The organism is Ruegeria sp. AB6 (assembly GCF_056542685.1).
On sequence record NZ_JBQGAD010000002.1, the window covers coordinates 222237 to 277892 of the forward strand.

Genomic DNA, 55656 nt, shown 5'->3' on the forward strand with positions numbered 1-55656 from the left:
GTCTTGCAACGTTCCCAGTTCCGGCGTCGCCTCATCCGCAATTTCATCGGGCCAGTTGGTTCGCCATATTTCGGCCGACCAGTGACCGCAGTGAACAGCCGGGCGGTCAAAACCGGGTTGCGGCTCCAACAAGGGCGAGACAACAACGTTATGGCGTGGCACCGCGAAATAGGGAAACGAGTACCGTTCTTGTCCAGATCGGTTCACGACCCGGTGTGGCGTGGATTTCAAGCGCCCACCGGACCATAGTTCCAGCATGTCACCGATATTCACGACAAACCCGCCCGGCGGGCAGTCCGGCGTGATCCAGCCACCTTCGCGGTTCTGAACCTCCAGCCCTCCAACTGGGTCTGGCGCGATGATGGTCAGCGCGTCGGTGTCCTTGTGCGGGTGGATGCCATAGCCGCCTTCATCCGGAGCCTGCGGCGGGTAATGCAGCAGAGTCATGTTGGTCATTGGATCGACAAAGGCATCGCGAAGGGCGCGCGCGGGCAGGGGCAGGCCGACCTCTAGCGCGCCCAGCAGATGATCGGCCACCGCATCCAGTTTCGACCAATAGCCAAGTATCGTGTCGCGCGCGCTATCCACGCCCTTTGGCCAGAGGTTAGGGCCATAAAGTGCGCAGTCCTGCCGGATCGGTGCATCGGGGGCCACGTCATAGTGTAGCTTGTAGCCTTCGTATTTGTCGGCCTTGCCTGATCCGTCATTGGGGGTGAAGAACCCCATTGGGATATATCCACGATAGTTCTCGCGCGTGATCGCCTGATCCCATTTGGCGCTTTCCTCGACCGCAAAGATATCGCGCACGCAAGCGCGCACGGCGTCTACCGTATCGGGGGAAATGCCGGTGCCGGTGATCGACAGAAAGCCGATCCCAGTGCAGGCGTCCATGATTTGCTGAACGGTTCGGGCATAGTCCGGGTGCGCAGGGTCACGCAGAGGCGAAATGTCGATGGTCGGGATATGCTGCATCAGTGAATCCGCACGCCCTGACGGTCGAGTTCTTTGTGGACGGGGGCGAGGTTCATCGTGTCGACCTCCTGATTGCTTTTTAGCGATAGCGCAGCGGCGATGCCCGCGCCCTGTCCCATCACAGCACAGCACGCCATGTTGCGCGTGGCCGCATGGGCCACCTTGTCTGCGCCATGGGAACGACCCGCGACCAGCAAGCCCTTGATCCCTTTGGGCAACATCGAACGATAGGGCACCTGCATGTAACGCCCGGTAGTCGGCAGGATCAGGATGCCATAGCCGTCGATGAACTCGGGGTAGATGCCGATCGTATCCTCGAACCGGCCCTGATGTCGGGCGTCATCCTCGGTCATGTTGTAAATCGCGTCGATCTTGCGGGTGTCGCGGATGCCAATGGTCATGCCGAAATTCCGCAGCCGCGCGTTTTCGCACCCGGGCATGAAGCGCCGCAGTGCCTCGATGGCCAGCATCGATTGACGACGGCCCTCGATCTCGCCCCGTGTCAGGCTGTCGGGATCTGTTCCGTCGATTTCGGCCAGATGGATGAGGTTCATATAAGTCAGCTCACCAGTGTCATGCATCGCGCCCCACGTACCAGCGATGGTGTTCAGGTGCGGCGGGATCATCCCTGCATCTATCGCCTGTTGGAAGGGTTTGTGAACGAAGGGAGAGAACATGTCGTCCTCTTTGCCTGAGGTCTCGATGTTCCATTCACCGCCGCCGCCCCAGTCCTTGTAGGTCTGCGGATCGGCCTTGACGCCTTCCATAAAGGCGCGCTTGTCGACACCGGCCAGATGGAACATGACCGAGGCCGCCATCATATCCTCGCGCGCGGTTTTGTGGGTGGGCGCACCGGCGCGGTGGGCGACATCGGCGTCGCCGGTGGCGTCGATCACCACGCGGGCCAGAATCGCCTCGCGGCCCGCTTTGGACTCGGTTATGATGCCGGTGATCCGGTTGCCGTCCATGATCGGGGCCACGAACTGACGGTGCAGCATCGGATGCACACCCGCCTCTTCGACCAGCTTGTCGGCCACCAGCTTGAACCCTTCGCTGTCCAACTCATAACTGAGCGATTGGCTTTCGGGCACCGCCGCGCCCATCTCTTTGGCGCGGGTCTCGAACTCCATCCCGATGCCGCCTGCCTCGACCGTTTGTTCATGGCGATACCAGGCGAACCCCTCGACCCCTACGGCGGTGATGTTGCCACCCATACAGCCGAAGCGATCGACCAGCGACACCTCGGCCCCGGCGCGCGCGGCGGCCAAAGCGGCGGCCAGCCCGGCGGGGCCAGAGCCCACGACGAGAACATCTGTCTGGTGAACAACAGGAATTTGACGGGCGGGTTCCGAGATTGTCTGCATCGGGGCCTCATGTTTTTACATTCCTGTCACATTTGAGGTTCCTGACTGGCGGGTCAATAAAAAATGCGACGGGCCGGTGGTCGCAAAAACGCCATTGCGTGATTGCCCCCGGCGAGGCTTTGGCATAATCACCTTGCAGCGAAATTCTCACCTTCGAAGGTCCTCCCATGCGCCTGAGCCGTTACTTTCTGCCCGTTCTCAAGGAAAACCCCTCCGAGGCTCAGATCGTCAGCCACCGGCTGATGCTGCGCGCGGGCATGATCAAGCAGGCTTCGGCCGGGATTTACTCGTGGCTACCGATGGGCTTCAAAGTACTGCGCAAGCTGGAAAACATCATCCATGAAGAGCAGGCGCGCGCTGGCCACATTGCGATCCAGATGCCGATCATCCAATCGGCGGACTTGTGGCGCGAATCCGGGCGCTATGATGACTACGGTCAGGAAATGCTGCGGATGAAGGACCGGCATGACCGGGATATGTTGTTCACGCCCACGGCCGAGGAACTGGTCACTGATATTTTCCGTGGCCACGTCAACAGCTACAAAGACCTGCCGCTGACGCTCTATCAAATCCAGTGGAAGTTCCGCGACGAAATCCGCCCGCGTTTCGGCGTGATGCGGGGGCGCGAGTTCTATATGAAGGACGGCTACAATTTCGACCTGACCAAAGAGGATGCGCTGCACGCCTATAACCGCCATCTGGTCAGCTACCTGCGCACCTACGAGCGTATGGGCCTGCAAGCCATCCCGATGCGCGCTGATTCCGGCCCCATCGGTGGCGATGACACGCATGAATTCCTTGTGCTGGCCGATACGGGTGAATCCGAGGTCTTCTATGACAGCGCCGTCACCGACCTGAGCTTCGGCGACCGTCAGATCGACTATGACGACCGCGCGCAATGTCAGGCGATCCTCGAGGAGTTTACTTCGAGATATGCCCGCACCGATGAAACTCATGACGAGGCGCTGTTCAATCAAGTGCCCGAGGATCGTCGCCGCGTGGCGCGCGGGATCGAAGTGGGGCAGATCTTCTATTTCGGTACCAAATATTCCGAGGCGATGGGCGCAACTGTCCAAGGCCCCGATGGCAAGCCGACGCCCGTGCATATGGGCAGCCACGGCATCGGCGTCAGCCGCCTGATCGGCGCCATCATCGAGGCCAGCCATGACGACAAAGGCATCATCTGGCCCGAAGGCGTAACCCCGTTCCATTGCGGGATCGTGAACCTGAAACAGGGCGACGAAGAAGCAGACGCGGCCTGTGACAAGCTCTACGGTGCGCTGACTGCGTTGGGGCTTGAGCCGCTCTATGACGACCGCAACGAGCGGGCAGGCGGCAAGTTTGCCACCATGGACCTGATCGGTCTGCCATGGCGCATCACCGTTGGCCCGCGCGGGTTGAAAAACGGTGTGGTTGAACTGACCTGCCGCCGCTCGGGCGAGAGCGAGGAACTCAGCCCCGAGGCCGCCGTCACCAAGATCGCCGAGATCTATGAGCAAATCGGCTGACACCGACGCGCCGCTGATCTCGGTCATCACGGCGACGCATAACTTGCTGTCCCAAGGGCGGCAGGATAGCTTTCGCGAAGTGATCACCTGTATGGCTCGCCAGAAATGTGGGCGGGCCGAACATGTCATTCAGGACGGGGCCTCGACCGACGGCACAGTTGCCTTTCTGCAAGAGGTCACTGCAGACGCGCAGCGGACTCGCGTGATCAGCGAACCGGACCTCAACCTCTATGACGCGATGAACAAGGGGGCAGGGGCCGCGAGCGGCCAGTATCTGCTGTTTCTGAACTCCGATGACTCGCTGGCCTCGGATAACGTCCTGAACATTGTGGTCGACCGGCTGATAGCGAGCCAACCCGATTTTTTGTATGGTTCAACCTTGCGCAGGTTCGAGGATGGGACAGAAAGCCGCGAAAAGCGCATGTCGCTGACTGCGATCCTGCAACGGATGCCGTTCTGCCATAACTCAGTCCTGATCCGGCGCGACGTGTTTGCGGCGCTGGGCGGCCATGATCCGCAATTCCGCGTGGCGGCCGACTATGACCTGATGCTGCGCATGATCACGGCCGGGTATCAGGGCGAACGGATGGATGAGCCGATCTCGATGTTTTGGGGGCGTGGGGCCAGCAGTGACACGGATGTGACGGCCCGAGACTATGCGCGGGTTTGGATGAAGTATTACGACGGGCGTAAAGCCGCGCGTGACTTGACTGAGGAAGATTTCTGCCGGTTCTACCATCGCGGCCACATGCCCGCGAAACTGGTCCTTGGGCGCTTGATCGAACCGGGAACATGCGCCGGTATCAAAGCGGCGGCGCGCCACAGCCTGTGGAAGACCACGCGGCGTTCAGTCCAGTTCTGGCGCAGCTTCTAAGCGCCGTTCACCGAAGGTCGGGCGGCTAGCAGGTCTCCGGTTTCACTGTCGCGGGCAACAACGATGGGGCGTCCCATCCGCTGCACCAGATCGCGAAACTCCAACCCCAGAAACCGCAGCCCGCAAATCCGTTTTGCCGTGGCGATCTCGGTGACACACAGCCGACCCTGTCGGAAGGCCAGTTGATACCCCTTGTCTTTTAGAATATCGGTGAGGCTGTTCCAACTTGCAGCACTTGCAAATAAAGGTCGGATCGCGGCCCTCAGCAATGCGGCCGTTTCACAATCCAGTTCTGTTGATGCCTGCCGGGCTGAAATGACGCCCGCTTCTTCTTTGTTTAGTCGAATACTCATGAGCGACCCCCGCTCCTACAAATGTATTCCCCCACAGTCAGGGTGACAAAGTTTCGCAAAATAATCAAAAATCGAAATTTTGTTCCGCGCGATATGTTGCATTTTGAGTTCAGTCGATCACGCAAACCTTGCATTGACTACATAGCTGAAACAGTTGCGCGATGTCTGTGAACGGTGTCACAACCCTTGGTATGTCTGACAGATTCCCACTTACGCTCTGATTGATCGAGCCCTTCAGCAGGCAGAGCTGATTCGGGCGCTGGGTTGGTTGGAACCAAACGGGATTGCTGATAGAGGGGCGAAAACCTTGAAAGGGTCCACCTGGTGCTGAGTTTCGCAACGGTCGTATATTCCAAGGACTTCCCTCTGCTGGAACTTCAGGCGTTATCCTTCGCCCGGTTTGTTGATCCGGCGCAGGTCGGGTCGGTCCATGTGATCATGAACGACGTTGATGAAGATACGTTGCGGCAGCAGATCCAGCCGATCCTACCTGCCTACGGAGCGCTGCAAGACAAGGTGCGCGTCCTCAGTGGAGACGATGTTTTATTGGGGGCCGGTCATTGTGCGCGACGCCCGGTGCTTGATCGTGTGCTGATCGAGAACCGCTTTCGCATTCCGCTGATCCGCAAGGGCGGTTGGCGTGGCAACAATGGCTATCGCAATCAACAGGTTCTGAAATTGGGCGCAGCGCGGGTCGCGGCGTCCGAGAATATGGTCATTCTGGACACCAAGAACCTGTTTCTGCGCCAGTTTGATGAGGCAGAGTTCTTTGCGCCCGGCGGCGCGGCGCGCATCCCGTTCATAGACATTGAAAGCGATTTTCACCGGAACTGGCTGCTGCAAAGTCTGGATGCCCTTGATGCGTCACGGCCTGATCCTGGGAAGACTAAGACGACGACCTTTGCCACGCCGTACCCGGTGCGCCGGTCGCTTGTCCTGTCTCTGCTGGATGAAATCAACGCGCGCTACGGCTCGGTTCAGGCCTTGTTCGCGTCGCGCAGGCGGCCGTCTGAGTTCATGCTGATGAACGCGTTTTGCCTGAAATCCCCCGACGGATACCCGCCCTGGTTCGAAGAGGCCGAGTCCACAGCCATCGGGCTCTGGCCCACCTATTCGAACGAAGTGCTGACGCAGTTGCTGGGACTGCTGGATGACCCGCGCACATTGACGCTTGGGTTGCACAACCGTGCCATCGCAAACCTGCCCCTGAATTTGCGCGACCGTGTCTTTCACGAGCTTGAGGCGCGCGGCATTTGCGACCGGAACCGGGCCGAGGCCGTATTGCAGCAAACCGCCGCCCTGTCGGGATAACGCACGGCTTGACCATTCGGCCAAATGCCGAAAGGGTCACGTCCAACAAAAACACCGGAGCAGGTATGGCCAAGACACCCCCGCCTTTTGCACCTTTTGAATGGAAAATCGCTTGGCGATACCTACGCGCGCGCCGCGCCGAGGGGGGCGTCAGCGTAATGACCTGGATCTCGCTGATCGGGATCACCTTGGCCGTGTTCGCTCTGATCGCCACGTTGGCTGTTCGATCGGGTTTCCGTGCCGAGTTTGTGGGCACCATTCTGGGGGCCAACGCGCATGTGACGGTTTTTTCGGCTGGGAATTTTGATGCGCAGGGTCGCGTAGATCGGACTATTGAAAACTACGATCAGGTGGCTGACAGGATCGGGCAGGTGCCGGGCGTTCAACGGGCGGCACCTTTGGTCAAGGGGCAAGTGCTGATCACCAACCGCGACCGCAGCAGCGGTGTCGAAGTTTTTGGGATACAGCCGGACGACTTGTTGGACCTGCCGGGCATCGCCGAAAGCGATCAGGCGGTGGGCGATCTGTCGGAATTTCAGAACGAGGAATTCGTCATTGCGATCGGTTCGGGCGTGGCGCGCAGTATCGGCGTGACAGTAGGGGATACAGTCAAGCTGACCTCGCCTAACGGGGTCAAGACGGCCTTTGGCACTTCGCCCCGCGTCAGCGCCTATCGGGTGGTTTATGTGTTTTCAGCCGGGCGCTATGACATCGACCGCACCCGTGTCTACATGCCGTTCGAACAGGCGCAGACCTTCTTTAACCGGGAAGGTGTGGCCGATGAGATCGAGGTTATGGTGGATGAACCTGAAAATCTCACACCCATTCTGATCCCCATCCTGGAAGCAGCAGGCGAACGCAGTCAGATCTGGACATGGCAGGACGCCTCGGGCGGGTTCCTGCGCGCGCTTGAGGTCGAGGACAATGTGATGTTCATCATCCTGTCGATCCTCGTACTGATTGCGGCGATGAACATCGTCTCGGGTCTGATCATGCTGGTCAAGAACAAGGGGCGAGATATCGGCATCCTGCGCACCATTGGCCTCAGCGAGGGGTCTGTCCTGCGCGTGTTCTTCATCTGCGGGTCATTTACAGGCATTATCGGCACCACGATGGGTGTGGTGCTGGGTTGCCTGTTTGCGATCTATATCGACCCGATCTTCAGCTTTGTGAATTTTGTCATGGGTGGCGGGGTCTGGGATCCGTCGATCCGGGGCATCTATGCGTTGCCTGCTGAATTGCACCTGTCCGATGTGCTCAAGGCGGTTGGGCTGTCGCTGGGCCTGTCCTTTTTTGTCACCTATTTCCCGGCCCGTCGCGCGGCGCGGCTGAACCCGGTTGAGGCGCTGCGCTATGAGTGATGTGACATTGCGGCTGAACGGCCTGACCAAAACCTATCTGCAAGGCACACCGGGCGAGGTGCAGGTGCTGCGCGGCGTCGATCTGGACCTAAGCGCGGGCGAGGCGGTGGCACTGGTGGCGCCCTCTGGGGCGGGCAAGTCGACGCTGCTGCACATTGCCGGTCTGCTGGACACGCCCGACAGCGGCACCGTTGAGATTGCAGGGCAGAGCATCGCAGGCAAAGGCGACCGCACCCGCACGGCGCTGAGGCGGCAGGATGTGGGCTTTGTCTATCAGTTCCACCATCTGCTGCCCGAATTCACAGCGCTGGAGAACATCACCCTGCCGCAACTGGCCAATGGTGTCTCCGAGAAAGCTGCACAGGACAGGGCGATGGCGCTGCTGGACCGTGTGGGCGTTGCGGCGCGCGCCGATCACCGCCCGGCGGCCCTGTCTGGGGGCGAGCAACAGCGGGTCGCCTTTTGCCGCGCGCTGGCCAACGCGCCGCGCGTATTGTTGGCGGATGAACCGACGGGCAATCTGGACCCCGATACCTCGGATCAGGTGTTCGATGCGCTGATGGCATTGGTGCGGGACGAGGGGCTGTCGGCCCTGATCGCCACGCACAACATGGATCTGGCTGCCCGGATGGATCGCAAGCTGCGGCTGGATGGGGGTATTCTCAAGCCAGTTGCGTGATCGCCACCCCGGCGGCCATCACTGCGATACCGCCTGCGCGGATCCATGTCAGCGGCGTGACCTGCGCTCCGAACAAGCCGAAATGGTCAATGGCAGCGGCGCTGATCAACTGCCCGATCAGCACGAAGAACACTGCGTTGCCCACGCCAAAATGCGGGGCGACGTGGGTGATCGACAGGACATAGAAGGCAATCAGCACACCGGCCAGTAGCAGGTGTTTGGGGGCTTCGGCGATTTTGGACAGGGCCCCAAAGCCGGGAAAAACCACCATGACCGCTGCTGAGGCCGCAAAGGCAATGGCAAACAGAACCACCGCCGCCGTGGTGGGTGAGCCGATCATCTTGCCCAAAGCCGCGTTTAGCGCGGCTAGAATGGGCACTCCGACCCCGGCGGCCAACATGATGGCTGCATATTGTGTCATGGCCCGTATCCTTTGGTTGCGTTGATCTGGATCATTGCGCCAAGCCGCGCCTCGGGCAAGCCTGCAAATGTCAATCGGGACAGGAGGATGCGATGATCAGAGCGATAGTTGGGGGTGTTTTCGTTGCGGCCGGGATGATGGCGTCGCAGGCCGGTGCGCAGGATGTCGAAGAGGGCGCAAAGCTCTACCAGCATTATTGCGCAACATGTCACGGGATCGATGCCACCGGGCATGGTCCGATGGCCGGAGTTTTAGTTATTCAACCCGCAGACCTGACAACACTTGCCAGCGATGATGGCACGTTCCCGGTCGCTCGTGTCGTTTCACGGATCGACGGGCGCGACCCGCTGGTCAGCCATGGCAGCCCGATGCCGGTCTATGGGCCGTATTTCGACGGGCAGGACACCTCGATGAAAACGCCACAGGGGCAGCCGATCCTGACAAGCCAACCGATCGTGGATCTTGTGGCCTATCTTGAGACATTGCAGGGCAACTGAGCCTAGCGGCATATTCCTTCGATTTTGGCCTCGGACCACGGGATGACAACCGCCCGCTCGGCCCGCTCATTGGGCAGAGGGGCCAGATCGAAATGCGCGCCCAGCATTTCATGCAGTCGCTCGGTGCGGGGCGCAGTTGGGTCCAGGGCGCGGCAGCAGACATATTCCTCGACAATGGCACCTTGCTGTTCGAACCCGTAGGACAGGAAATCGGACGAGGTCGCCAGATCGAATAGGTAGGGGTCTTTGTTGCCGCCATGTTCTGCCGCTGCACGCAGGGGATGATAGCCCGTGGTCTTGCGGTTCTGCCACTGCCAGACATGGGTCAATTCATGCGCCAGAAGCATGGCAGCGATCAGGTTCATCTCTTCGGGGAAATCGGACATGTAGTCCTCAAGATACCAATCCTGTGTGAAATAAACCTTGTTGAACAGGGCTACGGCGGCCGGTTTTGCCGTCACCACGCCTTCTTCCTGCGGGGGCAGGATACGCTCGCGACATGCCAGTCGCGGACGTTCCTTGCGGTAAAAGGTGATCGGGGCAACCGGTGCCCCTTTGACCAGACGGACTGTGCCCACATCCAGCGTATCGCCCTGAATGGCGTTGGCGAATGCGACCTCCTGATCGGTCAACGGACGACCGCATGAGGTCAATAATAATGCAGACGTCATCAAAATAAGGCGCAACATGTTCGCAGCTTAGTCCTTAGCGTCTGCTCTGTAATCTGTTTTCAAACGCTCATTGCCAATACGCGGCTGATTTCGGTCAGGGACCGGCCTGATTGATCCATCCATGTGTTAAACGCCTCTTGCACTGCTGCCATCGCTTTCTTCGAGGTGGGTGATTTGTCGATCACCCCTTCGGCAATCAGGCGCGCAGTGACGTCCTGCGACAGGATGAAACTGTCCCGCCCGGCAAATCGCATCGCATATTGTGCCGAGGCCCCGCCCAACCGCGATCCACGTTTGGCCAACATCGCAAGCAACCCCACATAATCCGTCGAAAGCCACCCCCCAAGCACATGCCCCGCTCCGCCTTCCTGCCGAAGTTCCAGCAGAAACGCCGCGTTGTCCCGCACGGTTGCGATTTTGGTGCCGTTTCGGACGATTCGGGTGTCGGTCAGCAGGGCGTCGAATTTCTCATCATCCATGAAGGCGCATTTGCCCACGTCGAACCCGTCAAAGGCGGTCTCGAACCCGTCCCATTTGTTTTCAATGACTTTCCAGTTAAACCCGGCTTGAAAGATACACTTGGTGATCAGCGCAAGCCAGCGGTCTTCGGGCATCGCGGCCAGTTCCTCCAACGGCTTGGGCTTGGTGAGTTTTTCGCCCAGGGCGTGCGCGCCGCCATGACGGTCTGCGGCGATTTGAAAGAGTTCGTCGAAATGGCGCATCAGGGTCCTCCGACTCAAAGGTCGCGCTTTGATGGACGGGTTTCAAGCCCTCACAAACGCAGTGTGAAAACGGGCAAAGGCAAAAAAGTTGCGTTTGGGCAAAAGAAATACTCGACAAAGTGTTTGGATTGGGTTTGTGATTGACTGATCAATCAATATCCCGCTCGAAAAAATGTGATAGACAGAAAGGGCGAGGGTATCCTGCACGTATCAGCAGGGGGGACAGGCAGATGGACCTTACGCGTGATTTCCGCGCCGGGCCCAACTGTTCGCTTCCCTTTTCCGGCTGATTTTGTGCATGTTGCGGCATGGCAATGTCGTGAATCAAACGCTCTGGCCCGTTTTCATGTGCGGCCGGACGAACACAAAGAAGACAGGGAGAATGTCGATGAAGAAACTGAGTGTAAGCCTTTTGGCCATGACCGTCGCCGGATCGGCCTATGCCGCCGATATGGGCGCCGTGGATGAGCCGATCAAACTGGCCATCAACGAATGGACTGGTCAACACGTTACGACGCATGTGGCCGGCGAGATGCTGAAAGCTGCAGGCTATAACGTTGAATACGTTACCGCGGGCATGATGAACCAGTTCCAGGCGCTGGCCGATGGCGATATCGACGCAACGCTAGAGATCTGGTCTTCGAACGTATCGGATGAATACGCCAAGAAAGTCTCCGAAGGCACCGTGGTTGAGATCGGTGATCTGGGTCTGGATGCCAAGGAAGGCATCGCATATCCTGCTCATGTGGCAGATTTGTGCCCCGGTTTGCCTGCATGGGAAGCTCTAAAAGACTGCGCGCAGGTCTTTGCGACGGCAGAAACACTGCCTGGTGGCCGTCTGGTAGACTATCCGGCTGATTGGGGTACGCCGGGTGCTGACCGCATGACCGGTTTGGAACTGCCGTTCAAAGCTGTTCCTGCCGGGTCGGAAGGCGCTTTGATTGCCGAACTGCGTGCCTCGACCGAGCGGAAATCGCCGTTGCTGATCACCTTCTGGCAACCGCATTGGGCGATGTCCGCCTATGACGTGCAATTCGTTGAGCTGCCTGCCGGTGAAGAAGCCTGTTTCAACGATCCCGCATGGGGTCCGAACCCCAACGCGGTGAATGATTGTGACTTCTCGCCCTCGCGTATCTTCAAGGCCAGCTGGAGCGGCATGGAAGACAAGTGGCCCGCAGCTTATGAAATTCTGACCAACTATCAGTTGGCAGTCGAAGATCAGCAGCCGATGATGGGCGCGATTGACGTCGACGGCGGTAAGGTCGAGGAAGTCGTCGCCGCATGGATGGCAGAAAACGAAGGCAAGTGGCGTCCGGTTGTTGACGCGGCAACTCAGTGAGCCTGCCTAAGTGACTGACGCACAAACACCAGCCATTGCCTGCCAGAATCTCTGGCAGGTCTTTGGCCCCGGTGCAGACAAGGCCCTGACCGACGCGCTGTCTCGGTCAGGGAATGACGCCGACAAAGCCGCCACAGACTTGCGCGAACGCGGGTTCATCCCCGCCGTGCAGGATGCCAATTTCGAGGTCAAAGAGGGCGAGCTTTTCGTTATCATGGGCCTGTCGGGCTCGGGCAAATCGACGCTGATCCGATGCATCTCGCAACTGCTACCCGGTACGGGCGGTGAAATCCGCGTGGATGGCGAGAACGTCATTGGAGCCTCCAAAAAGGTACTGACCGACCTGCGCCGTAAGAAGCTGGGCATGGTGTTCCAGCATTTTGGTCTTTTCCCCCATATGACCGTCGCCGAAAACGTGGCCTATCCGCTGCGCGTTCAGGGCGTCGGTAAAAAGGAACGTCTGGCCCGCGCGCAAGAGGTGATCTCATTGGTCGGTCTTGAGGGGCGCGAAGACAGCTTCCCACGGCAGCTATCGGGCGGTCAGAGGCAACGTGTGGGCATCGCCCGCAGTCTTGCCGTGAACCCCGACATTTGGTTTTTGGATGAGCCGTTCTCGGCCCTCGATCCCCTGATCCGTCGTCAGTTGCAGGACGAATTCCTGCGCATACAGGCGACGTTGAAGAAATCCATCGTCTTTATCACTCACGATATCCAAGAGGCGCTGAAACTGGCCGACCGCATCGCGATCATGCGCGATGGCAAGATCGTGCAGATCGGCACGCCCACCGATATCGTGCTGCGCCCGGTCGATGACTACGTGCGCGAATTCTCGAAAGACGTCGCCAAGGGCCAACACGCCAAGGTCGCCTCGGTCATGCGCGACGAGTCCGAGCGTGGCCCGGACGATCCCGGTCTGACAACCAGTATGACATTGGACGCTGCGCTGGCGCATTGCATGGAGCTGTACGAACCGGTGCCAGTGCGGGATGAGGCGGGCAATATCGTCGGCACGGTTCACCCGTCCGATCTGGCTGCGGCGCTGCAGGTGGATGAGACATGACGGCGATCACGGACATCCCTGCACAGGCGCGCCTGACGATCGGAGCCAAGGCGGCACTGATTACTGTTGTCGTCGGCGCGCTGTGTCTGGCGCTTGAGGGTATTGCCCCGTGGCTGGTTAAATGGCCCACCGCATGGGAGATGCCGGCGACGCAGTGGGTCGGAGCCTTCCTCGACTGGTTCCTGAACGGTATCAAACCGGCGATGCGGTTGTTTTCCGACCTGATGACCTATCCGATGGATGCGGCGAATTTTGTTCTGGCAAATACGCCATGGCCGATCCTGATTGGGCTTGTCACCGCGCTGGGCTGGTATCTGGGCGGGCTGCCCATGGCGGCGCTGGGGTTCTTCGGCCTCAGCTTCGTGCTGGCCTCGGGCTATTGGGCTGAAAGCATGAACACTCTGGCGCTGGTGGCCGTTTCGGTCCCAGTGGCGCTGGTTGTGGGTGGAGGGATCGGCATTCTGGCCAATGAGATCCCCCGCGTGAAAAACTTTGTTCAAGCCGTGCTGGACGTCATGCAGACCGTGCCGACCTTCGCTTATCTGACGCCTTTGCTGCTGCTCTTTGGTTTTGGCCCGGTGGTGGGTTTGATCGCGTCGGCCGTCTACGCGGCACCGCCCATGGCGCGCAACGTGATGCTGGGCTTGGAACGGGTCGAGCCCGAGATCAAAGAGGCCGCCATCATGTCCGGTGGCACACGGTTCCAGCAGCTGTTTCAGGTGGAAATCCCGGCAGCGGCAACGCAGATCATGGTAGGTGTGAACCAATGCCTGATGGCGGCCTTGTCGATGGTGATCATCGCGGCCGTGATCGGTGGCTTCAACGATATCGGCTGGGAGGTTCTGCTGACCATGCGCAAGGCGCAGTTCGGCGAATCCCTGATGGCCGGTCTGGTTATCGTGGTGTTTGCCGTCGTCATTGACCGGATGAGCGGAACGCTGGCCACCGAGCGCAAACGCTATGACCAGCGAGTCGTCTGGGCGGTTCTGGGCTTTACTGTGCTGTTCACTGCGGCCTTCTGGCTGTGGCTGCCGAACCCCTCTGAACTCACCCTGCTGGACCCGCTAGCCGGGGCCATCGACAGTGGCTTGACCGCCTTCACTCAGGCCAACGGCCCTTGGCTGGATGCGCTCAAGAACAACTCGCTGTTCTATGTGCTGCTGCCACTGCGGATTGGTCTCGACCAAGCGGTGCTGCCGTTCACATGGGGCTTTCAGTGGACACCGGGCATGAGCTACGGCCTGTTCGCTGCGGCTGCTGTCATCGCTGCGCTGATGGCGTGGCGTGGGCACCTGACCGGAGGGCTGGTTGTGCTGATCCTGATCGGCATGTTGGAAACCGGCATTGCAAACCTGCCATGGCCCTTTGTCCTAACCGGTGCCGCTGCCCTCAGCTATGTGGCGGGGGGCTGGCGACTGGCTGCGCTGTCAGTGGGGCTGCTTTGCACCATCCTCGTCTCGGGCCTGTGGGAGCGCGCCTTGTTGTCGCTCTACCTCAGCGGTGCGGCTGTGTTTTCCTGTGCTGTGGTCGGCGGGCTGATCGGTCTGGCCAGCGCGGTTTGGGAACCCGTTTGGAAAATCGTACGTCCGATCTGTGACATGCTGCAGACGATCCCTCTGTTCGTGTTTCTGATCCCGGTGCTGATGGTGTTTCAGATCGGTGAGTTCTCGGCCTTTCTGGCGATCTGCGCTTATGCGGTCGTGCCGATGATCCGCTACACGCGGCACGGCTTGGTCAACACCCCAGCCGAGATGATGGAGGCCGCCATTTCCAGCGGCGCGACCGAGTGGCAGATCATGCGCGATGTCCGCGCGCCCTATGCCGCGCCGACCATCCTGCTGGGGCTGAACCAGACAATCCTGTATGCCTTTGCGATGCTGGTGATCGCGGCGCTGATCGGCACCACCGGCCTGGGCCAGTCGATCTATCTGGCGCTGGGGCAGGCGGATGTTGGGCTTGGCATCTCGGCCGGGGCGGCGATGGCCATTCTGGCGCTGATTGCCGACCGTATGGTTCAGGGATTTGCCGAAGAACGCCGCAAGGCGCTGGGCCTGTAACAAAGGGCAGGGGGCGGCGTGACCGCCCCGCCCGCCACTTGATTTCGGACAAAGACGGACCCGCCGCGCAGGACTAGACCGGGCGCAACAGGTTCGGAGCATCTTATGACCGGTTGGGTTCTTTTCCTTGCAGCGCTGATCACCTTTCTGCTGACACATGCCATTCCGGCACGTCCCGTCGTGCGCGGGCAGTTGATCACGGTGCTGGGGCGCAAAGGGTATTTCGCGGCCTATTCCGTGCTGTCACTTCTGGTTTTGGGCTGGTTGATTATCGCTGCTGCCCGGGCGCCGTATGTCGAGGTAATCCCGCCCTGGACGCTCTTCCGCTGGGTGCCTTTGCTAGTCATGCCGGTGGTCTGCTGGCTTGCCGTCTCCGGGATGGCGATCCAGAACCCGTTCTCGTTCGGCGGGCTGGGTCAGCGCGCGTTTGATCCGGAAAACCCGGGCATCCTGAGCAGCACGCGCCATCCGGTGCTGGCGGCGCTGATGCTTTGGGCGCTGGCGCACCTGCTGGCCAATGGCAGCCTGTCGCATGTGATCCTGTTCGGTCTGTTTGGGGGCTTTGCCGCGATGGGTATGGCTCTGATCGACCGGCGCAAATCCCGGGAGATGGGCATCGAATGGATTCGCCTGTCCCGCAACACCGCGCGCTTTTCCCTGCGCGCCCCGCATCCCTGGCCGCCCCTTTGGGTCTGGCTGGCCTCACTTGCTGCTTTTGCGGTTCTGCTTCACCTGCACACAGCTGTGATCGGGCTTTCTCCGCTGCCGTAGCGCAGAAGAGTGGCCGGACCGCATCTTGCGTGCTATCTGAAATGTCACAGTTTTACGACGAGGGTCCCTGAATGAACCTGGCCTATGTAACCACCACCGATCGCGGCGCGACCGACCGCTTGTTAAGCGCGGCCGCAGAACAGCTTTTGAAATCCGGTGCACGGCTGTCGGGTGTGGTGCAAACCAACACCGAATGCGCCGACAACACCAAGTGCGATATGGACGTGCGTGTCCTGCCAGAGGGCGAGACCATACGCATCTCGCAATCGCTGGGAACGCAGTCGCGCGGCTGCCGTCTGGACCCTGCCGCGCTGGAGCAGGCCGTGGGGTATGTCACGGCCTCGCTGGAGGATGCGCCGCAGTTGTTGATCGTCAACAAATTCGGCAAGCACGAAGCAGACGGGCGCGGCTTTCGTCCCGTGATCGCCGAGGCGCTGGCACAGGACATTCCGGTTCTGGTCGGCGTGAATGGCCTGAACAAAGAGAAATTTCAGGACTTTACCGGCGGCGCCGCGGAAGAAATTGCACCAGATCTGGATGCGATCATCGACTGGTTCAACCGCGTTTCCGCACAAAGGGCTAATGCTGCCTAAGCCAAGTCCTTTGCAGGTAAGTCGACAAAACGCCTTTGGTCCGCCAAGGGCGTTTTTTGCAAAAAGGCGATCGAGAAAGCCAGAAAACGCGACGCACCGAATGCAGCATGTTGCGCTTTGTCACCATCTGGGGAAGATGGTGGGCGACCCTGAACTGGTAGTTTCAAGCTAAATCAATGGCTTGAAGTGTAAACCCCGGCGAAAGCGTCTTATTGTTTTTCAAGGACTTTCACGTGAACTGTCAAACTTTACAGGGCCTCAAGAGAGGAACTGAAGCATGAATCACGCTTGACGATTACAAAAAACCCCCGCCGAGAAAAACGGCGGAGGCATCCAAAAAAAACGATCCCGCAATCCTCTGCCAAAAGGAAGCAAGATGCTGAATAAAAATAGCAAAACCACCACCAAAGCACAAGCGCAACAAGTTTATGACCAGAACAGACAAGCGGCCCTAGATGCTGCAGCTCATGACCTGCGGGTATTCCCCGTTCACGTGACCCACGACCCGAAAAAGCCCGGCAAGAAGAAAGCCAAGGTTCTTGTCAAATCTTGGGTGAAAGACGCCTCGACTGATCCCGTCCAGATTAACAGTTGGTGGGATGAAAACCCTAGTGCGGTTCCGGGGATGCCAACTGGCGATTTTCTTGTGATTGATTTGGATGATCGCGACGGGAAGGACGGTTCCGCTGCATACAAGGCTATGGGTCTCGACCCGGAAGATGCGCTTTTCACTGTAGAAACACCGTCTGGGGGCGAGCACCTTTATTTTGAGAACTCGATTGGTCTCAGCATTTCACAAGACAATATCGCCCCGGGCATCGACACACGCGGAAAAGGCGGCTTCGTGTTTGCCCCCGGTGCCCGGACGGTCTTCGGGGAATACCGAATAAAACGGGGTGATTTGAACTATCTTCAACTTGGTTGTTTGACCGCTGTCCCTCAGCTAATTTTTCATGCACTCACGAAACAGAAATGCGAGAAGGAACAATCTGCACTCGGCGAGTGCGATCTAGACACGATCCGTGATGCACTGAATGTCGTGCCCAATGACCTCTACTATGGCGACTGGATTGAAACCCTAATGGCCGTTCATCACGCAACCGGCGGCGCGGAAGAGGGGCTTGCTCTCGCTCTGGCATGGTCTGCGGGCTACGATGGTTTTTCCATCAAAGAAGTCCAGAGTAAGTGGCGGTCATTCGGCAAATTCGAAGGTAATTCTATCACAAAAAAAACACTTTTCATGAAAGCGCGTGAGCATGGTTGGGACGACCCGCTTGCGCTCTTGACTGACGCGGATGTTGAGATTGGCGAGACGACTGATTTGCGGTCCGCTGGGCACGGGTCGCTGGATGCAGAAGCCCGCGAACTATTGGGGCTTCCGCCCTCGCGATTGAAATTTCTGAGCCCGACTGATTGCGAAACCCTGCCTACCCGGAACTATCTTATCAAGGGTCTGCTGGGCGAGGGCGACGTTGCCGCTGTCATTGGCGCACCGGGTGCGGGTAAATCTCTTCTGGCCCCTTATCTGGGCTATGCAATAGCGCAAGGCGCGGAAGTCTTCGGCTGCCGGAACCGACAGGGCGGCGTCTTCTACGTTGCCGCAGAGGATAGCCATGGCATGCGCGCGCGAGTTCAGGCACTCCGAGGTCAATACGGTGATGCCGATGCCTTCAGGTTGGTGGAAGGCGTCTCCGATCTATTGAGCGAAAACAGCGAAGACCTGAAGGCATTGCTGATCGCTGTTGAGGACCGGCGCCCGGTGCTAATTGTGATCGACACGCTCGCTATTGCCTTCCCAGGCTTAGAAGAGAACGAGGCGAAGGCGATGGGCCGAGTCGTTGCTGTAGCCCGTAGCTTGACCCGATGGGGTGCCGCCGTCGTGCTTGTCCACCACGACACCAAGGCCGGCGACGGGCTGCCGCGAGGTCACTCCATCCTGAACGGCGCGTTGGACCTGTCACTGCACCTGAAGCGCAACGGCAAGGTGGTCTGCGTCCGACCGACCAAGAACCGGAACGGCAGCACTGATCAGCAACTGGCCTTTCGCGTTGACACGGTCCAGATGGGAAATGACGATGACGGCGAGCCGGTCTTGACCGCGATCTGCGTGGAGGAGCACGCCACCGAACTGCAAAAGACAGGCAAGCCATTGGCCCGAAGTAAACGTGTCGCACTCGAAATCCTGACAGACTTGCTCCGGTGGCAGAGTAGTGTTTCTGAAGATGAGTGGCGGGCGGCGTGTATCGCCGATCCGAAGTTCTCTGCGGCGGAAACTGATAACGGAAAACGCAAGACATTCCGCGAGGCCCGCGTGGACCTTGCAGACCGAGAATTGATCGCACTTCGCGATCGGGGTTTTGTTCTGACGGAAAATGACCACGGGGCGCAGCCGGAGGACGACCATGAGATCCTGTGAGAGACGGGACTTTCAGGAAACACTTCCCCTCACGTCCCCGGCAAACCGGGAGATGGGCAGGGGACGGGACAGGACACACCCCTTAGAGGGGGTGTCCCAAGTCACCGCCCCTCAAATGCCATTTTGACAGTGTTGAGAAATTCATAAGGAGAGCCACGGCGGGGAAGCTGTTCGCTCGGGTCCTTCCCGAGGGAGGCTTGCTCCGGGGGGTGCGCCGAGCCCCAGTTTTCCATAGCTTTTGGGGCCTCTAACGATAACAGACCTATTTCGCCCGCCATGTATGGTTTCAGCATCTCGTGCCAGCTTGCAATCAAGGCTTTAACCATAGGATTGCTTCCTAGGTTTTTGGACCCTGCGCCATAACAGATCCAGTGGCTTCCTCGACGAGGTCGCTGGAGAAATTCATCCATCGGACTCGATGTCGTCGTTCTCACCCGCCGCTTCAACAGCAGTCTTCGCCACTTGTTCTGATTGCCAGTCCCCATAGGAAACGTTGGAGCCGCTGACCTTCCAAGACGAGCGACCGTTGTCGGGGCGCCCGTAAACCACCGCAGATGCCGCGCTTGGGCTATTGAACGCGACATCTTGCGCAAAGCTAAGAAGGCCCTTTTGCCCCGGGACCAGCTTGCCCGTCTTGATTAGCTGCGCGTGCCGTTTTGAATAGCTGTGGTCCGAAGTGCTCGACCAGGCACTCACTGCGTCCGATCCCTCCAGAACAATAAATTCCCCTTCGACCTCGCGGGCGCGCGCTTCCAACCCAAGCTTACTGTGGACAAACTTGAACAGTGGTGCGACTTCGATTTCTGAGGTGATTTCGTCCCCGGCGGAAACTACCTTGGTCATGGCTCTGTGCTGGCGAAGGAAATCAAACCCAAGGACCGGCAGGATGAGGCGAAGCTGGTCTATGAAGTACTCCATGTCGGACGCGTCGGCCTCCGGCAGGGCGACCGGCGGGGGTGCCGTGCTATTCTGAACACTGGAGTTGCCCACAGCGTTTGCGATAGCAATCAACCGCGCCTCTAGATAACGCGCATGCGCCTTAGTGATGTTCTGGTCTTTGCTGGTTACAACGCAAGTGCTCTCCCAGAAATCCTTGCCGGAGTCTCTGTTGTGCTGAACGAGACGCTTTCGGACATTGTCGCTTTCACCGATGTAGAGTTGAAGGGTATCCGGGTCCTTAGGATCGCGACCAGTCAGGAAATAGATTCCGGTACGGTCAAGTTCCGAGCGTTTGAGGAAAGCAGGCAATCCATTCCGTGACCCGGATAGGACATGACCAGTCCAGTTCATTATCTCGGCCGTTGTCAGGCCGGACGCCGTGCCTTCGGCAAGAAACAATTTTACCGATCTCCCTAGTCGGGAACTCATGCTACAACCTCCATCGCCTTCTCACTCCCCCACGATACAAATTTCGCCCGACATCAGCATGAGTATTAGGAGGCTGTGGGTCGCCTCGAAACCGAGGTTCGGGCCGGATATGTACTGATTGTTCAACGAAGTTTATGCCATCTCATTTCTGACTTCCAATCATCTGCGAATTTGCGGGGGCGCAAGACGAAACCTGCAACCCGGCCTTTCTATCAACTATTTGCCAAAGTAAAGATAAGCGGTTTCGAAACAACCCGTAGGAAAGCAGTAACAGCCTTGGGCAGACGCAATGAGGATTCAGCGTTACCTAACTTGACAGACGCATTTTGCGCCATACTGGCAAACCATTATCCGAGCCGCCTTGGATATGCCCAAATTCTCATGTTAGCGTGCCGCCAAAGATACAGTGGGAGGATTCCCGCTTAAGAAAACAAAGATAAGAGCAGGCTGTATACTATGAGCGCAGATATTAAATCACTTAGTTCTTTCGTCTGGTCTATAGCTGAGCTGCTTCGTGGGGATTTTAAGCAATCTGAGTATGGCAAAGTAATATTGCCCTTTGTCGTGCTGCGACGCCTAGACTGCATTCTTGAAGAGAGCAAGCAGAGCGTCCTCGACATGGCCGCATCGCTGCCAGATGATATGGACGACGAGGCACGCGACACGCTGCTTTTTGGCTCTGTTGGTCAAAACATCCGCATTTACAACTTGTCCCACTTCACCTTTGCTTCGCTCAAGGGGCAGGATGCCAAAGACATCCATATGAACCTGCTCGACTACATCACCAAGTTCTCAGGCAACGTCCGCGACATCTTCCTCGACAAGTTCCTGTTCACTGATCAGCTAAAACGGCTGAACGATGCCGGGCTGCTCTATCAGGTGTTCGACCGCTTCACCCAGATTGACCTGCACCCCGACGCGATCTCTAACCTTGAAATGGGGTATCTGTTCGAAGACCTCATCCGCCGCTTCTCGGAGATTTCAAACGAGACAGCAGGGGAACACTATACCCCGCGCGAGGTCATCCGTCTCATCGTCTCGTTATTGCTCATCAACGACAAGGACGCGCTGACCGGCTCTGGCGTCATCCGGCAGGTCTATGACCCGGCAGCGGGCACAGGCGGGATGCTGTCAATTGCTGAGATGGAGATGAAGGCGCTCAACGACCGCATCCGCGTCGAACTCTTCGGGCAGGAACTGAACCCCGAGTCCTTCGCGATCTGCAAATCCGACATGCTGGTGACCGGGCACAACCCCGAGAACATCGCCTTCGGCAACACGCTGACCCAAGACGCCCACGCTAACAAACGCTTCCATTACATGTTATCAAATCCGCCCTATGGCGTGGACTGGAAGAAATACGCTGACCCCATCAAGGACGAGGCTGCAGAACTAGGCATGGGCGGGCGCTTTGGTGCAGGCCTGCCGCGGATCTCGGACGGACAGCTGCTCTTCCTACAGCACATGATCTCGAAGATGCGGAACGATGAGCAAGGCTCGCGTGTTGGTATTGTCATGAATGGCTCACCGCTTTTCACGGGCGGGGCCGGATCCGGCGAGAGTGAGATACGTCGCTGGATGCTTGAAAACGACTGGGTGGAGGCTATCATCGCGCTGCCCACCGACCTATTCTACAACACCGGCATCCAGACATATGTTTGGCTGCTCACGAACCGCAAGGACACAGCCCGGCGCGGCAAGGTGCAGCTGATTGACGCCAGTGGTGAGCGTTTCTGGAAGTCCATGCGCAAGTCCCTCGGGTCCAAGCGTCGCGAAATTCCGATTGAAGCCTGCGATGAGATCGCCCGCATCTACGCTGAGATGTTGAACGGCGACGGTGACTGGGGCGAAGTTTCAAAAATCTTTAAGACGACCGACTTTGGCTATCGTGAAATTCGGGTGGATCGACCGTTGAAACTCGCCTTTGCGGTGACCCCCGAGGGACTTGAGACGGTGCGCGAGGCCAAGCCATTTCAAAAACTTGAAGAAAGTGAGCAGAGCCGCGTTCTGGCGGCGTTGGAGGCCCTTCCTACCGATGAACGTTGGATCAACCGCGACGACTTCGACAAGGCACTCACAGCGGCGTTTAAAGAGTCTGGCCTCAAGGTTGGAGCGCCGGTTAGAAAGGCGATCCTTTCGGCCTTGTCGGAGCGTGATGAAGACGCCGAGGCTTGCGCTGACAGCAAGGGCAACACTGAACCGGACACCAATCTGCGCGATCACGAATTGGTGCCGCTGAATGAGGACTGGCGCGATTATGTGAGACGTGAGGTCCTGCCCTTTGTCCCGGATGCCTGGGTGGATGAAACTCACACCGATGGGCAGGACGGCCACGTTGGGCGTGTCGGGTATGAGATCAACTTCAATCGCTATTTCTACAAATACGTTCCACCCCGTCCGCTCGACGAGATCGATGCCGAGTTAAAGGAGCTGGAGGCAGAGATTGCAGATCTGCTTCGGGAGGTGGTTGAGTGAGTTTCGCGGTTCATGAAGACTGGAAAATGGCGTTCGGAGAATTTTCTAGTTGGTATCGCGTTCGTGATCATTTTGACCTGATAAACGGCTAGGTATCGTTGTTGGGATTCGATGGATGCAAAGCCACGATGATATAGTTGAGTCGTTCAGCCTTAAAACGCAAAGCTTTGAAGAGCTAAGCGACGCAGTCGTCAACTGGGATCAGGAGTATGACCAGTTGTCGGGCGGTCAATTCGAGGGTGGCCTCAAGCTGGCGCAGGTTAATGAGTCCCAGATCCTCAGAATTCGATGGGGACAAAAAATTCGCTACCGTGGAACAGCCCCAGCTGGGGCTTTTGCCTTTGCTTTGCCGTTCGATCAGCAAGGAGATGCAAACTGGATCGGCCAGAAAGCGGGCGTGGACACAGTTCTCATGCAAGCACCAAACAAGGCCGGCGATCTGATTTCCTCCAATTTCTACGACGCGCTGGTGCTCGGAGTTCCTGAAAACGACGTGTTCCGGATTTCATCGGCGCTATCTGGGAAAGGCGAAATCAGTGGCAACTTGCATGGGGCCTCAACCCTTTCGACGGCAGGTGCAGCTTCTTTACGCCATCAGGGACAATCGCTCATTGACCGGGCTATCTCAGATTTTTCCGACGACAGAGCCGCTCTTAAGCGTCTCTCCGATCAGTTTATCAAGTTGTTCCTTTGGGAGCTGGTGAAGTCAAATGGCGGCGGCCTAAAGGAACACCGGGTTTCCAGACCGGCCAGACTGGTGGGGGACGCAACAGATCTGGTTCTATCCGACGTGACCGGAAACATAGGATTGACCACTCTTTGCGCTCATTATGGTGTCAGCCTTAGGACACTTCACTATGCATTCAAAGATGTCACGGGCCTTTCAGCTGCGACCTGGCTGCGACGCATGAGGCTCAATAGAGTGCATCGCGAACTGCAAGGCGCGATCTCGAATGGGGCTACAATAGGCAGCGTGGCCGCGACTTACGGCTTTCACCATCAAGGGCATTTCACGAACCAATACAAGCGGCTGTTCGGCTGCCTGCCATCGGAAACACTGCATCGCAATTAGACGGAAGTTTAGTCTCAAAAACCCAGTCTCAAGAGATGTTTGCAGATTTTGGATAAGAATGATGCGTGATTTTGACAGCCAAAGAGGCCACCATTGTCGAGTAGTCTGATGGTTGCGCAGCGGCGCCTTCAGCCACAAGAATTCCGATCAAATTTTTTAGGAGAGATACATGAAACTTCTTACCAATCATTTATCGGCGGCAATTGCCCTCAGCCTCATTGCGGCGGGCGCCAGCGCCTCCAAGGCCCATGCAAATGAGGACACTGTCTCAACGGAGCTTCCGCCATTGATGCAGCAAATCAACAATGGCAACTGGCTTGAGGAGTCTGAGGCGCAGAAATTGGTAGACGAACTCTACTATCATAGAGCGATTCAGGCCTACTACGACATGTTACCGGCAATGAACACCATTGGCCTGCGCGATGGGTCTGAGGCAGTGTTTGGAGCGGGCTACAACGTCATTCCGATCTGGAAAGAAAGAATGGACTCCCGCGCCTGGGTTCCGACACCTAACGCTGACGTTATTTATTCAATGGGTTACGCAGATCTCAAAGAAACCGGCCCATTGGTTGTTGCGGCTCCACCCAATACAGTGAGCATGCTCACAGATTTCTTCCAAGTAACGTTGACGGACGTAGGCGCCGCTGGTCCAGATGGCGGAAAAGGCGGACTGTATCTCCTTCTTCCACCCAACTACGATGGCCCGGTTCCGAATGGCGGGTATTACACGTTCGAGTCTCCGACATACAACGTGTTTATCTTCTTTCGCACAATCATGAAGCAGGGTGATGGTGGTCCAGATCCCTCCGAGGCGGTCGCGACGGCGGAACAAATTCGTATTTACCCACTTTGGGAAGTGGAGAAGGATATTCCGGCAATGGAGTTCCCGAACGCCTCGGGCAAGCGCCTCAACATGATGTATGAAACCGATTTCGACTTTTGGACGAAAATGAAAGAGTTCGTGGACCATGAGCCTTACTCGGCCATTCCGCCGGCTACTCGCGGTGTTTTGGCTTCCCTCGGCATCAAGAAGGGTGAGCCATTTAATCCAACTGCCAAGCAAATGGAATCCTTGAACAAGGCGATGGAAGTTGCACCAAAGATGATCTTTGCCTCCAGGCAGGTCGGTCGACCGGATGGCCGTAACTTCTATTACTATGACAGACAGTATGAACGCGTTTGGTCTGGAGCTACCGCCGAGTTTATGCAGGACGGCTACCTCGACATCGACCAAAGGGCTGCCTTTATGCAATTTGCATACAGCACGTCACCAGCAATGGTTAAACGCGTTATCAATGGTGGTGCAAAATATCCGGTTACTGCCAGAGACGCGGACGGCGAATTCTTGAATGGTAGCCACCACTACAAGCTACATCTGCCGGCGGGTATTCCGGCGAAGCTGTTCTGGGCAGTAACGCTCTACAACGTAACCGATGGGACGATGCCGGAAACTGACCAGTTCATGCCGTCTATCAATCAATTCAACGATTACGAGAAGAATGATGATGGTTCGGTTGATCTCTACTTCGGTCCGACGCTGCCAGACGGCGCTCCTGAGTCCAATTTCATCAAGACCGTTGAGGGAAGAAACTTCCTGACAGCTGTGCGACTGTTTGGAACGGGTATCGAGTTCTTCGACCAAACTTGGAAACCCGACGATGTTGCGAAAATTGACTAATTTTCAAATCGTTGGATAAAAAAGTTCTGAAAGCCCGCAGGGAACTGTGGGCTTCCTGGACAACTGTGATCGCAGCGCACCAAGGAATCTGACCTTTCACAATCGCGAAGTATCTATTGCTCTCGTGGCAACCGGCAGAAAAGCAATTCCTCGTCGAATCCACAACATTTTGTAGCTTTCTGAAGTTGACCACAAAATGACACCCCCAACGAGGCGTCGGGGGCACAACTTAAGTGAACGGCTGGCTGTCTACACCCGACGTAGGGGGCAGACTGCTCCAATAACGGGTGAAGAGTTTTCGCAACTTCTGAACTCTCGCGACGATAAGACCCGTAGCGAAATATTCTCATATCTCAGCCGGGGGCGCGACATTGGGTTCGATCAGGTGATTGTCGCGGATCCTAGGAGCGGCGCAGAAGATGATGGGCAAGAAATGACATTCTATCTGCCTGAGACTGCCGCAGCGGACATGAATGTTATCGACGAGGGAACGCTTGTTCAGGACGACGGCGCACCCGCGTACAAACTTGTGGGCAACGTCCAATTGGCTGCGCCCGCCGACAATGACCCCCGCAACCCAATGCGAACCAAAGACGCCGTCGACGTGATGCGTCCAACCATCGTAGGGGTGTTCGGCGATCAGTTCCCTTGGTCATACGCGCATCTGCGAAAAGCAGCAGAACACCTTGGGTTCTGGGACCAAGCGGTTGGCGACAAGACGAACACCGGAGTGGAGCCAATCACTGGAACGACGCTCTACTATGGAAGGGGGCGCGAGGCGGTGATGCAGTTCGCGAAACAGACCCCCGACGACTTTGTAGAAGTGGTTGGCTCGAAACAGACGCAAACAGTCTGGAAACAGCAGCACGATGTTGCGGCCTTAGAAGCCGAGCAAGAAGGTTGAAGCTGAACACACCATACGCCAACTTCAAAAGCTCTTTCCAACGGATAGTCCCGCAATGACCGAAGTACGAAAACGCAAGAAACGTGAGATTATGCCGCCGCAAAGGGAATGGCCGCCGATACCTTTAGAACCTACCGATACCGAAGACCAAGATAATACTATCGTTTCTCGTCTACCTGGCCGCAACGGGTTGGCAGGAGCCGACGATATTGTCCAATGGCTCGCGCAGTTAATGAACAAGAAAAGTGTTTCATACGATCAGCTTTCACACCTCTCAGGCGTTCCCTCCCGGACTATCAAGAAATGGTTCAGCAGCGACGAAAAATCTCGAACTATTCCCAAACTCAATACTATCCAAGCTTGCTTCGAAGCGTTGGGCCAATCGCTCATCGTCAGTCCGCCAAGTGTTCAGATTGGAAACGGCCAGAAGTTCTATCCAATTGACAACTTCCGTCGGCAACTCTTGGAAGATTGGCTAGACCAGTCGGCCAGATCGAGAGGTGTATCCGTTTCCGCCTTAATCGAAGACTTGGAAACCAATCATCGCAGGGCGATCGAGAACCAAACGAAGGGTTATCGGAGGCGAGAGTTGTAAAAGTGCCTTTTAGGGCACCAGAAAACACCGAAGAAATACTCCATGTTTTGCTCAGAACGCCCAAGAAGCTTTGTGAGGCCCGCATAGTGAGTAAGAAAACCCTGCCAAATACAGACATTCGCCCCCCTTATATCCGTGAGCGTCAGATCGTATCCCGCTTCGGAGTTTCACGAGGCACCCAGTATCGCTTGCGTCGGCGCGGCATCTTTCCGCGAGGGATACGGGTGAGTCCACGGACTGTAATATATTCTGAGCCGGAGATCATCGATGCGCTGGCCGCATTGGCTACGGATGCGAAGAGGTAAGTCAATGGCCACCGCCTCCCAAGTACGACACAGGGTCTTGCCGCCGCCTTGCGCAAGGCTGCTGTCACGTGGAGAGGCATCAGCATATGCCGGGGTTAGCCCGAATACTTTTGACCGCATGATGGGCGATGGCCTGATGCCCGGCCCCAAGCGTGTGTATAATCGCGTGCTTTGGGACGTGCGTGCGCTCGACAGTGCGATTGATGCCTTGCCGGGCGACCAAGACTCGTCAGATGCTGGCGGTTCCGACATCAATGAATGGGACTGACCAATGAAACAACTCCGAAGACCGCCCAAATACTGTCAGGGCTTTGAAGACAGACATGGCAAGATGCGCTGGTATTATCGCCGCACGGGCTATCCCCGTGCTGCATTGTCCGGTTTGCCATGGAGTCCCGAGTTCATGGCCGCTTATGAGCTGGCGGCCCAAGGCGAACGCATGGACGTGGGCAGGACCAAGAGCAAGCCGGGGACCATCACCGCACTGGTGGCTAGTTACTACCGCACGTCCGACTTCACCAACCTGTCCGATGTAACAAAACGCACGTATCGCAACATCTTAGAACGGTTTCGAAAGGAGCACGCAGACAAGAGGGTGGCCTTGCTTCAGCGCCGGCACATTCAAAGATTGGTGAACGAAAGGGCAGGAACACCATCCGCTGCGAACCGCCTCTTGCGAATGATCCGCATCCTTATGCGTCACGCAGTTGAAATGGGCTGGCGTCGCGATGATCCGACCATAGGCGTGCGCAAGCTGAAAGAAAATACAGGGGGCTTCACTACTTGGGAGGATGAACACATTGAACGTTTTTTGGCGCATCATAAGCCCGGGTCTCGGGCGCATTTGGCGTTGATGCTTTTGCTCTACACGGGGCAGCGCAGGGCCGATGTGGTGCGCATGGGGCGGCAACACGTCAGAAACAATGTGCTGACGATCACGCAGCAAAAGACGGGCCAGCAAGTTTCGATCCCGATACACTTTGAGCTGAAACGTACCCTCGATTCTTTGCCGAAAAACAATTTGACATTTTTGGTGTCCGACCGAGGCGGCCCGCTGAAGCCCGAGAGTTTCACCAATTGGTTCAAGCGCATGGTTCAAGACGCCGGACTTTCTGGCTTGTCAGCTCACGGTCTGCGCAAGGCAACTTGTCGAATGTTGGCAGAAGGCGGATGCACACCGCATCAAATCATGGCTATCAGCGGTCACAAAACCCTGTCCGAAGTCACCCGTTACACTGTGGCCGCAAGCCGCGCGCAACTGTCTGAGGACGCTATGGCATCAATGGGTAAGGTCAAAGAAAGAACGTAAACTGTCAAACCTCATACAAAAGTTTGACAATTCGCTCTGTAAGTATCTGACTATTTTAAGTGAAATTTGGAAATGGTGGGCGACCCTGGAATCGAACCAGGCGTGCGTCTCCGCGAGGGAGTTACAGTCCCCTGCCACACCTTGCGGCCTGTCGCCCACTGTCAGGCGTTGCACCTGACGTGGAGGCGTGATTACTAGCGCCTTAAACGAGCGTCAACAGGAAAATACCGCTTTGGCGCAGGAAACCGAATTCCCGGCCCGGAGGCCCAAGAAATGAAGAAACCCAAGTGGGTCGTTGAAAAGGAACAGGCGCGCAAGGCGGCGGCTTCTGAAACCGTGTGGCTGTTCGGCCTGCACGCCGTGCGCGATGCCCTGATGAACCCGAAACGACAGAAGCTGCGCCTGATCGTAACCCGTAATGCCCGTGACAAGTTGAGCGAAGCCATTGAATTTGCAGGGGTCGAGGCCGAAATGGTCGATCCGCGAAAATTTACGGCTCCAATCGATCCCGGCTCGGTGCATCAGGGCGCGGCACTTGAGGTCAAACCGCTGGACTGGGGCGGATTAGCCGAGAACTGTATCGGGCGTGAACACCCGCGTGTCATCTTGCTGGACCGTGTAACCGACCCACATAACGTGGGGGCCATTCTGCGCTCGGCCGAGGTCCTGGGGGCCAGTGCGGTCATCGGCACGCGACATCACTCGGCCCCGGAAACTGGCGCTTTGGCCAAAACGGCCAGCGGCGCGTTGGAGCGGCAACCTTACCTGCGCATGCGCAATTTGGCCGATACCATTGTCGAGTTGCAGAATATGGGTTTTCTGGTCCTGGGCATGGACGGAGAGGCCGAGCAAACAATTGAAGAGACGCTAGATGGCCGGTTCGACCAGCCGGTCGCCTTGGTGCTGGGGGCTGAGGGGCCGGGATTGCGGCAAAAGACCAAGGAAACCGTGGATCATCTGGTGAAAATCGACGCGGCGGGCGGTTTTGGGTCTCTGAACGTCTCAAATGCGGCGGCGATTGCCCTATATGCATCGAGACACAGATAGACAGGAGCGCGCCATTTCCACCCCTTCGAAAATTGCCACCTGCTGCTATTGCGGCACGCGGGCCGCATTGGTGCTGAAAGGCAAGCAGCGCCATGAGCTTAGTTGCTCAAGCTGCGGCGCCCCCTTGCACGACCTGAAAATGGTGCCCAAGCGTAAACTGTCCGAGCCCAAACCGGATCGCAGATACGAAAAGCCACGGAAAGCCAAAAAGAAGAAGAAAAAGGGCGTATTCTCGCGCGTGTTCGATGAGGCGTGGGATGTGATAGAGGATATTTTCGACTAACTCAGTTTATTCGGGCACGACCGTTCACATCCGCGTTAATTGGGGTTTCAGATGCGTTAAAGAATTGCATCTTGATACCCTGACTTTCTAATGAACGCGCTATGATGATGAACCGACGTTTTCTCTTTGGTGCAATTTGTGCCGCTATGATTGCTCCTGCCGCGTTTGCGCAGGAATTGCCCGTTTTCTACAAAACGGACGGTGCAGCTATGGCCGGTTATGATGTGGTGTCCTATTTCGGGGATGGTGCACCTGTTCGCGGTCTGCCAGAGTATTCGGTCGTGTGGAAAGGGGCTGAATGGCACTTTGCAACAGCCGAAAACCAAGCCGCTTTTGAGATGAACCCACGGGCCTACGCCCCGCAATTCGGCGGCTATTGCGCCTATGCGATGGCACAGGGTGAGCTGGTCAGTACAGACCCGGCGCTGTGGCGTGTGATTGACGGGCGGCTCTATTTGACTCACTCGCGCGAGATTGAGCGTATGTGGATACAGGATACTGCCGGTTACATCGAAATGGCCGAGGCGCATTGGCCCGTTGTCCTTTACGAAAACTAGGCGAAGTTCCGCTTTTCGTGATCTGTCATCACAAAAATGCGCACCCCCTCTTTTTTTTAACCAAGACATGCTTAAATGTCACAGTGACCGCGGAACGGAACTGCCGCGGGTCATTTCACTGTCCCTCGTTCCAACACCTTGCGCCCAGGTCTTTACCTGGGCGCTTTTTTCTTTGGTCCTTGGCGCTTAAGGTGGCCGCATGACCGACTATACCGATGCTTTCCTGACTGACATCCTGAAACGTACCAAGACAGTGGCCGTTGTTGGTGTGTCGATGAATCCTGTGCGCCCCAGCTACTACGTGGCGCGCTACCTGTCGTTGAAGGGCTACATGGTCATTCCGGTCAATCCCGGACACGCGGGCAAAGACTTGTTCGGCAATACGGTGCGGGCGTCCCTGTCTGAAATCGACGAACCGGTCGATATGGTCGATATCTTTCGCCGGTCCGAGGCGGTTCCCCCGATCGTCGACGCGGCGTTGGACGCCTTCCCGAACCTGCGCACGATCTGGATGCAGATCGGCGTAGAACATCCCGAAGCGGCCGCCAAGGCGCAGGCGCGCGGGGTTGATGTTGTGATGAACCGTTGCCCCAAGATCGAATACCAACGCCTGTTCGGAGAGCTGCGTATGGGTGGGTTCGCCACCGGAGTGATCTCATCCAAGCTTTGAGCTATTCGCCTGCATAGGGCAGCAGTGCACCGTATTGTTCGGCGCGTCGTTTTTCCAGAACGGTCTCGCGCGGGATCCAGTCATATCGGGTGTCCTCGGGCAGGGGGGACCAAAACAGGACGCCACCATACCGCCAGGGGTCCAGAATCACGCCGTCATACATCGTCTCGCCCTTGCGGCTGATGATCGCTGTGCTGTGGTCGATTCGAAATGGGTTGTCGGCATTCGCAATGGCGCGGTGCATCTCAAGCGTTCGGAACTGTTCCTGATCCAGGCGGCGTTCGATGTCCTCGGCCCAGTGCCAGCACAGCCCGCGGGGACGCAGGCCCTTGTTGACCTTGGCATTATGGATCAACGGAGGATCGGTGATCTGATATTCCTGCGCCAACTGTGCGGTATAGGCATAGGCGATCTGGGCCGCCCGGTCAGCCTCTTCAGGGTCGATGCCCGGCCCGAGGCTTCGTATTTCAGTGGCCAAACGCTGCACATCCTCCGGCGTCGACCGAGGAGCGGTCGCGCAAGCGCCCAGTACAACAAGGGCCAGCATGAACAAAATCGGCCTGATCAGCGCCAAGATTCCTAAGCGAAGGGTCATGCAACCATCTTAAAGCGCGATTGTGACGGTCGTCACCCCTTTGAACGCGCAGCTTTTTCTGCGATGCCACTGATGCCTTGACGGCGAGCCAGTTCAGCCAGCACATCGTCTAGCGCCACGTCGCGGGCCGCCAGCATGACAAGCAGATGATACAGTACGTCCGCAGCCTCTGACGTCAACTTTTCCACGTCGCCTTTGGTGGCTTCGATGATCGCCTCGATGGCCTCTTCTCCGAACTTCTCGGCGCATTTCTCGGGGCCTTTCGCCAACAGCTTGGCGGTCCAGCTGCTGTCAGGGTCAGCGTTTTTGCGGGCCTCAATCGTGGCGGCCAGATCGTGCAGTATGCTCATGTCAGCCTCATCGGGATGCCTGCGGCGGCCATGTGTTCCTTGGCCTCGCGAATGGTGTATTCGCCGAAATGGAAGATCGAGGCTGCCAGGACGGCGCTGGCCCCGCCTTCGGTCACGCCTTCGACCAGATGGTCCAGATTGCCGACCCCGCCCGAGGCGATCACCGGCACGTCCACCGCATCGGAAATCGCGCGGGTCAGGGGCAGGTTGAACCCCGCCTTGGTGCCGTCGCGGTCCATCGAAGTTAGCAGAATCTCACCCGCGCCCTTGGCGACAACGGATTTGGCAAACTCGACAGCGTCAATACCAGTGGGCTTGCGACCGCCATGCGTGAAAATCTCCCACTTGCCGGGGCTGACGGTCTTGGCGTCGATGGCGCAGACAATGCACTGGCTGCCGAACTGATCTGCCGACTCGGCGATCACATCGGGGTTGGCCACGGCAGCCGAGTTGAAGCTGACCTTGTCCGCCCCCGCCAGCAGCAGGGCGCGTACATCGTCCTTGGTGCGTACGCCGCCGCCTACGGTCAGGGGGACAAAGCACTGTTCCGCGGTGCGCTGAACCACGTCGAACATGGTGCCCCGGTTTTCATGGGTGGCGTGAATGTCCAGAAAACAGATCTCATCCGCGCCTGCCTCATCATAGGCCTTGGCCGATTCCACCGGATCGCCCGCATCGCGCAGACCGACGAAGTTGACGCCCTTGACCACGCGGCCATCAGCGACGTCCAGACAGGGAATGATGCGGGTTTTCAGCATGGCGATGTCCTTTGTTGGCGCACCTGTAACGGCAAAGCCCCGCCGATGCCAGACTTGTGATTGTGATCTGCCGCGAAGCCGTGGAAATTAAGGATGAAATTCATGAAAAGGATTATCGAGATGCGACATCTTATTCTGGCTTCAATACTCACTTTCGGAGGGGCACTGTCCGCCATGGCAGACGACATCATCAAAGTTGAAACAGACAAATCCGTGACCGAGGCGCTGGACGCGCTCGAGGCTGCCGTTGGCAATGCAGGCGCAACGGTCTTTGCCCGCGTTGACCACGCCGCAGGGGCCGAGAAGGTGGGCACGCCAATTCCAGCCAATCAGGTGCTGATCTTCGGCAACCCTGCGCTGGGCACGCCCGCCATGCAGATCGATCCGCGCGCCGGGCTGTTCCTGCCGCTGAAGGTTCAGGCTTATGAGGACGCCGAGGGGCAGGTCTGGCTGGCCTATGAGGACCCGAAAGAGACCTTGGACGATTTGAATGGCGTCTCTAACGCGCCCGTCGTCGAAAAGATGCGCGGCGCGCTGGCCAAGCTGACCGCCGCTGCCGCACAGTAAGTCACTTTAGAGCGCGAATGGCCTCGTTCAGGTCAATCGCGCCATCATAGAGTGCACGGCCCGAGATGGCGCCATTCAGCTCTACGCCGCAATCGCGCAGGGCGAACAGATCGTCCAACGAACTGACACCACCCGAAGCGATCACCGGGATCGATACGGCGCGGGCGAGGGCGGCGGTCGCCTCGATATTCGGGCCCTGCATCGCGCCGTCGCGGTTGATATCGGTATAGATGATGGCCGCGACGCCTGCGTCTTCAAAACTGCGGGCAAGGTCTGTGACCTGCACGTCTGTTTCCTCGGCCCAGCCTTTGGTGGCGACCATGCCGTTGCGTGCGTCGATTCCCACGGCGACCTTGCCGGGGAATTCGCGCGCCGCTTCGCGGACCAGATCGGGGTTTTCGACCGCCACGGTGCCCAGAATCACGCGAGCGAGCCCCTTGCTGATCCAGGTTTCGATCGTTTTCAGGTCACGAATCCCACCGCCCAGCTGCGCAGGAACTTTACAGGCGGCCAGAATCGCCTCGACCGGAGCAGCATTGACCGGCTCACCGGCAAAAGCACCGTTCAGATCAACCAGATGCAGCCATTCGCACCCGGCATCGACAAAGGCTTTAGCCTGCGCCGCCGGGTCGTCATTGAACACTGTTGCCTTCTCCATTTCACCGCGCAACAGGCGCACGGCCTGGCCGTCTTTGAGGTCGATGGCGGGGTAAAGGATCATATCGGGCCTTCTTTCACTGTCATTGTGGCGGGATATCGCACAAGGCAGGTAGGGGATGCAACGCGACGCGGGGTCATAGTTGCTCACAGGCCGATATTCGGGACAGACTATGGGTGTAAAAGGGAGATTTCTATGAAACAAACGATCCTTGCCGCAGCAGTCCTGACGGCACTGGCAACCGTCGCGTCCGCTGATCCTGTAGATGGCATCTGGAAAACAGAGCCCGGTGATGACGGCGAATATCTGCACGTGTCGATTTCCGAGTGCGGCAGCGCAATCTGCGGCACCATCGATAGCGCTTTTGATGCGTCAGGCAACCAGGTATTGAACTACGAGCATGACGGCAAACAGATGATCTGGGACATGATTCCCGAAGGTGGCGGAGCCTATGACAACGGTAAGATCTGGGCACCGGACCGCGACAAGACGTATAACTCGAAAATGGCGCTGAGCGGCAACTCGTTGACCGTCAAAGGCTGTGTCGCGGGTGGTCTGATCTGCCGCGGCCAGACCTGGTCGCGCGTTCAGTAAGCCCTTATGGGGCCCAGGCTAGGAAGTTTCCGATCATGCGCAGCCCCACATCCTGACTTTTTTCAGGGTGGAACTGCATTCCAACCATTGTGTCACGGCCAATCACGGCCGTGACCTCCTGCCCATAGTCCACATAAGCCAGACGCTGCGCCGGGTCGGTGACCCGGAAGTGGTAGGAATGGACGAAATAGGTGTGATCGCCGGATTCCACTCCGTCAAACACCGGGTGATCGCTTTCCAGCACCAGATCGTTCCAGCCCATATGCGGCACTTTCAGCGCGCTGTCTGACGGTGCAATCCGCACAACATCGCCCGCAACCCAGCCCAGTCCGTCGGTGTCAGTGTATTCGTGGCCCGTTGACGCCATCAGCTGCATCCCGACGCAAATGCCCAGAAACGGGCGACCTTTTTGCTCCACCGCTTCAACCATAGCGTCGTGGATACCCTTGTGCCCACGCAGTTCGGCCGCACAGGCCGGAAAGGCTCCGTCACCGGGCAAGACTAACCTGTCGGCGCGCGCTACGACATCTGCATCCGAGGTCACAACAACCTCACCCGCATCCAATTCCCGCGCCATGCGCTGAAACGCCTTTTCGGCCGAGTGCAGGTTGCCGCTTTCGTAGTCGATGATCGCTGTCAGCATTTACAGCGCGCCTTTCGTGGACGGAATCGCATCCGCCTTACGCGGGTCGGTCTCGACCGCCAGGCGAAGGGCGCGGGCGACGGCCTTGAAGGCGGCCTCGGCGATGTGGTGGCTGTTGAAACCGTGCAGCTGGTCAATATGCAGCGTGACGCCGCCATGGGTGCTGAGCGCCTGAAAGAATTCGCGCACCAACTCGGTGTCGAACGTGCCGATCTTGGCTGTCGGCAGGTCCACGTTCCAGATCAGGAACGGACGGCCCGATAGATCCAGCGCGCAACGCACCTGTGCGTCATCCATAGGCAGATGGCATTCGCCGTACCGACGGATGCCTTTCTTGTCGCCCAGTGCTTGCGTCAGCGCCTGACCCAGCGCGATGCCGGTATCCTCGACCGTGTGGTGGTCGTCGATGTGATAGTCACCCTTGGCACGGATGGTCATGTCGATCAGCGAGTGACGCGCCAGCTGATCCAGCATGTGATCGAAGAACCCCACACCGGTCTGATTGTCATAGGTGCCGGTGCCATCCAGATTGACCTCGACGGTGATCTCGGTCTCGGCGGTCTGACGGCTGATCTTTGCGCTGCGCATGGGCGAATTCCTTTTGCTACAGGCGCGCTTATAGACGGGGTAGGGCGGCCATATCCAGAGCGCATGCAGCATTCGCCGCAATCTGTTGCAGGGGATTGCACCCCGGCCCGCCCCGTGCCAGCTTGCGAGCAACTCAAACCAACAAGGTCCGGCCCATGTCCACCTGCGTTTTCATCCAGATCCGCTGCAAACCCGGCACCACTTACAAAGTGGCCGAAGAGATCGCTCTGCGCGAAATCCACTCCGAGCTGTACTCGACCAGCGGCGAATACGATCTGTTGCTGAAGCTTTACATCCCCGAGGCAGAGGATGTGGGCCATTTCATCAACGAAAATCTGCTGGTGATTCCCGGCATCGAACGATCACTGACTACAATGACGTTCAAGGCGTTCTAACCCAGTTCAAACGTTGTCACGCCGAAGATCCGGCTTAGGTCGATATCCGGTTCGTGATCGGAATACATCCGCGCGGTTTCGAACACTTTGTCCAATCCCAGTTGATCGGCCATGGCGAATGCTGCCACATTGGGTTGCGGCATGTCGACAAAGACATCGTGATCGCGATGATCCACGGGAATGGCCGCCAAGAGGCTTGCCAGCAGCGCCTGCGCTATTGCGGCGTCGTCGGCAAATAGCGGGCCAACCTTGTAGCCCGTCTTGCAGGGGCGCAGGGTGGCATAGCCCCTAATCTGGCCACTTTCGGTATAAACCCGAGAGATATGGCTGGTGGCCCCCAGCCAGCTTTGCAGGAAGTTGTCGCGCGCCGCTGGAAACAGTTGGCGGTCATAGGCTTTGAGAGCGTCGCTGGCGGTTGACAGCGAGGCTACACCATTGCCCAGAACTTGCCCCAGCTTGGGCAGCACATCCCGAACCCGCGCGCCGAAGCGGTAGTTGTTGTAAGCAAATGTGAAGCCGGATTTGCGATAGTTGTCCTGCTGTTCGACCACTCCATCCAGCCCCATATTGCGGCCTTCGCAATGGGCCAGCGCGTGGCCTGCGATTTCAAGCCCGTGACCATGGCTGCGATATTCCGGTCGGACAATGTAGAACCCCAGAAAGGAAAACGCATCGTCGTAATTCACGGCTGAGACCGAAGCGACCATCTCCCCATCCAGAAACCCGCCCATAAATCCGTCGGGGTCTGTGGGCCTGAAACACTCGGCATCGTGGACCCCGGGGTTCCAGCCTTCGCGGCCAGCCCAGTCCACGGCTTGTTTGACTTCCGCCTCGGTCAGAGGGCGAATGGTGTAGTTGGACATAATAACATCCTGCAATCGTTAACGACCTCAGAATGACGCAACATCCCGCAAGACACCAGTAAAGTTTGAAAAAATGCTGTATCTGGAGCGGGCGAGGCGATTCGAACGCCCGACCCTAACCTTGGCAAGGTTATGCTCTACCCCTGAGCTACGCCCGCATCAGATACATATGTTTTGGTCCGGAGACCTCTCAATGGAGCGGGCGAGGCGATTCGAACGCCCGACCCTAACCTTGGCAAGGTTATGCTCTACCCCTGAGCTACGCCCGCGCCGTTGAGTGAGGAGGGATGTATAAATTCCCACGCGGGGCTGCAAGCGGAAAAATAAAAAAAAAGGAAAAATGTTTCGACGGAAATGCCGGTCTGACGTGTTCAAGTCATAGAGCGTTGCAAAACCAACAGGATGGAGCAGAGGATATGACGCGTATAGCAGACATGAAAATGGCGTTGTTAGCCGCATTGATTGTTTTGACATCTGCATTTTGCGTGCAGGACGGTGACCGGTTGGGCGAGGCGGAACCGGAGCTTATGAAAGCTCCGAAGATTGAAACACGCGTTCTGATGGGATGATCCCAGCGACAGCGGCTAAAGCGCCAGAACAAGGTTCGCGAGAGCGGCGACCAGAAGAGCCGTGAATGTCAGCACCATACCAAGCTGTCGAAAGATAACGATCTGCGGGGTTTTGCCGAACCCATAGGCATGCAGGACGCGCCCGGCCAGCAAACTCAGCCCCAGCAGATTGACGAGCAGGCCGCTTGCGCCCTGAAGCTCGACCATGGCGATCAGCAGCAGCGCGAACGGGGTGTATTCGACGAAGTTGGAATGGGTTCGGATCGCCTTGAGCATCTCGCTATTGCCAGAATCACCGTAAGAGATCTTGTGGCCACGGCGTTTAGTGATGACCCAACCGCTGAGAGCGATGTAGAGGAGCGCCAGGACGGCGGCGTAGATCGGTGTGATGGACAGCATGTTTTTCTCCCTGACGCATGAAAAGGGCCGCCCGGATTTCCGGGCGGCCCTCCAGTTGGAAGCTAAACTAGGTCGTTCATTCCAGTTCGACCAGTAGGTCCTTAGCGTCAATCTGACCGCCTGGCTGGACATGGACGGCCTTCACCACAGCGTCGCGTTCGGCATGGATGCCGGTTTCCATCTTCATCGCTTCGATGGTGAGCAGTAGATCGCCTTCTTTTACCTCCTGACCTAAAGTGACGCTGACAGTGGCCACAACACCGGGCATCGGAGCACTCACGTGGTTTGGGTTGCCCGCTTCGGCCTTGGGACGAGCCTGTGTGGACGCGGTCACCAATCGGTTTGGCACACGGATGACGCGGGGTTGCCCGTTGAGTTCGAAGAAGACTTTGACCTCGCCGTTCTCATCTGTCTCGCCAATGGCCTGACACCGGATTTCAAGCGTCTTTCCGGGGTCGATCTCGGCTGTGATTTCTTCACCCGGATTCATACCATAGAAGAAGGTGCGGGTAGGCAGAGTACGGACTGGACCATATGTGCGGTGGCGGCCCATGTAATCCAGGAAGACCTTGGGATACATCAGGTAGCCGTTCAGGTCCTCGTCATCGACCTCTTTGCCATCCAACTGCTTGGACAGATCTGCACGGGTGGCTTCCAGATCGACCGCAGGCACGTCCTTACCGGGGCGCTGGGTGTTGGGCGATTCGTCCTTTAGCACCTTCTTGATGATCGTGTCCGGGAACCCGCCCGGAGGCTGGCCCAGATTGCCGCGCATCATGTCCACGACCGAGTCGGGGAAGGCCACATCCGTTGACGGGCTTTCCACATCATCGCGGGTCAGGCCCTGGCTGACCATCATCAGCGCCATGTCGCCAACCACCTTGGACGAGGGCGTCACCTTGACGATATCGCCGAACATCTGGTTCACGTCGGCATACATTTGGGCGACCTCGTGCCAGCGTTCCTCCAGCCCCAAGCTGCGCGCCTGCGCTTTGAGGTTGGTGAACTGACCGCCGGGCATTTCGTGCAGGTAGACCTCGGAGGCTGGGGCCTGCAGGCTGGATTCGAAGGCGGCGTATTGGCCGCGCACCGCCTCAAAGTAATCGCTGATTTCGCGGATGGCTTTGATGTCCAGACCGGTATCACGCTCGGTATGGCGCAGCGCCTCGACCACGGTACCCAGCGTCGCTTGCGAGGTGTTGCCCGAGAAACTGTCCATCGCGCAATCCACCGCGTCCACGCCCGCCTCGGACGCGGCCAGAATGGTGGCGCTTGCGATGCCAGCAGTGTCGTGCGTGTGGAAGTGGATCGGCAGACCGACCTCTTCTTTCAGCGCGCGGATCAGGATTTTGGCCGAGGCCGGTTTCAGCAGACCCGCCATATCTTTCAGGCCAAGGATATGAGCACCTGCATCGCGCAGCTCTTTCGCCATGCCGACATAGTATTTCAGGTCATACTTCGAGCGATCCGGGTCTAGAATATCACCGGTATAACAAACGGTGCCCTCACAGATCTTTCCGTTCTCAACGACCGCATCCATCGCCACGCGCATATTCTCGACCCAGTTCAGCGAGTCGAACACGCGGAACACGTCGATATTCTGCGACGCCTGACGGACGAATTCCTGCACCACGTTGTCGGGGTAGTTGGTGTAGCCAACACCGTTCGCGCCGCGCAGCAGCATCTGGGTCATCAGGTTCGGCATCGCTTCGCGCAGGTCGCGCAGGCGCTGCCACGGGCATTCCTGCAAGAAGCGGTAGGCTACATCAAAGGTCGCACCGCCCCAGCATTCGACCGAGAACAACTGCGGCAGGTTCGCGGCATAGGTCGGGGCCACTTTGATCATATCGATCGAGCGCATCCGGGTGGCCAACAGCGACTGATGCCCGTCACGCATGGTGGTGTCGGTGATCAGCAGCTGGCGCTGCGCTTTCATCCAGTCGGCAACAGCCTGCGGACCTTTCTGTTCCAGCAGGTTGCGGGTGCCCATCTTGGGCTCACCCTTCAAAGCAGGTGGGCGCGCGTCTTTCAGATCGGCGCGCGGCATTGGGCGGTCTTTGGTTTCGGGATGCCCGTTCACGGTGATATCCGCGATATAGGTCAGAACCTTGGTGCCCCGGTCACGGCGTTTCTTGAAGGTGAACAGGTCTGGTGTTTCGTCGATGAATTTGGTGGTGTATTCATTCGACAGGAAGGTCGGGTGTTTCAGCAGATTCTCGACAAACGCAATATTGGTCGAAACACCGCGCACCCGGAATTCGCGCAGCGCGCGGTCCATCCGCGCAATTGCTTTCTCGGGCGTTGGCGCCCAGGCAGTAACCTTGGTCAGCAGCGAGTCATAATACCGCGTGATCACCCCGCCCGCATAGGCCGTGCCGCCATCCAGCCGGATGCCCATACCCGTGGCCGAGCGATAGGCAGTGATGCGGCCATAATCTGGGATAAAGTTGTTCAGCGGATCTTCGGTCGTTACGCGCGTTTGCAGGGCGTGACCGTTCAGTTGCACCTCATCCTGGTTGGCTTTGCCGGTGGCCTCAGACAGTGTCTTGCCCTCGGCGATCAGGATCTGAGCTTGAACGATGTCGATGCCGGTGACTTCTTCGGTGACAGTGTGTTCGACCTGTACGCGCGGGTTCACCTCGATGAAGTAGAACTTGCCGGTGTTCATATCCATCAGGAATTCAACCGTGCCCGCGCATTCATAGTTTACATGAGCGCAGATCTTGCGACCCAGTTCGCAAATTTCGGCCCGCTGTTCTTCGGAAAGATACGGTGCAGGGGCGCGTTCCACGACCTTCTGGTTGCGGCGCTGAACTGAACAGTCACGTTCGTACAGGTGATAAATCTCACCATGCTTGTCGCCCAGTATCTGAACTTCGACGTGGCGGGCGCGGGTGATCATCTTTTCCAGATACCCCTCGCCATTGCCAAAGGCGGCTTCGGCTTCGCGGCGGCCTTCCAGAACCTTTTCTTCCAACTCGTCTTCCGAGTTGATGGGGCGCATCCCGCGTCCGCCGCCGCCCCAGCTGGCTTTCAACATCAACGGGTACCCGATCTCGGCGGCTTCGGCTTTGATCGCGGCCATATCGTCGCCCAGAACTTCCGTGGCGGGGATAACCGGCACGTCAGCAGCGATGGCAACCTTGCGGGCACTCGCTTTGTCACCAAGGGCGCGCATGGTTTCGGCCTTGGGGCCGATGAAAGTGATGCCGTTCTGCACGCAGGCATCCACGAAGTCCGGATTTTCGGACAGCAGCCCATAGCCGGGGTGGATCGCGTCTGCACCGCATTCCTTGGCAACGCGGATGATCTCGTCAATGCTGAGGTAAGCAGCAACCGGGCCCATCCCTTCGCCGATGCGATATGCCTCATCCGCTTTGAAACGATGCAAGCCCAGCTTGTCTTCTTCTGCAAAGACGGCAACGGTGCGTTTACCCATCTCGTTGGCTGCGCGCATCACGCGAATGGCAATCTCGCCCCTGTTGGCAATCAGGATCTTTTTGAAGTCGGTCATTGTCGGTCCCGGTCTTTGTGGTTTGGCCGTGTTGATAGGCGGACAATACGTGCGCGTATATCAGTCGTTCTGGGTAGAACCGGCATGTTAACGCTCGCAAACGCCCTTTTGTGGCGCTTTCTTCATACACATGCTGCGGTGCAGCATCAATCCAACGTTAAAATTGGTGGGATTTCTTCCAGCGTTCGGGCTCCTAGTTGTCCCATATTGGCCTTCAGATCCTGCCGTAAAATGTCGATGACATGCGCTGGTCCCGCAGCACCAAGCGCAGCCAGGGCATACATAAAGCCCCGTCCCAACATGACAAAATCCGCTCCGGAGGCGCGCGCACGCAAGATATCGAGGCCGCCTTCAACGCCGCTGTCAAAGATAAGCGGTAAATCGGTTGCCTCACGAATGGCAGGCAGCACGTCAATCCCGGCAGGGGCGCCATCGAATTGGCGGCCACCGTGATTCGATACCCAGAGCGCGTCCACCCCCGCTTGCTTCAACGGCTCGGCATCTTCGGGGCGCATCACGCCCTTGACGATCAGCGGCCCGTCCCACGCATCACGCAGCCAGTGCACATATTCCATGTCCGGCGAAGTTCTGAGCAGGTAACCCACATGCGCCGTCGGAGGCAGGTTGCTTGAGTTGTCGGTATATTTGTCCAAAGTCCGCATACGCGGAGGCCCGCTGCGTGCCATGGCCATGGCCCAAGCTGGGCGTTGTGCGATCTGAGCCAGTAGCTTTGGTGTAAGCTTCGGCGGATTGGTCAGCCCGGAGCGTGTCTGCCGTTCTCGCCTGGACGCAACCGGAACATCTGCGGTCAGTACAAGGGTTGAGAACCCGGCTTGCCGAACTCGGTCCAACAGGTCGCGCCGGATATCCGGGTCTTTTGGCGGATACAGTTGAAACCACGCGTCATTGCCAAGATGCGGGGCGACATCCTCGGGGCTTTGGGCGGCGACATTCGACAGCGTGAAGGGCAGTCTGGCCGCTGCGGCTGCACGGGCCAGCAGTCCCTCGGCGTCCGGCCAGATCAGTCCCGCCATCCCGATAGGCGCGACGCCAACAGGCATAGGATAGGTGCGACCCAGAAATTCCACCTGTGTGTCGCATTCGATTGGGCCGTGCAGGATCGAAGGTGCGAACCCCAGGCGATCTAATCCGACACGATTCCTGCGCAGGGTCGCTTCGACTCCCGTGCCACTGTCCAGATATTCCCATACGAAATGAGGGATACGACGCTGCGCACGGCGTTTCAGGTCGGCTATGCCGGGGTAGAGGCTGTGTAAATCCATGCCGTTTGATCTGACCAAACGGGCGATTCGGCAAGGATTTTAAGGTTTTGCTTTGCCCAAAGCGGTTTTCACGGGACGAAGAGCTTCTGGTGCGTTCTGCGCATCGCCGGCCACCTGCACCTGATTGCGCCCTTTATCCTTGGCCGCGTATAGGGCGTCGTCCGCCGCGCGCATCAGATCCTGCGGCATTGCCCCATGGGCCGGATAGTGGGCCACGCCAACCGAAATCGTGATGCGCGGCAACGCCTTTTCACCGTAGCGTACCGTGACCGCCTCGACCGCCTGACGCAAGTGTTCTGCGCGGGTTACCGCATCCTCTGGGCGATTGTCGGGCAGGATCAACATGAATTCCTCTCCTCCGATCCGGCAGGCGACCTCGTCCCGGTCGCATCCTTGCTCCAGCGCCGAGCCAACCGCCCGCAAAACCATGTCACCCGCATCATGCCCATGGGTGTCGTTAAACTTCTTGAAATGGTCCACATCCACTGCAATCAAGCTCAGCGGGGCACCGGTCTGTTGGCTGCGGTTGATGGATTTGCGCAAAGTCTCTGTCATGTGTCTGCGATTGAAAAGCCCGGTCAGCGGGTCGCGGACAGATTGGTCATGCAGTTGATCACGCATCCGCACGTTGGCAATCGCCATACTGATCTGTTCGGCGCAAAGTTGAGCCAATTTCTTGCTGGAATGGAAGCAATCTTTACGCCCCTCCAACGCTCGCAAGTGCAGCAATCCGACGGTTTCGCCATGTGCGAGGATTGGAAAGCAGAAATACGGGCGACCATCATGCGGTTCGGCGTGCTCGCAGACGAAATCAATTTCGGACGCGCCGAACTCATAGGTGCGGCCGCGCCGCAGACCCCAACAGCCCTCGGGATGAATATGCGCCTTATGCTCGGCCCCGTTCCAACTGGCGCAGCCATCCAGCACATCGCGGGAGTTCGAATAAACATATACGCTCCCCTCGGCTTCGGGCAGGATATGCGTCATAAACCGTGAAACCATGTCGAAAAGCTCATCCAGAGACTGGCTGGATTGTAGCCACTCGTTCAATTCGCCCAGTAACCGAACTTCGCGGGCCAGGCGGAGTTGTTCATCCATCAATTGGCGCTCTTTCACCGCACGCCCGCGCAAGCTACGCATCTGTCGGCGGTTGCTGCGATAGACAACCAGCGTCACGATACTGAAGGCCAGAAGCGCAACAGCACTTAGAATGAAAAGCGACAAGCGAACGCGATCAATGAACAGATTTCGAACATCGGTGATGTCGGAATAGAATTCGATCGCGCCAAGAAACTCACCGTCGCGGATGATTGGCGTATAGATTTCGGCCACATGACGGGTTTCAGGACCAGAGGCGTGAATGGCCGTTCCTTCATAGTCGTCGACTTCGGTCAGAGGTTTTTCTTCGTGTTTGTAATAGATATTTCCCTGCCGGATAACGGATTGAAAATAGGGCTTGGAATTCACGGTTCCCACGTCCGCAGACCGGGTCGACCAGAACACGCCGCCATCCGCATTGAACAGTTTAAATCGGTAGATGTCCGAAGTCGCCGGCAACAGCTCGAGAAACTCCTGGTCATGAATTCCAATAGATCCCGTCTGGAACGTGGCTTCTACATCATTAAGATGAGAGGTGACTTGTTTGCCCAGTTGCGTTGCTTCTTTACGCAGGTCTGCTTCCAGCATCCGATCTACGACCGGCGTTGGTACCGCATAGATTCCCCAGCCGGACACCGCAGTCAGAGCCATCAAAGTCAATATGATGGCGGCCATTTTCAAGCGGGATGCCCCGGTTGTTTCTGTATTGGTTTCCATTTTCGCGCTCCCACTTCTTTGGCTGGAAGCATCAGGTGCAAGCTTTGACGGAAGGTTAACTTTTGTCTGCGCAAATCAGAGGAGTTGATTAGAATTGATTGGAACCTTCTACAAAACTCTTTGCGAACAAGGGGTGAACAAACTCTTTCCCTCGGGACTGATCCGGCGTAGTTTGCGGGTATGAGCAGTTCCGACGAAATGGACGCCTTCGAGGGCGCATCCCTGTCCGCGCGCGCGATGGCTGCGCGACCTTCCCCCTATCTGGACGATCTGAACCCCGCGCAGCGCGAGGCGGTGGAGCGTTTGGACGGTCCGGTTCTGATGTTGGCCGGGGCGGGAACGGGTAAAACCAAAGCGCTGACAGCGCGGATCGCGCATCTGCTCAGCACCGGGCGAGCCCGCCCGAATGAGATTCTGTCGGTGACATTCACGAACAAGGCCGCGCGCGAAATGAAAAACCGCGTGGGTCGATTGTTGGGCCAGCCGGCCGAGGGAATGCCTTGGCTGGGTACCTTCCACTCAATCTGCGTCAAGCTGCTGCGGCGTCACGCGGAATTAGTAGGGCTGAACTCGAACTTCACCATTCTAGATGCGGACGATCAATTGCGTTTGGTTCGTGAGATATTGAATGTAGAGAAAGTTGATCGAAAGAAGTGGACGGACCGATGGTTTCTCCATGAAATAGCGAATTATAAGGGTAAGAAGTTTCCGACACAGATACCCTCCGCTGGAGAAGGGAAGCGCGCTGATCGCATTCCTGGTGCAGCTTCTGATGGGACGGGCTATCAGCGCTCGGTAGGTGACATCTATAAACTATACCAAGCTAGGCTACTCGAGCTGAACGCCGTGGATTTCGACGACCTGCTGTTGCACATGGTCACGATCTTTCAGCAGCACGAGGACGTGTTGAAACAGTATCAACGCTGGTTCCGTTACATCCTCGTGGACGAATATCAGGACACCAACGTCGCTCAATATCTGTGGCTGCGGCTGCTGGCCGGGGGGCACAAGAATATCTGTTGCGTGGGCGATGATGACCAGTCGATCTATGGCTGGCGCGGGGCCGAGGTGGGTAACATCTTGCGGTTCGAAAAGGATTTCCCAGGCGCGTTTGTGGTGCGATTGGAGCAGAATTACCGCTCGACCCCGCATATTCTGGCCGCTGCCTCAAATGTCATTCGCGGCAATGAAAACCGTTTGGGTAAAGAGCTTTGGACGGATGCAGAAGACGGTCACAAGGTCAACCTGATCGGCCATTGGGATGGCGAGGAAGAGGCGCGCTGGATTGGTGAGGAAATCGACGCGCTGCAGGGTGGCACGCGTGGGATTCGTCCGATGAATCTGGATGAAATCGCCATCCTTGTTCGCGCCTCGCACCAGATGCGCGCGTTCGAGGATCGGTTTCTGACCATCGGGTTGCCTTACAAGGTGATCGGTGGCCCTCGGTTCTATGAGCGGATGGAGATCCGCGATGCCATGGCCTATTTCCGGCTTGTGGTCAGCCCCGGCGACGATCTGGCGTTCGAGCGGATCGTGAACACGCCCAAACGTGGTTTGGGCGACAAGGCGCAGCAGACGATCCAGATGACCGCGCGCGAAAATGGCGTGTCGCTGGTCGATGGGGCGCGGATTGCGGTCGACAATGGGCTGATCAAGGGCAAAGGCGGCAAGGCGCTGCGCGAATTGATCGAGGGGCTGGCGCGTTGGAATGCGATGACGCGCGGGCCGCGGATCGAGGTCGAGGATGACTCGGTCATCGACGACGGCGCGCCGCTGCGGTTTGGTGAGCCCGAGGTCTCGCATATCGAACTGGCACAGATCGTGTTGGACGAATCCGGCTATACGGCTCATTGGCAGAATGAAAAAACGCCTGAGGCACCAGGACGGTTGGAGAATCTCAAGGAACTGGTCAACCAGTTGGACAATTTCGAGAACCTGCAGGGGTTCTTGGAGCATGTCAGTCTGGTCATGGACAATGAGCAGGACGGCGACGGGGCCAAAGTCTCGATCATGACGCTGCACGCGGCCAAGGGATTGGAATTTCCCGCCGTGTTCCTGCCGGGATGGGAGGATGGTCTGTTCCCCTCGCAGCGATCGATGGACGAATCCGGTCTCAAGGGTTTGGAGGAAGAGCGGCGACTGGCCTATGTGGGCATCACGCGCGCTGAAGAGGTCTGTACGATTTCCTTCGCGGCCAATAGGCGGGTGTTCGGGCAGTGGCAGAATGCGATGCCATCGCGCTTCATCGACGAATTGCCCGAGGATCATGTGGAAGTGTTGACGCCTCCGGGGCTTTATGGCGGCGCTCAACCGGCAGCGACCATTGAAACCCGGGCGGTAAAGGCGGATGTCTACAACTCACCAGGCTGGAAGCGGATGCAGGCGCGTCAGGGGCAATATGGGATGTCGCAGCCCCGCGAAAGCCGCAATACGGTGATTGATGCGACCGCAGTGGCCAGTTTCACGCTGGGTGAGCGGGTATTTCACCAGAAGTTCGGCTACGGCGCGGTGATCGGTATCGAGGGCGACAAAGTCGAGGTCGATTTCGACAAGGCAGGCGTCAAAAAGGTGGTTGCGCGTTTCCTGACCGCCAAGGACGACGTGCCGTTTTAGCGGTCACAATCCGTCAACCAGAACTAAATTGGCTGAGGCTGTATTCTGCCTGATTTTGGCCAGCTCGATATAGTCGGGGTCGTCTTTCCATGCCTTTGCGGCTTCGAGACTGGGGAACTCCATCAGAACGATCCCATCTTTTTCCCAAACGCCTTCGATCACTTCGACCGGTTTTGACGAGACCGTCAGCAGGCGCCCTCCGTGTCGATCAAAGATGGGCATGAAGCCTTCCAGATATTTTTGATACCCGTCGGGATCGTGGATCGAAATCTGAGCGATGAAATACGCGGCCATGGAATGCTCCTGAACTAAGTCAACACTCCATCACCATACAAAATGGGCCGAAAAAAGAAAAACGGCGGTCCCCAGGGAGGAGGAGGGGAACCGCCGTTCTTTGCAACATCAGGGCAGGGAGGAGGAGAGCCCTGATGTATCTGAACCCGGGTCTGATCCCGGTATGTCTAAGTCGCGGCGACACCAGGGAGGAGGAGAGGTGTCGCCGCGCGCTTTCAACATCAGGGCAGGGAGGAGGAGAGCCCTGATGTATCTGAACCCGGGTCTGATCCCGGTATGTTTAAGTCGCGGCGACGTCAGGGAGGAGGAGAGACGTCGCCGCGCGCTTTCAACACCGGGAAAGGGAGGAGGAGAACCCGGTGTATCGCGTTCCGGCGTTCAGGGCCGGTATAATCTGCGGCGACATCAGGGAGGAGGAGAGATGCCGCCGCTGAAATACAGGTCCTAAAGGGAGGAGGAAGGACCTGATCTCGGTATATGGTTGCGCTTAAGTGCGCGCGAATTGCTCTTCGGCCGCTTGCAGCGCAAGGCGCCGGATCATCGAGCGGTGCAGGCCCAAATCAGCCAGCTCTCGGTTCGACAATTCGGACAGTTCATTCACTGTCCGACGGTATACGCGATAGCGCGCGAACCGGATCTTTGCCGCGTCGATCAATGAAGCCATGCCGGTTGCCGGTGAGCTTTTGAGCGCGGTTTGATGTGTTGCTGCGGCCATGAGTAAAACCTGTGTGTTTCCGTGTTGCCGGGCGTTCCGGCGTTTGCTTGAGATTGAAAATAGGCAAATGCTGCGATTGCACAATGGTTCGCGTCGTCAATGCCGCTATGCAGCAAATGCATGGATATCAACCGGTTGGCGTTTTAGGGAAGAAAGTGCCTTAAAAATAAAGGTTTTCAGCTTTTACACTTTTCGGAAGAAATGTCAGCTTGATCCTTGATGCGGGTTTTCTGCGAAATCTTTGTGCGGAGTTTCCGAAATTTGTGCATCCGTTTAGCGATGCTTTTGTAGTCGCGCTGCTGAACTATTGCCCCAGAAGGGCATGGGAATTCATGGGCGAAGCGTTGTTTGCCCAACGGATCTTATGGAAAGCCTGCGATTCATCGCCATCGATTCGTCCCGAAAATCTGTTGCCTAAATGCCGATTTCTTTGAATTCCTGCTTGATTGGAAAGTTTTTTGGGAATTGATGGGAATTCAGGGAAATGCTCCGGAATGTGTATATATCGGCGTGTTATGGGTTATTATAACAACATATTGTGGTGACATCTTACATTTAATCTCGAATTTTGAGGTTTGACTTTAGAATCACCAATATTGCAGAGAAATTTTTCATTGCTTTCCATAAATTCCCATGGCATCCCTTATTCATCCGATGAGGACGAGGCACATGGGGCACCAAACGACCCCGAACCAATAAAATACAGGTTTCATACAGGCATCTCGCTTTCATCATTTAAGAGATCCGGCGCGCGGGCGAGCAGACATCCCCCCAGGTGGCGCGCGCAGCTGGACTTCCCGCTCAGCGGGCCAATGCGGCGGGTTGATCAGTGGCAGCAGATCAACCCGCCGTTTTTCATCCGGGGGGAACGTGAAGTTCAAGTGGGGCGCAAGCGAAAGGGACAGTCGTCTTGGCGCGCAGGTTTAGAGGTGAAAGCCACCACAAGGTGGATACGAAAGGCAGGGTCTCGATCCCGGCCTCGTTTCGCCGCGTGCTTGAATCCTCTGATCCGAACTGGCAGCCCGGTGACACACCTGAACTGGTGATCGTCTACGGCGACCATCGCCGCAAATTTCTGGAATGCTATACAATGCAGGCGATCGACGAGGTCGATGCCAAGATCGACGCTTTGCCGCGCGGGTCGATGCAGCGGAAGATGTTGCAGCGCATGTTCCACGGGCAGTCCTTTCCAACAACCGTGGATGAAACCGGACGTCTGGTGCTGCCGGCCAAGCTGCGCAGCAAAATCGGTCTCGAGGGCGAGGCCTTCTTTATCGCCGCGGGCGATACATTCCAAATCTGGAAGCCGGAAACATACGAATCCGAGGAGCTCGCCGCCGCCGAAGAGTGGTTGGATGATCAGCCGGACGATTTCGATCCGCTGGAATTCCTAGACGGCGCCGGGGACGCGTAACGGCATGGCCGGCGCTACTCCCTCGTCCGAGAAGCCTCATATCCCTGTTCTGTTGCGCCCATTGCTGGCGGCTGTGGCTCCTGTTTCGGGCGTCTGGCTCGATGGGACGTTCGGTGCGGGTGGCTATACGCGCGGTCTGCTGGACGCCGGGGCTGACAAGGTCATCGGCGTTGATCGTGATCCGCTGGCCTTTGAGATGGCAGCCGAATGGGCGGGCGACTATGGTGACCGGCTGGTGATGCAGGCCGGTGTATTCTCGCGCATGGACGAATATGCGCAGGATCTGGATGGCGTCGTGCTGGATTTGGGCGTGTCTTCCATGCAGTTGGATATGGCCGAGCGGGGCTTTTCCTTCATGAAGGACGGCCCTCTGGACATGCGGATGAGCCAGGAGGGCGAAAGCGCTGCAGATCTGGTCAATACCGCAACCGAAGCGCAACTGGCCGATATCCTGTTCCATTTTGGCGAAGAACGCGCCAGCCGCCGCATTGCTAAGGCCATTGTCAAGGCGCGTACAGAGGAGGCGATCACGACGACCCTTCGTTTGGCCGAGATCATCGAATCCTGCCTGCCTCGCCCCAAACCGGGGCAGTCGCACCCGGCGACGCGCAGCTTTCAGGGGCTGCGGATCGCGGTGAATGCAGAATACGAGGAACTGTTTCAAGGCCTCATGGCTGCCGAGCGGGCGTTAAAGCCCGGCGGGCAACTGGCCGTGGTGACGTTCCATTCCATCGAAGATCGCATGGTCAAACGGTTCTTTCAGTCGAGGGCAGGCAAAACCGGGCGCGCCAACCGCTATGCGCCCGAGATGGAACAGGAACTGCCGCAATTCACGTTGAAAACGCGCAAGGCGGTGGGGCCAGACGAGCAGGAATTGCAAGAAAATCCGCGCGCGCGCTCGGCCAAGCTGCGCGTGGCGGTACGGACTGAGGCTCCGGCGGGGGAAATTGAGGCCCGCGCTATTGGGATGCCGCAACTTGGGGGAAGAGCAAGATGAAAAGTATATTGTACGTCTTAACTGCGCTTTCGGTGTTCGGGCTGGCCCTTTGGGCGTATCAAGAAAATTACCGCACCCAGCAGGTGGTAAAGGAAACGCAGAAATTGCAGCGTGAAATCGGTATGGCGCAGGTGCGTCTGGCGGTGTTGAACGCCGAATGGGCCTATCTAAACCGTCCGGACCGCCTTCGCGAACTGGCTGACTTGAACTTTGAGCGCTTGGGCCTGTTGCCCTTGCGTGCCGAGCAGTTTGGGCGCGCCGACCAGGTCTCCTACGCCGAAGACCCGGACTTGCCGGGTGTTGATCCTTTTGAGTTGGAAGCGATCACCAATATTCAGGCACTGGGCGAGGTGCAGATTCCATGACACGTACTCCCCTTCGCCCTCTGGCCCGTATTCTTGACGCTCGCGCTAAAGGCGAGAACCACAAAGCCATTGAGCGTGAGAATATCCGCCAACGCCACGAAGATATGAAGGACCGCGCCCGGGCCCGTGCCGAGGGGCGTCTTCTGGTGCTGGGCCTGTTCTTTTTCTGTGCATTTGCCGTGGTTGGCGCCCGGATGGGCATGTTGGCCACCTCTGAGGCGCAAGAGCCCCTGGCCAGCGCTCCAGGTGCTGCCATTGCCATGCAGCGCGCCAATATCGTTGACCGTGAAGGGCGCATTCTGGCGACCAATCTGGACACCTATTCTGTCTATGCCCAGCCGCCGTTGATGATTGACCCGGTGGCGGCTGCGGACCAGTTAGTGGAGATTTTTCCTGATCTGGAAAAAGAACGCCTGATCAAGGACTTCACAGGCGACCGTAAATTCCTGTGGATTAAGAAACGGATCTCGCCCGAGCAGAAACAGGCTGTGCATGACATCGGCGATCCTGGTATCCTGTTCGGCCCGCGTGAGATGCGGCTTTATCCAAACGGCAAGCTGGCCGCGCATATTCTGGGTGGCTCGGGCTTTGGGCGCGAAGGTGTCAGCGCCGCCGAGGTGATCGGCGTGGCTGGTGTCGAGAAACAATTCGACGACTATCTGCGCAACCCTGCCAATGGCAACAAGCCGCTGCAACTGTCGCTGGACCTGACGGTACAGGCGGCGGTCGAACAGGTTCTGTATGGCGGCATGAAGATCATGAACGCCAAGGGCGCGTCCGCCGTTCTGATGAATGCTCATACGGGTGAGGTCGTCTCAGCTGCATCGCTGCCGTCTTTTGATCCCAATGACCGACCGCGCCCGCCGACTTCGGGGTTCGATCCTTCGGACAGCCCGCTGTTCAACCGCTATGTGCAGGGCGTGTACGAACTGGGCTCGGTCTTCAAGATTTTCACGGCGGCTCAGGCGGTGCAGCTTGGTTTGGTGAATTCCAACACGATCATCGATACGTCCGGACCAATGCGGATCGGGCGGTTCCCGATTGGCGAGTTCAATGGCAAGAACTACGGTGAGATCAGTGTGGCGGATGTGATCGTCCACAGCTCGAACCGGGGCACGGGACGGCTGGCTTTGCAGATCGGCGCGCAGCGGCAGCAACAGTTCCTCAAGGCGCTGGGCATGTTCGAGCCCACCCCGTTTGAGATTGTCGAGGCCGCAGGTGGCGAACCGCTGAAACCCAAGAAATGGGGCGAACTCAGCACTGTGACCATTTCCTATGGCCACGGGTTGTCGACCAGCCCGATGCATCTGGCGGCGGGTTATGCGGCAATTGCCAATGGCGGGCACTATGTCAGCCCGACGATCTTGCGGCGCAATGGGCCTCAGTACGGTCCGCGCATTATGTCTGACAGTGCGGCGCGCCAGGCGCAGCAGATGTTGCGCAAGGTGGTCACAGATGGCACCGCCAGCTTTGGCGATGTGGCTGGTTACGACGTTGCGGGTAAGACAGGCACTGCCGATAAGCCCAAACCGCGCGGTGGGTACTACGATGACAAAGTGATCTCGACCTTTGCGACGATCTTTCCAGCTTATGATCCGAAATACGTGCTGATCGTCACGCTGGATGAACCTTCAATCGTGGCATACGGCGAGAAGCGCCGTACGGCAGGGTGGACAGCCGTTCCGGTTGCTGCGGAACTGATCGGACGTGTCGCCCCCTTGCTGGGCCTTCGTCCCCGGCTTGAGCCTGAGGCGCGCGCTGCTATAACGCTCACCTCAAATTAGACCGTCCGGCAAAGGGTAGGGCATGGGCACAAGAACAAAAACACTCAGCCAACTGGCCCTGACCGCACGCGGAGGCGCGAATCCCGAAATCACCGGTCTGGCCGTAGACAGCCGCGAGGTGCAGGAGGGCTTTCTGTTCGCTGCCTTGCCGGGCACGCGGGTCCATGGCGGAGAGTTCATCCAATACGCCCTGCGCATGGGCGCGGCAGCGATCCTGACGGATGCCGAAGGGGCCGAGATTGCAGCCGATGAACTGGCCGCATCAGATGCGGCTTTGGTTGTGGTTGAAGACCCGCGTCAGGCGCTGGCTGGATGTGCGGCGCTGTGGTTCGGCGCGCAGCCGCAGACCATTGTGGCCGTAACGGGGACCAATGGGAAAACCTCGGTCGCCACATTCGTGCGCCAAATCTGGATGGAGCTGGGCCACGCCGCCGTCAACGTGGGCACCACCGGGGTCGAGGGCGCATGGACCGCCCCGCTAGCCCATACCACGCCCGAGCCGATCACCCTGCATCTCTGTCTGGCTGAGGCGGCCGCAAATGGCGTGACCCATGCTGCGATGGAGGCGTCCTCGCACGGGTTGGAACAGCGTCGTCTTGACGGGGTCCATCTGGTAGCTGCGGGATTTTCGAACTTCACGCAGGACCATCTGGACTATCACGATACGTTCGAGGCGTATTTCGCCGCCAAGGCTGGTCTCTTCGACCGGGTGCTGCCGCAAGACGGCACCGTCGTGATCAATATGAGCGACCCCAAAGGGGCCGAAGTCCGCAAGATTGCTAAGGCGCGCGGGCAGGAGGTTCTGACCGTTGGGCTGGGCGATGCCGATCTGTGCCTAATGAACCAGCGTTTTGATGCGACCGGTCAGGATTTGCGGTTCTCATGGCAAGGCAAAGTGTTCCAAACTCGCTTGAACCTGATCGGAGGGTTCCAGGCTGAAAATATCCTTCTGGCCTGCGGTCTGGTGATCGCGGGCGGGGAAGAGCCTGAGCGCGTGTTTGAAACTCTGCCGCATCTGACAACCGTGCGGGGCCGGATGCAACTTGCGGCGACGCGCCACAATGGAGCGGCGGTGTTCGTCGACTATGCCCATACGCCTGACGCTGTGGCCACTGCGCTCAAAGCGTTGCGCCCGCATGTGATGGGGCGGTTGATTGCCATCGTTGGCGCAGGCGGCGATCGCGATGCGACCAAGCGACCTTTGATGGGGCAAGCGGCTGCAAACCATGCCGACGTGGTCTTTGTCACCGACGACAACCCCCGCAGCGAGGACCCGGCGACCATCCGCGCCGCCGTTTTGTTGGGCGCGCCTGAGGCGACTGAGGTAGGCGACCGGGCCGAGGCCATTCTGCGCGGCATAGACGCGCTGCAACCGGGGGATGCTTTGTTGATTGCAGGCAAGGGGCATGAGACCGGTCAGATTGTCGGCGATCAGATTCTGCCCTTTGACGATGTGGAACAGGCCAGCATCAGCGTGGCCGCGCTGGACGGGAGGGTGGCATGACGCTCTGGACTGCGGCTGAGGCCGCTGATGCTACAGACGGGCGCGTCACCTGTGACTGGTCCGTGAACGGCGTGTCGATTGACACCCGAACCTTGCAACCCGGCGACCTGTTCGTGGCGCTAAAGGCGGCACGGGACGGGCATGACTTCGTGGCTCAGGCGTTGGAAAAGGGGGCAGGGGCGGCTTTGGTGTCCCGCATCCCCGATGGCGTGGCCGAGGATGCGCCGTTGCTGATCGTCGACGATGTACAGGCCGGGTTGGAGGCGTTGGGCCGGGCAGGCCGCGCACGCACCGATGCGCGCGTGGTGGGTGTGACGGGCAGTGTGGGCAAGACTTCGACCAAGGAAATGCTGGCCAATGTTCTGGAAACGCAGGGCAAAACCCACGCCAGCGTCGCCAGCTACAACAACCATTGGGGCGTGCCGCTGACCTTGGCGCGGATGCCGCGCGACACCGAATTTGCAGTGATTGAGATCGGCATGAACCATCCCGGAGAGATTGCGCCTCTGGCCCAACAGGCCCGCCCGCATGTGGCGCTGGTGACGACCGTAGCGGCCGTGCATCTTGAAGCGTTCGACTCGGTGGCCGGTATCGCTCATGAAAAAGCTGCGATCTTCGAAGGGCTGGAACCCGGTGGGGCGGCCATCGTGAATGCTGATATTGAACATGCGGGTATCTTGCGTGAGACAGCGCAAAGCTGTGGTGCCGGCATTGTGGAATTTGGGCGCGCGGCGGCAGACTACAGTCTCACGGATGTTGAGCAGAGCGCAGACTCCGTTCACGCGACGGCTCAGGTGGGCGGTGACGCCGTCCGTTTCGACGTGCAATCGGCGGGCAAGCATTTTGCGATGAATGCCCTGGGTACTCTGGCGGCCTGCGTCGAGATGGGGGTCGATCTGGACAAGGCGATTGCCGGTCTGCGCCGCTGGTCCCCAGTCAAAGGCCGTGGCGTGCGCGAGCAAATCGCGTTGGCTGGTGGTGGTCAGATTGAGCTGCTGGACGACAGCTACAACGCCAACCCGACCTCGATGGCAGCGGCGTTGGACGTTTTGGCAGCCGCCGAAGGTTCCCGCCGCATCGCGTTTCTGGGTGACATGAAAGAGCTGGGTGCGCAGGAATTGCCAATGCACGCGGCTATGGCAGATGT

55 protein-coding genes and 3 tRNA genes (2 of these 58 running past the window's edge) are annotated in these 55656 nt (G+C 58.0%); 35 read left to right on the plus strand and 23 right to left on the minus strand.

Going from position 1 to position 55656, the window contains the following annotated elements; genetic code table 11:
• A protein-coding gene (locus ACR0DB_RS05240; RefSeq protein WP_170784039.1) for an isopenicillin N synthase family dioxygenase crosses the window boundary here: on the minus strand, window positions 1-972 show its 5' portion. The gene continues 3 nt to the left of window position 1, outside the view; the window shows 972 of its 975 coding nt (coding positions 1-972); its start codon is at window positions 970-972; its stop codon lies off the left edge, out of view.
• The gene (locus ACR0DB_RS05245; RefSeq protein WP_170784041.1) at window positions 972-2336 is read right to left on the minus strand and encodes an FAD-dependent oxidoreductase; all 1365 of its coding nucleotides are present in this window, start codon (window positions 2334-2336) and stop codon (window positions 972-974) included. The genes ACR0DB_RS05240 and ACR0DB_RS05245 overlap by 1 nt, the downstream gene beginning before the upstream one ends.
• A gap of 167 nt (window positions 2337-2503) precedes the next feature.
• Here ACR0DB_RS05245 and proS point away from each other — a divergent pair, with 167 nt between their 5' ends.
• Together proS and ACR0DB_RS05255 are read left to right on the plus strand one after the other, a co-directional pair.
• A complete protein-coding gene (gene proS / locus ACR0DB_RS05250; RefSeq protein ID WP_480549375.1) occupies window positions 2504-3844 on the plus strand; it encodes a proline--tRNA ligase in 1341 nt (446 codons plus the stop codon).
• On the plus strand, window positions 3828-4718 hold the full coding sequence (locus ACR0DB_RS05255; RefSeq protein ID WP_480549377.1) for a glycosyltransferase family 2 protein: 891 nt from the start codon (window positions 3828-3830) through the stop codon (window positions 4716-4718). The genes proS and ACR0DB_RS05255 overlap by 17 nt, the downstream gene beginning before the upstream one ends.
• Here ACR0DB_RS05255 and ACR0DB_RS05260 read toward each other — a convergent pair.
• Entirely contained in the window at window positions 4715-5071 is a 357-nt protein-coding gene (locus ACR0DB_RS05260; RefSeq protein ID WP_170769168.1) for a hypothetical protein, read from the minus strand. The two genes, ACR0DB_RS05255 and ACR0DB_RS05260, sit on opposite strands and share 4 nt — an antisense overlap.
• 324 nt (window positions 5072-5395) lie before the next feature.
• On the opposite strand from ACR0DB_RS05260, the gene ACR0DB_RS05265 reads away from it, so the two are divergent.
• The 3 genes from ACR0DB_RS05265 to ACR0DB_RS05275 all read left to right on the plus strand — a co-directional run bounded on the left by ACR0DB_RS05265 (window position 5396) and on the right by ACR0DB_RS05275 (window position 8422).
• Window positions 5396-6382 carry a DUF6492 family protein gene (locus ACR0DB_RS05265; RefSeq protein WP_480549379.1) on the plus strand — a complete coding sequence of 329 codons (987 nt, stop codon included), beginning with the start codon at window positions 5396-5398 and terminating at the stop codon, window positions 6380-6382.
• A gap of 65 nt (window positions 6383-6447) precedes the next feature.
• On the plus strand, window positions 6448-7743 hold the full coding sequence (locus ACR0DB_RS05270) for a lipoprotein-releasing ABC transporter permease subunit (RefSeq protein ID WP_480549381.1): 1296 nt from the start codon (window positions 6448-6450) through the stop codon (window positions 7741-7743).
• Window positions 7736-8422, plus strand: coding sequence for an ABC transporter ATP-binding protein (locus ACR0DB_RS05275; protein WP_480549383.1), 687 nt, complete (start codon window positions 7736-7738; stop codon window positions 8420-8422). Before ACR0DB_RS05270 ends, ACR0DB_RS05275 begins: the two co-directional genes overlap by 8 nt.
• Here the strand turns inward: ACR0DB_RS05275 and ACR0DB_RS05280 are convergent.
• Window positions 8406-8843: a DMT family transporter gene (locus ACR0DB_RS05280; protein ID WP_170784051.1), complete on the minus strand. Its 438-nt coding sequence runs from the start codon at window positions 8841-8843 to the stop codon at window positions 8406-8408. The genes ACR0DB_RS05275 and ACR0DB_RS05280 overlap by 17 nt on opposite strands.
• Window positions 8844-8935: 92 nt before the next feature.
• Here ACR0DB_RS05280 and ACR0DB_RS05285 point away from each other — a divergent pair, with 92 nt between their 5' ends.
• A complete protein-coding gene (locus ACR0DB_RS05285; RefSeq protein WP_170769173.1) occupies window positions 8936-9340 on the plus strand; it encodes a c-type cytochrome in 405 nt (134 codons plus the stop codon).
• 2 nt (window positions 9341-9342) lie between these two features.
• Here ACR0DB_RS05285 and ACR0DB_RS05290 read toward each other — a convergent pair whose 3' ends face one another.
• Together ACR0DB_RS05290 and ACR0DB_RS05295 are read right to left on the minus strand one after the other, a co-directional pair.
• The gene (locus ACR0DB_RS05290; RefSeq protein WP_480549385.1) at window positions 9343-10029 is read right to left on the minus strand and encodes a hypothetical protein; all 687 of its coding nucleotides are present in this window, start codon (window positions 10027-10029) and stop codon (window positions 9343-9345) included.
• A 41-nt stretch (window positions 10030-10070) separates the two neighbouring features.
• A complete protein-coding gene (locus ACR0DB_RS05295) occupies window positions 10071-10733 on the minus strand; it encodes a DNA-3-methyladenine glycosylase I (RefSeq protein ID WP_480549387.1) in 663 nt (220 codons plus the stop codon).
• Between the two features lie 388 nt (window positions 10734-11121).
• Here ACR0DB_RS05295 and ACR0DB_RS05300 point away from each other — a divergent pair, with 388 nt between their 5' ends.
• The 6 genes from ACR0DB_RS05300 (at window position 11122) to ACR0DB_RS05325 (ending at window position 18969) form a co-directional block, all read left to right on the plus strand.
• Entirely contained in the window at window positions 11122-12072 is a 951-nt protein-coding gene (locus ACR0DB_RS05300; protein WP_480503190.1) for an ABC transporter substrate-binding protein, read from the plus strand.
• A gap of 10 nt (window positions 12073-12082) precedes the next feature.
• Window positions 12083-13132, plus strand: coding sequence for a quaternary amine ABC transporter ATP-binding protein (locus tag ACR0DB_RS05305; RefSeq protein ID WP_170769177.1), 1050 nt, complete (start codon window positions 12083-12085; stop codon window positions 13130-13132).
• Entirely contained in the window at window positions 13129-15189 is a 2061-nt protein-coding gene (locus ACR0DB_RS05310) for an ABC transporter permease (RefSeq protein WP_480549389.1), read from the plus strand. Before ACR0DB_RS05305 ends, ACR0DB_RS05310 begins: the two co-directional genes overlap by 4 nt.
• A gap of 105 nt (window positions 15190-15294) precedes the next feature.
• Window positions 15295-15960, plus strand: coding sequence for an NnrU family protein (locus ACR0DB_RS05315; protein WP_480549391.1), 666 nt, complete (start codon window positions 15295-15297; stop codon window positions 15958-15960).
• 71 nt (window positions 15961-16031) lie between these two features.
• On the plus strand, window positions 16032-16553 hold the full coding sequence (locus tag ACR0DB_RS05320) for a DUF2478 domain-containing protein (RefSeq protein ID WP_480549393.1): 522 nt from the start codon (window positions 16032-16034) through the stop codon (window positions 16551-16553).
• Window positions 16554-16929: 376 nt separating this feature from the next.
• Complete coding sequence (locus ACR0DB_RS05325) at window positions 16930-18969, plus strand: AAA family ATPase (RefSeq protein WP_170352516.1); 2040 nt, start codon at window positions 16930-16932, stop codon at window positions 18967-18969.
• A 402-nt stretch (window positions 18970-19371) separates the two neighbouring features.
• Here ACR0DB_RS05325 and ACR0DB_RS05330 read toward each other — a convergent pair whose 3' ends face one another.
• Complete coding sequence (locus ACR0DB_RS05330) at window positions 19372-20337, minus strand: GIY-YIG nuclease family protein (RefSeq protein WP_170352517.1); 966 nt, start codon at window positions 20335-20337, stop codon at window positions 19372-19374.
• Between the two features lie 456 nt (window positions 20338-20793).
• On the opposite strand from ACR0DB_RS05330, the gene ACR0DB_RS05335 reads away from it, so the two are divergent.
• From ACR0DB_RS05335 to ACR0DB_RS05370, 8 genes are all read left to right on the plus strand, one after another.
• Window positions 20794-22812, plus strand: a complete 2019-nt coding sequence (locus ACR0DB_RS05335) for a type I restriction-modification system subunit M (protein WP_170352518.1) — start codon at window positions 20794-20796, stop codon at window positions 22810-22812.
• Between the two features lie 115 nt (window positions 22813-22927).
• Window positions 22928-23884, plus strand: a complete 957-nt coding sequence (locus ACR0DB_RS05340; protein WP_170352519.1) for a helix-turn-helix domain-containing protein — start codon at window positions 22928-22930, stop codon at window positions 23882-23884.
• A gap of 169 nt (window positions 23885-24053) precedes the next feature.
• The gene (locus ACR0DB_RS05345; protein WP_170352520.1) at window positions 24054-25562 is read left to right on the plus strand and encodes a DUF1254 domain-containing protein; all 1509 of its coding nucleotides are present in this window, start codon (window positions 24054-24056) and stop codon (window positions 25560-25562) included.
• A gap of 433 nt (window positions 25563-25995) precedes the next feature.
• Window positions 25996-26466, plus strand: coding sequence for a hypothetical protein (locus ACR0DB_RS05350; protein ID WP_170576564.1), 471 nt, complete (start codon window positions 25996-25998; stop codon window positions 26464-26466).
• Window positions 26467-26521: 55 nt separating this feature from the next.
• The gene (locus ACR0DB_RS05355) at window positions 26522-27061 is read left to right on the plus strand and encodes a helix-turn-helix transcriptional regulator (RefSeq protein ID WP_170352522.1); all 540 of its coding nucleotides are present in this window, start codon (window positions 26522-26524) and stop codon (window positions 27059-27061) included.
• A gap of 86 nt (window positions 27062-27147) precedes the next feature.
• Window positions 27148-27366, plus strand: a complete 219-nt coding sequence (locus tag ACR0DB_RS05360) for an AlpA family phage regulatory protein (protein WP_170352523.1) — start codon at window positions 27148-27150, stop codon at window positions 27364-27366.
• Window positions 27367-27370: 4 nt separating this feature from the next.
• Window positions 27371-27634, plus strand: a complete 264-nt coding sequence (locus ACR0DB_RS05365; protein WP_170352524.1) for a helix-turn-helix transcriptional regulator — start codon at window positions 27371-27373, stop codon at window positions 27632-27634.
• A gap of 3 nt (window positions 27635-27637) precedes the next feature.
• Window positions 27638-28675, plus strand: a complete 1038-nt coding sequence (locus ACR0DB_RS05370) for a tyrosine-type recombinase/integrase (RefSeq protein WP_170576563.1) — start codon at window positions 27638-27640, stop codon at window positions 28673-28675.
• Window positions 28676-28748: 73 nt separating this feature from the next.
• Here ACR0DB_RS05370 and ACR0DB_RS05375 read toward each other — a convergent pair.
• Window positions 28749-28832 (minus strand) — tRNA-Tyr (locus tag ACR0DB_RS05375).
• 116 nt (window positions 28833-28948) lie between these two features.
• On the opposite strand from ACR0DB_RS05375, the gene rlmB reads away from it, so the two are divergent.
• From rlmB to ACR0DB_RS05395, 4 genes are all read left to right on the plus strand, one after another.
• Window positions 28949-29722, plus strand: coding sequence for a 23S rRNA (guanosine(2251)-2'-O)-methyltransferase RlmB (rlmB, locus tag ACR0DB_RS05380; RefSeq protein WP_480549396.1), 774 nt, complete (start codon window positions 28949-28951; stop codon window positions 29720-29722).
• A gap of 13 nt (window positions 29723-29735) precedes the next feature.
• Entirely contained in the window at window positions 29736-30005 is a 270-nt protein-coding gene (locus ACR0DB_RS05385) for a hypothetical protein (RefSeq protein WP_480549964.1), read from the plus strand.
• 107 nt (window positions 30006-30112) lie between these two features.
• On the plus strand, window positions 30113-30562 hold the full coding sequence (locus ACR0DB_RS05390; protein WP_237217127.1) for a YHS domain-containing (seleno)protein: 450 nt from the start codon (window positions 30113-30115) through the stop codon (window positions 30560-30562).
• 199 nt (window positions 30563-30761) lie between these two features.
• Window positions 30762-31232, plus strand: a complete 471-nt coding sequence (locus tag ACR0DB_RS05395; protein ID WP_480503183.1) for a CoA-binding protein — start codon at window positions 30762-30764, stop codon at window positions 31230-31232.
• Window position 31233: 1 nt separating this feature from the next.
• Here ACR0DB_RS05395 and ACR0DB_RS05400 read toward each other — a convergent pair whose 3' ends face one another.
• Genes ACR0DB_RS05400 through hisF form a run of 3 tightly spaced genes read right to left on the minus strand, consistent with a single transcriptional unit; the run spans window position 31234 to window position 32935 of the window.
• Complete coding sequence (locus ACR0DB_RS05400) at window positions 31234-31827, minus strand: hypothetical protein (protein WP_480549398.1); 594 nt, start codon at window positions 31825-31827, stop codon at window positions 31234-31236.
• Between the two features lie 32 nt (window positions 31828-31859).
• Window positions 31860-32177, minus strand: a complete 318-nt coding sequence (locus ACR0DB_RS05405; protein ID WP_480549400.1) for a phosphoribosyl-ATP diphosphatase — start codon at window positions 32175-32177, stop codon at window positions 31860-31862.
• Complete coding sequence (gene hisF / locus ACR0DB_RS05410) at window positions 32174-32935, minus strand: imidazole glycerol phosphate synthase subunit HisF (protein ID WP_480549402.1); 762 nt, start codon at window positions 32933-32935, stop codon at window positions 32174-32176. Before hisF ends, ACR0DB_RS05405 begins: the two co-directional genes overlap by 4 nt.
• A gap of 174 nt (window positions 32936-33109) precedes the next feature.
• Between hisF and ACR0DB_RS05415 the strand changes: the two genes are divergently transcribed.
• On the plus strand, window positions 33110-33502 hold the full coding sequence (locus ACR0DB_RS05415; RefSeq protein ID WP_170769827.1) for a DUF302 domain-containing protein: 393 nt from the start codon (window positions 33110-33112) through the stop codon (window positions 33500-33502).
• A 1-nt stretch (window position 33503) separates the two neighbouring features.
• Here ACR0DB_RS05415 and hisA read toward each other — a convergent pair whose 3' ends face one another.
• Window positions 33504-34223: a 1-(5-phosphoribosyl)-5-[(5-phosphoribosylamino)methylideneamino]imidazole-4-carboxamide isomerase gene (hisA, locus tag ACR0DB_RS05420; protein WP_170769187.1), complete on the minus strand. Its 720-nt coding sequence runs from the start codon at window positions 34221-34223 to the stop codon at window positions 33504-33506.
• A gap of 132 nt (window positions 34224-34355) precedes the next feature.
• Between hisA and ACR0DB_RS05425 the strand changes: the two genes are divergently transcribed.
• A complete protein-coding gene (locus ACR0DB_RS05425) occupies window positions 34356-34754 on the plus strand; it encodes a DUF2147 domain-containing protein (RefSeq protein ID WP_170769188.1) in 399 nt (132 codons plus the stop codon).
• A gap of 4 nt (window positions 34755-34758) precedes the next feature.
• Here ACR0DB_RS05425 and hisH read toward each other — a convergent pair whose 3' ends face one another.
• A complete protein-coding gene (hisH, locus tag ACR0DB_RS05430) occupies window positions 34759-35397 on the minus strand; it encodes an imidazole glycerol phosphate synthase subunit HisH (protein ID WP_170769189.1) in 639 nt (212 codons plus the stop codon).
• A complete protein-coding gene (gene hisB, locus ACR0DB_RS05435) occupies window positions 35398-35985 on the minus strand; it encodes an imidazoleglycerol-phosphate dehydratase HisB (RefSeq protein ID WP_170769190.1) in 588 nt (195 codons plus the stop codon). It lies immediately after the preceding gene.
• 155 nt (window positions 35986-36140) lie between these two features.
• Here hisB and ACR0DB_RS05440 point away from each other — a divergent pair, with 155 nt between their 5' ends.
• The gene (locus ACR0DB_RS05440; protein WP_170769191.1) at window positions 36141-36380 is read left to right on the plus strand and encodes an Lrp/AsnC family transcriptional regulator; all 240 of its coding nucleotides are present in this window, start codon (window positions 36141-36143) and stop codon (window positions 36378-36380) included.
• Here ACR0DB_RS05440 and ACR0DB_RS05445 read toward each other — a convergent pair.
• The 3 genes from ACR0DB_RS05445 to ACR0DB_RS05455 form a co-directional block, all read right to left on the minus strand.
• Entirely contained in the window at window positions 36377-37243 is an 867-nt protein-coding gene (locus tag ACR0DB_RS05445) for a GNAT family N-acetyltransferase (protein ID WP_170784086.1), read from the minus strand. The genes ACR0DB_RS05440 and ACR0DB_RS05445 overlap by 4 nt on opposite strands.
• Before the next feature lie 83 nt (window positions 37244-37326).
• Window positions 37327-37401: transfer RNA gene (locus ACR0DB_RS05450), tRNA-Gly, on the minus strand.
• A 36-nt stretch (window positions 37402-37437) separates the two neighbouring features.
• Window positions 37438-37512 (minus strand) — tRNA-Gly (locus ACR0DB_RS05455).
• 18 nt (window positions 37513-37530) lie between these two features.
• Between ACR0DB_RS05455 and ACR0DB_RS05460 the strand changes: the two genes are divergently transcribed.
• Entirely contained in the window at window positions 37531-37812 is a 282-nt protein-coding gene (locus ACR0DB_RS05460) for a hypothetical protein (RefSeq protein WP_170784088.1), read from the plus strand.
• A gap of 15 nt (window positions 37813-37827) precedes the next feature.
• Here the strand turns inward: ACR0DB_RS05460 and ACR0DB_RS05465 are convergent, their stop codons facing one another.
• The 4 genes from ACR0DB_RS05465 to ACR0DB_RS05480 all read right to left on the minus strand — a co-directional run bounded on the left by ACR0DB_RS05465 (window position 37828) and on the right by ACR0DB_RS05480 (window position 44823).
• The gene (locus ACR0DB_RS05465) at window positions 37828-38211 is read right to left on the minus strand and encodes an MAPEG family protein (protein WP_480549405.1); all 384 of its coding nucleotides are present in this window, start codon (window positions 38209-38211) and stop codon (window positions 37828-37830) included.
• Between the two features lie 76 nt (window positions 38212-38287).
• On the minus strand, window positions 38288-41725 hold the full coding sequence (locus tag ACR0DB_RS05470) for a pyruvate carboxylase (protein ID WP_480549407.1): 3438 nt from the start codon (window positions 41723-41725) through the stop codon (window positions 38288-38290).
• A gap of 146 nt (window positions 41726-41871) precedes the next feature.
• Window positions 41872-43008, minus strand: a complete 1137-nt coding sequence (locus tag ACR0DB_RS05475) for an alpha-hydroxy acid oxidase (protein WP_480549409.1) — start codon at window positions 43006-43008, stop codon at window positions 41872-41874.
• 39 nt (window positions 43009-43047) lie between these two features.
• The gene (locus ACR0DB_RS05480; protein ID WP_480503175.1) at window positions 43048-44823 is read right to left on the minus strand and encodes a sensor domain-containing diguanylate cyclase; all 1776 of its coding nucleotides are present in this window, start codon (window positions 44821-44823) and stop codon (window positions 43048-43050) included.
• 180 nt (window positions 44824-45003) lie between these two features.
• Here ACR0DB_RS05480 and ACR0DB_RS05485 point away from each other — a divergent pair, with 180 nt between their 5' ends.
• Entirely contained in the window at window positions 45004-47436 is a 2433-nt protein-coding gene (locus ACR0DB_RS05485) for an ATP-dependent helicase (protein WP_480549411.1), read from the plus strand.
• Between the two features lie 3 nt (window positions 47437-47439).
• Here ACR0DB_RS05485 and ACR0DB_RS05490 read toward each other — a convergent pair whose 3' ends face one another.
• Window positions 47440-47730, minus strand: coding sequence for a DUF1330 domain-containing protein (locus tag ACR0DB_RS05490; protein WP_170788320.1), 291 nt, complete (start codon window positions 47728-47730; stop codon window positions 47440-47442).
• A gap of 487 nt (window positions 47731-48217) precedes the next feature.
• Window positions 48218-48445 carry a DUF1127 domain-containing protein gene (locus tag ACR0DB_RS05495; RefSeq protein ID WP_170769200.1) on the minus strand — a complete coding sequence of 76 codons (228 nt, stop codon included), beginning with the start codon at window positions 48443-48445 and terminating at the stop codon, window positions 48218-48220.
• A gap of 910 nt (window positions 48446-49355) precedes the next feature.
• Here ACR0DB_RS05495 and mraZ point away from each other — a divergent pair.
• The 6 genes in view from mraZ to ACR0DB_RS05525 are tightly spaced (at most 22 nt apart) and all read left to right on the plus strand, a layout consistent with a single transcriptional unit that may run on beyond the window.
• Window positions 49356-49859, plus strand: a complete 504-nt coding sequence (gene mraZ / locus ACR0DB_RS05500) for a division/cell wall cluster transcriptional repressor MraZ (protein WP_170769201.1) — start codon at window positions 49356-49358, stop codon at window positions 49857-49859.
• Window positions 49860-49863: 4 nt separating this feature from the next.
• The gene (gene rsmH, locus ACR0DB_RS05505) at window positions 49864-50856 is read left to right on the plus strand and encodes a 16S rRNA (cytosine(1402)-N(4))-methyltransferase RsmH (RefSeq protein ID WP_480549413.1); all 993 of its coding nucleotides are present in this window, start codon (window positions 49864-49866) and stop codon (window positions 50854-50856) included.
• Window positions 50853-51221, plus strand: a complete 369-nt coding sequence (gene ftsL / locus ACR0DB_RS05510; RefSeq protein ID WP_170769203.1) for a cell division protein FtsL — start codon at window positions 50853-50855, stop codon at window positions 51219-51221. Before rsmH ends, ftsL begins: the two co-directional genes overlap by 4 nt.
• The gene (locus ACR0DB_RS05515; protein ID WP_480549415.1) at window positions 51218-53005 is read left to right on the plus strand and encodes a peptidoglycan D,D-transpeptidase FtsI family protein; all 1788 of its coding nucleotides are present in this window, start codon (window positions 51218-51220) and stop codon (window positions 53003-53005) included. The genes ftsL and ACR0DB_RS05515 overlap by 4 nt, the downstream gene beginning before the upstream one ends.
• A gap of 22 nt (window positions 53006-53027) precedes the next feature.
• Entirely contained in the window at window positions 53028-54509 is a 1482-nt protein-coding gene (locus tag ACR0DB_RS05520; RefSeq protein WP_480549417.1) for a UDP-N-acetylmuramoyl-L-alanyl-D-glutamate--2,6-diaminopimelate ligase, read from the plus strand.
• Window positions 54506-55656, plus strand: partial view of a UDP-N-acetylmuramoyl-tripeptide--D-alanyl-D-alanine ligase gene (locus ACR0DB_RS05525; protein WP_480549419.1) — the 5' portion only. Its footprint extends 244 nt past the window's final position; the window shows 1151 of its 1395 coding nt (coding positions 1-1151); its start codon is at window positions 54506-54508; the stop codon falls past the right edge of the window. The genes ACR0DB_RS05520 and ACR0DB_RS05525 overlap by 4 nt, the downstream gene beginning before the upstream one ends.

What these genes read in the sequence shown, in the direction of transcription:
- ACR0DB_RS05490 (WP_170788320.1), bottom strand. Translation starts at nt 47,730, where the DNA reads ATGGCCGCGTATTTCATCGCTCAGATTTCGATCCACGATCCCGACGGG.
- hisF (WP_480549402.1), bottom strand. Translation starts at nt 32,935, where the DNA reads ATGCTGAAAACCCGCATCATTCCCTGTCTGGACGTCGCTGATGGCCGC.
- hisB (WP_170769190.1), bottom strand. Translation starts at nt 35,985, where the DNA reads ATGCGCAGCGCAAAGATCAGCCGTCAGACCGCCGAGACCGAGATCACC.
- proS (WP_480549375.1), top strand. Translation starts at nt 2,504, where the DNA reads ATGCGCCTGAGCCGTTACTTTCTGCCCGTTCTCAAGGAAAACCCCTCC.
- ACR0DB_RS05310 (WP_480549389.1), top strand. Translation starts at nt 13,129, where the DNA reads ATGACGGCGATCACGGACATCCCTGCACAGGCGCGCCTGACGATCGGA.
- ACR0DB_RS05425 (WP_170769188.1), top strand. Translation starts at nt 34,356, where the DNA reads ATGAAACAAACGATCCTTGCCGCAGCAGTCCTGACGGCACTGGCAACC.
- ACR0DB_RS05345 (WP_170352520.1), top strand. Translation starts at nt 24,054, where the DNA reads ATGAAACTTCTTACCAATCATTTATCGGCGGCAATTGCCCTCAGCCTC.
- ACR0DB_RS05255 (WP_480549377.1), top strand. Translation starts at nt 3,828, where the DNA reads ATGAGCAAATCGGCTGACACCGACGCGCCGCTGATCTCGGTCATCACG.
- ACR0DB_RS05245 (WP_170784041.1), bottom strand. Translation starts at nt 2,336, where the DNA reads ATGCAGACAATCTCGGAACCCGCCCGTCAAATTCCTGTTGTTCACCAG.
- ACR0DB_RS05295 (WP_480549387.1), bottom strand. Translation starts at nt 10,733, where the DNA reads ATGCGCCATTTCGACGAACTCTTTCAAATCGCCGCAGACCGTCATGGC.
- ACR0DB_RS05485 (WP_480549411.1), top strand. Translation starts at nt 45,004, where the DNA reads ATGAGCAGTTCCGACGAAATGGACGCCTTCGAGGGCGCATCCCTGTCC.
- ACR0DB_RS05300 (WP_480503190.1), top strand. Translation starts at nt 11,122, where the DNA reads ATGAAGAAACTGAGTGTAAGCCTTTTGGCCATGACCGTCGCCGGATCG.
- ACR0DB_RS05465 (WP_480549405.1), bottom strand. Translation starts at nt 38,211, where the DNA reads ATGCTGTCCATCACACCGATCTACGCCGCCGTCCTGGCGCTCCTCTAC.
- ACR0DB_RS05280 (WP_170784051.1), bottom strand. Translation starts at nt 8,843, where the DNA reads ATGACACAATATGCAGCCATCATGTTGGCCGCCGGGGTCGGAGTGCCC.
- ACR0DB_RS05370 (WP_170576563.1), top strand. Translation starts at nt 27,638, where the DNA reads ATGAAACAACTCCGAAGACCGCCCAAATACTGTCAGGGCTTTGAAGAC.
- rlmB (WP_480549396.1), top strand. Translation starts at nt 28,949, where the DNA reads ATGAAGAAACCCAAGTGGGTCGTTGAAAAGGAACAGGCGCGCAAGGCG.
- hisH (WP_170769189.1), bottom strand. Translation starts at nt 35,397, where the DNA reads ATGCTGACAGCGATCATCGACTACGAAAGCGGCAACCTGCACTCGGCC.
- ACR0DB_RS05355 (WP_170352522.1), top strand. Translation starts at nt 26,522, where the DNA reads ATGACCGAAGTACGAAAACGCAAGAAACGTGAGATTATGCCGCCGCAA.
- ACR0DB_RS05475 (WP_480549409.1), bottom strand. Translation starts at nt 43,008, where the DNA reads ATGGATTTACACAGCCTCTACCCCGGCATAGCCGACCTGAAACGCCGT.
- ACR0DB_RS05330 (WP_170352517.1), bottom strand. Translation starts at nt 20,337, where the DNA reads ATGAGTTCCCGACTAGGGAGATCGGTAAAATTGTTTCTTGCCGAAGGC.
- ACR0DB_RS05285 (WP_170769173.1), top strand. Translation starts at nt 8,936, where the DNA reads ATGATCAGAGCGATAGTTGGGGGTGTTTTCGTTGCGGCCGGGATGATG.
- ACR0DB_RS05320 (WP_480549393.1), top strand. Translation starts at nt 16,032, where the DNA reads ATGAACCTGGCCTATGTAACCACCACCGATCGCGGCGCGACCGACCGC.
- ACR0DB_RS05470 (WP_480549407.1), bottom strand. Translation starts at nt 41,725, where the DNA reads ATGACCGACTTCAAAAAGATCCTGATTGCCAACAGGGGCGAGATTGCC.
- ACR0DB_RS05515 (WP_480549415.1), top strand. Translation starts at nt 51,218, where the DNA reads ATGACACGTACTCCCCTTCGCCCTCTGGCCCGTATTCTTGACGCTCGC.
- ACR0DB_RS05440 (WP_170769191.1), top strand. Translation starts at nt 36,141, where the DNA reads ATGTCCACCTGCGTTTTCATCCAGATCCGCTGCAAACCCGGCACCACT.
- ACR0DB_RS05480 (WP_480503175.1), bottom strand. Translation starts at nt 44,823, where the DNA reads ATGGAAACCAATACAGAAACAACCGGGGCATCCCGCTTGAAAATGGCC.
- ACR0DB_RS05365 (WP_170352524.1), top strand. Translation starts at nt 27,371, where the DNA reads ATGGCCACCGCCTCCCAAGTACGACACAGGGTCTTGCCGCCGCCTTGC.
- ACR0DB_RS05460 (WP_170784088.1), top strand. Translation starts at nt 37,531, where the DNA reads ATGTATAAATTCCCACGCGGGGCTGCAAGCGGAAAAATAAAAAAAAAG.
- rsmH (WP_480549413.1), top strand. Translation starts at nt 49,864, where the DNA reads ATGGCCGGCGCTACTCCCTCGTCCGAGAAGCCTCATATCCCTGTTCTG.
- ACR0DB_RS05275 (WP_480549383.1), top strand. Translation starts at nt 7,736, where the DNA reads ATGAGTGATGTGACATTGCGGCTGAACGGCCTGACCAAAACCTATCTG.
- ACR0DB_RS05390 (WP_237217127.1), top strand. Translation starts at nt 30,113, where the DNA reads ATGAACCGACGTTTTCTCTTTGGTGCAATTTGTGCCGCTATGATTGCT.
- hisA (WP_170769187.1), bottom strand. Translation starts at nt 34,223, where the DNA reads ATGATCCTTTACCCCGCCATCGACCTCAAAGACGGCCAGGCCGTGCGC.
- ACR0DB_RS05405 (WP_480549400.1), bottom strand. Translation starts at nt 32,177, where the DNA reads ATGAGCATACTGCACGATCTGGCCGCCACGATTGAGGCCCGCAAAAAC.
- ACR0DB_RS05290 (WP_480549385.1), bottom strand. Translation starts at nt 10,029, where the DNA reads ATGTTGCGCCTTATTTTGATGACGTCTGCATTATTATTGACCTCATGC.
- ACR0DB_RS05350 (WP_170576564.1), top strand. Translation starts at nt 25,996, where the DNA reads ATGACATTCTATCTGCCTGAGACTGCCGCAGCGGACATGAATGTTATC.
- ACR0DB_RS05415 (WP_170769827.1), top strand. Translation starts at nt 33,110, where the DNA reads ATGGCAGACGACATCATCAAAGTTGAAACAGACAAATCCGTGACCGAG.
- ACR0DB_RS05445 (WP_170784086.1), bottom strand. Translation starts at nt 37,243, where the DNA reads ATGTCCAACTACACCATTCGCCCTCTGACCGAGGCGGAAGTCAAACAA.
- ftsL (WP_170769203.1), top strand. Translation starts at nt 50,853, where the DNA reads ATGAAAAGTATATTGTACGTCTTAACTGCGCTTTCGGTGTTCGGGCTG.
- ACR0DB_RS05400 (WP_480549398.1), bottom strand. Translation starts at nt 31,827, where the DNA reads ATGACCCTTCGCTTAGGAATCTTGGCGCTGATCAGGCCGATTTTGTTC.
- ACR0DB_RS05315 (WP_480549391.1), top strand. Translation starts at nt 15,295, where the DNA reads ATGACCGGTTGGGTTCTTTTCCTTGCAGCGCTGATCACCTTTCTGCTG.
- ACR0DB_RS05335 (WP_170352518.1), top strand. Translation starts at nt 20,794, where the DNA reads ATGAGCGCAGATATTAAATCACTTAGTTCTTTCGTCTGGTCTATAGCT.
- ACR0DB_RS05520 (WP_480549417.1), top strand. Translation starts at nt 53,028, where the DNA reads ATGGGCACAAGAACAAAAACACTCAGCCAACTGGCCCTGACCGCACGC.
- ACR0DB_RS05340 (WP_170352519.1), top strand. Translation starts at nt 22,928, where the DNA reads ATGCAAAGCCACGATGATATAGTTGAGTCGTTCAGCCTTAAAACGCAA.
- ACR0DB_RS05495 (WP_170769200.1), bottom strand. Translation starts at nt 48,445, where the DNA reads ATGGCCGCAGCAACACATCAAACCGCGCTCAAAAGCTCACCGGCAACC.
- ACR0DB_RS05325 (WP_170352516.1), top strand. Translation starts at nt 16,930, where the DNA reads ATGCTGAATAAAAATAGCAAAACCACCACCAAAGCACAAGCGCAACAA.
- ACR0DB_RS05270 (WP_480549381.1), top strand. Translation starts at nt 6,448, where the DNA reads ATGGCCAAGACACCCCCGCCTTTTGCACCTTTTGAATGGAAAATCGCT.
- ACR0DB_RS05395 (WP_480503183.1), top strand. Translation starts at nt 30,762, where the DNA reads ATGACCGACTATACCGATGCTTTCCTGACTGACATCCTGAAACGTACC.
- ACR0DB_RS05260 (WP_170769168.1), bottom strand. Translation starts at nt 5,071, where the DNA reads ATGAGTATTCGACTAAACAAAGAAGAAGCGGGCGTCATTTCAGCCCGG.